This is a genomic window from Bacillus sp. LK2 (assembly GCF_001043575.1).
Taxonomy (GTDB): Bacteria; Bacillota; Bacilli; order Bacillales; family Bacillaceae_G; genus Bacillus_A; species Bacillus_A paramycoides.
The window spans coordinates 1-57,671 of the sequence record NZ_LDUK01000032.1 but is presented as its reverse complement, the minus strand read 5'-3'; the positions used below and the strand labels follow the sequence as shown (position 1 = coordinate 57,671).

General features: G+C 36.1%; 56 protein-coding genes, 14 tRNA genes and 4 pseudogenes (1 of these 74 running past the window's edge). 20 read left to right on the top strand and 54 right to left on the bottom strand.

Translation table 11 applies throughout. The features are described from left to right. From VK90_RS18785 to VK90_RS18760, 6 genes are all read right to left on the bottom strand, one after another. A protein-coding gene (locus VK90_RS18785) for a sensor histidine kinase (RefSeq protein WP_048374400.1) crosses the window boundary here: on the bottom strand, nt 1–571 show its 5' end (the start). Its footprint begins 1,268 nt before the window's first position; the window shows 571 of its 1,839 coding nt (coding positions 1–571); its start codon is at nt 569–571; its stop codon lies beyond the left edge, outside the window. Next, nucleotides 568–1,257, bottom strand: a complete 690-nt coding sequence (locus VK90_RS18780) for a response regulator transcription factor (RefSeq protein WP_048374399.1) — start codon at nt 1,255–1,257, stop codon at nt 568–570. Before VK90_RS18780 ends, VK90_RS18785 begins: the two co-directional genes overlap by 4 nt. A 39-nt stretch (nt 1,258–1,296) precedes the next feature. Further along, a complete protein-coding gene (locus tag VK90_RS18775; protein ID WP_048374398.1) occupies nt 1,297–1,917 on the bottom strand; it encodes a class D sortase in 621 nt (206 codons plus the stop codon). Nucleotides 1,918–2,006: 89 nt separating this feature from the next. Continuing rightward, nucleotides 2,007–2,498, bottom strand: a complete 492-nt coding sequence (locus VK90_RS18770; RefSeq protein WP_048374397.1) for an LPXTG cell wall anchor domain-containing protein — start codon at nt 2,496–2,498, stop codon at nt 2,007–2,009. A 176-nt stretch (nt 2,499–2,674) separates the two neighbouring features. Next, a complete protein-coding gene (locus VK90_RS18765) occupies nt 2,675–3,007 on the bottom strand; it encodes a hypothetical protein (RefSeq protein ID WP_048374396.1) in 333 nt (110 codons plus the stop codon). Between the two features lie 186 nt (nt 3,008–3,193). Then, complete coding sequence (locus tag VK90_RS18760) at nt 3,194–3,409, bottom strand: hypothetical protein (protein ID WP_048374395.1); 216 nt, start codon at nt 3,407–3,409, stop codon at nt 3,194–3,196. 161 nt (nt 3,410–3,570) lie between these two features. On the opposite strand from VK90_RS18760, the gene hpt reads away from it, so the two are divergent. Both hpt and VK90_RS18750 read left to right on the top strand, forming a co-directional pair. Continuing rightward, entirely contained in the window at nt 3,571–4,098 is a 528-nt protein-coding gene (gene hpt / locus VK90_RS18755) for a hypoxanthine phosphoribosyltransferase (protein ID WP_025148857.1), read from the top strand. A 78-nt stretch (nt 4,099–4,176) separates the two neighbouring features. Beyond that, nucleotides 4,177–5,079, top strand: coding sequence for a diacylglycerol/lipid kinase family protein (locus VK90_RS18750; RefSeq protein WP_048374394.1), 903 nt, complete (start codon nt 4,177–4,179; stop codon nt 5,077–5,079). A gap of 40 nt (nt 5,080–5,119) precedes the next feature. Here VK90_RS18750 and VK90_RS18745 read toward each other — a convergent pair. The 4 genes and pseudogenes from VK90_RS18745 to VK90_RS18740 all read right to left on the bottom strand — a co-directional run. Then, a pseudogene (locus tag VK90_RS18745) lies at nt 5,120–5,350 on the bottom strand (DUF2199 domain-containing protein); the annotation flags it as partial. Then, nucleotides 5,339–5,479, bottom strand: a pseudogene (locus tag VK90_RS30795) (DUF4262 domain-containing protein); the annotation flags it as partial. The pseudogenes VK90_RS30795 and VK90_RS18745, both read right to left, overlap by 12 nt. A gap of 10 nt (nt 5,480–5,489) precedes the next feature. Continuing rightward, the gene (locus VK90_RS28955) at nt 5,490–5,669 is read right to left on the bottom strand and encodes a hypothetical protein (protein WP_082147973.1); all 180 of its coding nucleotides are present in this window, start codon (nt 5,667–5,669) and stop codon (nt 5,490–5,492) included. A gap of 87 nt (nt 5,670–5,756) precedes the next feature. Further along, a complete protein-coding gene (locus tag VK90_RS18740) occupies nt 5,757–6,104 on the bottom strand; it encodes a YxeA family protein (protein WP_048374393.1) in 348 nt (115 codons plus the stop codon). A gap of 217 nt (nt 6,105–6,321) precedes the next feature. Between VK90_RS18740 and VK90_RS18735 the strand changes: the two genes are divergently transcribed. The 3 genes from VK90_RS18735 to VK90_RS18725 are packed head-to-tail and all read left to right on the top strand — an operon-like array spanning nt 6,322 to nt 7,726. Then, nucleotides 6,322–6,780, top strand: a complete 459-nt coding sequence (locus VK90_RS18735) for a helix-turn-helix transcriptional regulator (protein WP_048374392.1) — start codon at nt 6,322–6,324, stop codon at nt 6,778–6,780. 57 nt (nt 6,781–6,837) lie between these two features. Further along, nucleotides 6,838–7,293 (top strand): hypothetical protein, encoded by a 456-nt coding sequence (locus VK90_RS18730; protein WP_231595907.1) that lies wholly within the window; start codon nt 6,838–6,840, stop codon nt 7,291–7,293. A 49-nt stretch (nt 7,294–7,342) separates the two neighbouring features. Next, the gene (locus VK90_RS18725; RefSeq protein WP_048374390.1) at nt 7,343–7,726 is read left to right on the top strand and encodes a hypothetical protein; all 384 of its coding nucleotides are present in this window, start codon (nt 7,343–7,345) and stop codon (nt 7,724–7,726) included. 80 nt (nt 7,727–7,806) lie between these two features. Here the strand turns inward: VK90_RS18725 and VK90_RS18720 are convergent, their stop codons facing one another. Continuing rightward, nucleotides 7,807–8,406 (bottom strand): DedA family protein, encoded by a 600-nt coding sequence (locus VK90_RS18720; RefSeq protein ID WP_048374389.1) that lies wholly within the window; start codon nt 8,404–8,406, stop codon nt 7,807–7,809. Continuing rightward, entirely contained in the window at nt 8,406–8,984 is a 579-nt protein-coding gene (locus VK90_RS18715) for a class I SAM-dependent methyltransferase (protein ID WP_048374388.1), read from the bottom strand. The genes VK90_RS18720 and VK90_RS18715 overlap by 1 nt, the downstream gene beginning before the upstream one ends. A 358-nt stretch (nt 8,985–9,342) precedes the next feature. On the opposite strand from VK90_RS18715, the gene VK90_RS18710 reads away from it, so the two are divergent. Then, nucleotides 9,343–10,572, top strand: coding sequence for a helix-turn-helix domain-containing protein (locus VK90_RS18710; RefSeq protein ID WP_002173941.1), 1,230 nt, complete (start codon nt 9,343–9,345; stop codon nt 10,570–10,572). Between the two features lie 523 nt (nt 10,573–11,095). Continuing rightward, nucleotides 11,096–11,425: a YolD-like family protein gene (locus VK90_RS18705; RefSeq protein WP_048374387.1), complete on the top strand. Its 330-nt coding sequence runs from the start codon at nt 11,096–11,098 to the stop codon at nt 11,423–11,425. Nucleotides 11,426–11,693: 268 nt separating this feature from the next. Here VK90_RS18705 and VK90_RS18700 read toward each other — a convergent pair whose 3' ends face one another. Both VK90_RS18700 and VK90_RS18695 read right to left on the bottom strand, forming a co-directional pair. After that, nucleotides 11,694–13,643: an ABC transporter permease gene (locus VK90_RS18700; protein ID WP_048374386.1), complete on the bottom strand. Its 1,950-nt coding sequence runs from the start codon at nt 13,641–13,643 to the stop codon at nt 11,694–11,696. Next, nucleotides 13,630–14,400, bottom strand: coding sequence for an ABC transporter ATP-binding protein (locus tag VK90_RS18695; protein ID WP_000859656.1), 771 nt, complete (start codon nt 14,398–14,400; stop codon nt 13,630–13,632). The genes VK90_RS18700 and VK90_RS18695 overlap by 14 nt, the downstream gene beginning before the upstream one ends. Nucleotides 14,401–14,705: 305 nt before the next feature. Between VK90_RS18695 and VK90_RS18690 the strand changes: the two genes are divergently transcribed. Continuing rightward, entirely contained in the window at nt 14,706–15,578 is an 873-nt protein-coding gene (locus tag VK90_RS18690) for an AraC family transcriptional regulator (protein WP_048374385.1), read from the top strand. A 44-nt stretch (nt 15,579–15,622) separates the two neighbouring features. On the opposite strand, the gene VK90_RS18685 is transcribed toward VK90_RS18690, so the two are convergent. The 4 genes from VK90_RS18685 to VK90_RS18670 are packed head-to-tail and all read right to left on the bottom strand — an operon-like array spanning nt 15,623 to nt 17,859. Continuing rightward, on the bottom strand, nt 15,623–16,261 hold the full coding sequence (locus VK90_RS18685; RefSeq protein WP_048374384.1) for an SdpI family protein: 639 nt from the start codon (nt 16,259–16,261) through the stop codon (nt 15,623–15,625). A 24-nt stretch (nt 16,262–16,285) separates the two neighbouring features. Further along, complete coding sequence (locus VK90_RS18680) at nt 16,286–16,921, bottom strand: SdpI family protein (RefSeq protein WP_048374383.1); 636 nt, start codon at nt 16,919–16,921, stop codon at nt 16,286–16,288. A gap of 30 nt (nt 16,922–16,951) precedes the next feature. Next, entirely contained in the window at nt 16,952–17,590 is a 639-nt protein-coding gene (locus VK90_RS18675; protein ID WP_048374382.1) for an SdpI family protein, read from the bottom strand. Then, the gene (locus tag VK90_RS18670; RefSeq protein WP_048374381.1) at nt 17,587–17,859 is read right to left on the bottom strand and encodes an autorepressor SdpR family transcription factor; all 273 of its coding nucleotides are present in this window, start codon (nt 17,857–17,859) and stop codon (nt 17,587–17,589) included. The genes VK90_RS18675 and VK90_RS18670 overlap by 4 nt, the downstream gene beginning before the upstream one ends. A gap of 207 nt (nt 17,860–18,066) precedes the next feature. Here VK90_RS18670 and VK90_RS18665 point away from each other — a divergent pair, with 207 nt between their 5' ends. From VK90_RS18665 to VK90_RS18640, 6 genes are all read left to right on the top strand, one after another. Then, complete coding sequence (locus tag VK90_RS18665; RefSeq protein ID WP_002173952.1) at nt 18,067–18,762, top strand: response regulator transcription factor; 696 nt, start codon at nt 18,067–18,069, stop codon at nt 18,760–18,762. Nucleotides 18,763–18,764: 2 nt separating this feature from the next. Next, on the top strand, nt 18,765–19,787 hold the full coding sequence (locus VK90_RS18660; RefSeq protein ID WP_048374380.1) for a sensor histidine kinase: 1,023 nt from the start codon (nt 18,765–18,767) through the stop codon (nt 19,785–19,787). 94 nt (nt 19,788–19,881) lie between these two features. After that, nucleotides 19,882–21,852: an FtsX-like permease family protein gene (locus VK90_RS18655; RefSeq protein WP_048374379.1), complete on the top strand. Its 1,971-nt coding sequence runs from the start codon at nt 19,882–19,884 to the stop codon at nt 21,850–21,852. Between the two features lie 89 nt (nt 21,853–21,941). Continuing rightward, nucleotides 21,942–23,897, top strand: coding sequence for an FtsX-like permease family protein (locus tag VK90_RS18650; protein WP_048374378.1), 1,956 nt, complete (start codon nt 21,942–21,944; stop codon nt 23,895–23,897). Nucleotides 23,898–23,917: 20 nt separating this feature from the next. Continuing rightward, on the top strand, nt 23,918–24,670 hold the full coding sequence (locus VK90_RS18645; RefSeq protein ID WP_048374377.1) for an ABC transporter ATP-binding protein: 753 nt from the start codon (nt 23,918–23,920) through the stop codon (nt 24,668–24,670). Next, a complete protein-coding gene (locus tag VK90_RS18640; RefSeq protein WP_048374376.1) occupies nt 24,667–26,643 on the top strand; it encodes an FtsX-like permease family protein in 1,977 nt (658 codons plus the stop codon). Before VK90_RS18645 ends, VK90_RS18640 begins: the two co-directional genes overlap by 4 nt. Before the next feature lie 54 nt (nt 26,644–26,697). Here the strand turns inward: VK90_RS18640 and VK90_RS18635 are convergent, their stop codons facing one another. The 10 genes from VK90_RS18635 to VK90_RS18590 form a co-directional block, all read right to left on the bottom strand. Next, nucleotides 26,698–26,898: a YjcZ family sporulation protein gene (locus VK90_RS18635; protein WP_002173958.1), complete on the bottom strand. Its 201-nt coding sequence runs from the start codon at nt 26,896–26,898 to the stop codon at nt 26,698–26,700. Between the two features lie 404 nt (nt 26,899–27,302). Beyond that, nucleotides 27,303–28,163 carry a M15 family metallopeptidase gene (locus tag VK90_RS18630; RefSeq protein ID WP_048374375.1) on the bottom strand — a complete coding sequence of 287 codons (861 nt, stop codon included), beginning with the start codon at nt 28,161–28,163 and terminating at the stop codon, nt 27,303–27,305. An 82-nt stretch (nt 28,164–28,245) separates the two neighbouring features. Next, nucleotides 28,246–29,352: a sensor histidine kinase gene (locus VK90_RS18625; RefSeq protein WP_048374374.1), complete on the bottom strand. Its 1,107-nt coding sequence runs from the start codon at nt 29,350–29,352 to the stop codon at nt 28,246–28,248. After that, a complete protein-coding gene (locus VK90_RS18620; protein ID WP_048374373.1) occupies nt 29,345–30,043 on the bottom strand; it encodes a response regulator transcription factor in 699 nt (232 codons plus the stop codon). Before VK90_RS18620 ends, VK90_RS18625 begins: the two co-directional genes overlap by 8 nt. Nucleotides 30,044–30,312: 269 nt before the next feature. Continuing rightward, nucleotides 30,313–31,419 carry an o-succinylbenzoate synthase gene (gene menC, locus VK90_RS18615; protein ID WP_048374372.1) on the bottom strand — a complete coding sequence of 369 codons (1,107 nt, stop codon included), beginning with the start codon at nt 31,417–31,419 and terminating at the stop codon, nt 30,313–30,315. Then, the gene (locus VK90_RS18610; protein ID WP_048374371.1) at nt 31,420–32,865 is read right to left on the bottom strand and encodes an o-succinylbenzoate--CoA ligase; all 1,446 of its coding nucleotides are present in this window, start codon (nt 32,863–32,865) and stop codon (nt 31,420–31,422) included. It lies immediately after the preceding gene. Between the two features lie 320 nt (nt 32,866–33,185). Then, a complete protein-coding gene (menB, locus tag VK90_RS18605) occupies nt 33,186–34,004 on the bottom strand; it encodes a 1,4-dihydroxy-2-naphthoyl-CoA synthase (RefSeq protein WP_000963881.1) in 819 nt (272 codons plus the stop codon). A gap of 68 nt (nt 34,005–34,072) precedes the next feature. Further along, the gene (gene menH / locus VK90_RS18600; RefSeq protein WP_048374370.1) at nt 34,073–34,885 is read right to left on the bottom strand and encodes a 2-succinyl-6-hydroxy-2,4-cyclohexadiene-1-carboxylate synthase; all 813 of its coding nucleotides are present in this window, start codon (nt 34,883–34,885) and stop codon (nt 34,073–34,075) included. Further along, on the bottom strand, nt 34,882–36,636 hold the full coding sequence (menD, locus tag VK90_RS18595; RefSeq protein WP_048374369.1) for a 2-succinyl-5-enolpyruvyl-6-hydroxy-3-cyclohexene-1-carboxylic-acid synthase: 1,755 nt from the start codon (nt 36,634–36,636) through the stop codon (nt 34,882–34,884). Before menD ends, menH begins: the two co-directional genes overlap by 4 nt. Then, complete coding sequence (locus VK90_RS18590) at nt 36,633–38,027, bottom strand: isochorismate synthase (protein WP_048374368.1); 1,395 nt, start codon at nt 38,025–38,027, stop codon at nt 36,633–36,635. The genes menD and VK90_RS18590 overlap by 4 nt, the downstream gene beginning before the upstream one ends. A 193-nt stretch (nt 38,028–38,220) precedes the next feature. Here VK90_RS18590 and VK90_RS18585 point away from each other — a divergent pair, with 193 nt between their 5' ends. Together VK90_RS18585 and VK90_RS18580 are read left to right on the top strand one after the other, a co-directional pair. Beyond that, on the top strand, nt 38,221–39,174 hold the full coding sequence (locus VK90_RS18585) for a 1,4-dihydroxy-2-naphthoate polyprenyltransferase (RefSeq protein ID WP_025148827.1): 954 nt from the start codon (nt 38,221–38,223) through the stop codon (nt 39,172–39,174). A 196-nt stretch (nt 39,175–39,370) separates the two neighbouring features. Next, nucleotides 39,371–40,102, top strand: coding sequence for a yteA family sporulation protein (locus tag VK90_RS18580; protein ID WP_048374367.1), 732 nt, complete (start codon nt 39,371–39,373; stop codon nt 40,100–40,102). Between the two features lie 44 nt (nt 40,103–40,146). Here VK90_RS18580 and cspD read toward each other — a convergent pair whose 3' ends face one another. After that, nucleotides 40,147–40,347, bottom strand: a complete 201-nt coding sequence (cspD, locus tag VK90_RS18575; protein ID WP_001193053.1) for a cold-shock protein CspD — start codon at nt 40,345–40,347, stop codon at nt 40,147–40,149. A 321-nt stretch (nt 40,348–40,668) separates the two neighbouring features. Between cspD and VK90_RS18570 the strand changes: the two genes are divergently transcribed. Beyond that, nucleotides 40,669–41,451 (top strand): TIGR00266 family protein, encoded by a 783-nt coding sequence (locus tag VK90_RS18570; RefSeq protein WP_048374366.1) that lies wholly within the window; start codon nt 40,669–40,671, stop codon nt 41,449–41,451. 26 nt (nt 41,452–41,477) lie between these two features. Here the strand turns inward: VK90_RS18570 and VK90_RS18565 are convergent. After that, a pseudogene (locus tag VK90_RS18565) lies at nt 41,478–41,696 on the bottom strand (hypothetical protein); the annotation flags it as partial. Nucleotides 41,697–41,777: 81 nt separating this feature from the next. On the opposite strand from VK90_RS18565, the gene VK90_RS18560 reads away from it, so the two are divergent. Then, nucleotides 41,778–42,500, top strand: coding sequence for a lipase family protein (locus tag VK90_RS18560; protein WP_048374364.1), 723 nt, complete (start codon nt 41,778–41,780; stop codon nt 42,498–42,500). 251 nt (nt 42,501–42,751) lie between these two features. On the opposite strand, the gene VK90_RS18555 is transcribed toward VK90_RS18560, so the two are convergent. From VK90_RS18555 to glgB, 6 genes are all read right to left on the bottom strand, one after another. Further along, complete coding sequence (locus tag VK90_RS18555; protein WP_048374363.1) at nt 42,752–43,309, bottom strand: GNAT family N-acetyltransferase; 558 nt, start codon at nt 43,307–43,309, stop codon at nt 42,752–42,754. Between the two features lie 206 nt (nt 43,310–43,515). Further along, entirely contained in the window at nt 43,516–45,924 is a 2,409-nt protein-coding gene (gene glgP / locus VK90_RS18550) for a glycogen phosphorylase (RefSeq protein ID WP_048374362.1), read from the bottom strand. An 18-nt stretch (nt 45,925–45,942) separates the two neighbouring features. Next, nucleotides 45,943–47,373, bottom strand: coding sequence for a glycogen synthase GlgA (gene glgA / locus VK90_RS18545; protein ID WP_048374451.1), 1,431 nt, complete (start codon nt 47,371–47,373; stop codon nt 45,943–45,945). Between the two features lie 112 nt (nt 47,374–47,485). Continuing rightward, complete coding sequence (gene glgD / locus VK90_RS18540; RefSeq protein ID WP_025148820.1) at nt 47,486–48,520, bottom strand: glucose-1-phosphate adenylyltransferase subunit GlgD; 1,035 nt, start codon at nt 48,518–48,520, stop codon at nt 47,486–47,488. An 18-nt stretch (nt 48,521–48,538) separates the two neighbouring features. Further along, nucleotides 48,539–49,669 carry a glucose-1-phosphate adenylyltransferase gene (glgC, locus tag VK90_RS18535; RefSeq protein ID WP_002173977.1) on the bottom strand — a complete coding sequence of 377 codons (1,131 nt, stop codon included), beginning with the start codon at nt 49,667–49,669 and terminating at the stop codon, nt 48,539–48,541. Further along, nucleotides 49,617–51,554 (bottom strand): 1,4-alpha-glucan branching protein GlgB, encoded by a 1,938-nt coding sequence (gene glgB, locus VK90_RS18530; RefSeq protein WP_048374361.1) that lies wholly within the window; start codon nt 51,552–51,554, stop codon nt 49,617–49,619. Before glgB ends, glgC begins: the two co-directional genes overlap by 53 nt. 356 nt (nt 51,555–51,910) lie before the next feature. Between glgB and VK90_RS18525 the strand changes: the two are divergent. After that, nucleotides 51,911–52,180: pseudogene (locus VK90_RS18525) on the top strand (dockerin type I domain-containing protein); the annotation flags it as partial. 190 nt (nt 52,181–52,370) lie between these two features. Here the strand turns inward: VK90_RS18525 and VK90_RS18520 are convergent. After that, a complete protein-coding gene (locus VK90_RS18520; RefSeq protein WP_002173979.1) occupies nt 52,371–53,315 on the bottom strand; it encodes an L-lactate dehydrogenase in 945 nt (314 codons plus the stop codon). A 381-nt stretch (nt 53,316–53,696) separates the two neighbouring features. On the opposite strand from VK90_RS18520, the gene VK90_RS18515 reads away from it, so the two are divergent. After that, entirely contained in the window at nt 53,697–54,131 is a 435-nt protein-coding gene (locus tag VK90_RS18515) for a hypothetical protein (protein ID WP_082147969.1), read from the top strand. A gap of 216 nt (nt 54,132–54,347) precedes the next feature. Here VK90_RS18515 and VK90_RS30290 read toward each other — a convergent pair whose 3' ends face one another. The 17 genes from VK90_RS30290 to VK90_RS18435 all read right to left on the bottom strand — a co-directional run bounded on the left by VK90_RS30290 (nt 54,348) and on the right by VK90_RS18435 (nt 57,635). Beyond that, nucleotides 54,348–54,506 (bottom strand): hypothetical protein, encoded by a 159-nt coding sequence (locus tag VK90_RS30290; protein ID WP_197088217.1) that lies wholly within the window; start codon nt 54,504–54,506, stop codon nt 54,348–54,350. A gap of 520 nt (nt 54,507–55,026) precedes the next feature. Beyond that, the gene (locus tag VK90_RS18510; protein ID WP_048374359.1) at nt 55,027–55,380 is read right to left on the bottom strand and encodes a hypothetical protein; all 354 of its coding nucleotides are present in this window, start codon (nt 55,378–55,380) and stop codon (nt 55,027–55,029) included. A 137-nt stretch (nt 55,381–55,517) separates the two neighbouring features. After that, on the bottom strand, nt 55,518–55,970 hold the full coding sequence (locus VK90_RS18505) for an NUDIX hydrolase (protein WP_082147968.1): 453 nt from the start codon (nt 55,968–55,970) through the stop codon (nt 55,518–55,520). A 431-nt stretch (nt 55,971–56,401) separates the two neighbouring features. Continuing rightward, a tRNA-Glu gene (locus VK90_RS18500) sits at nt 56,402–56,473 on the bottom strand. Between the two features lie 5 nt (nt 56,474–56,478). Continuing rightward, a tRNA-Ser gene (locus VK90_RS18495) sits at nt 56,479–56,569 on the bottom strand. Between the two features lie 6 nt (nt 56,570–56,575). After that, nucleotides 56,576–56,650: transfer RNA gene (locus VK90_RS18490), tRNA-Asn, on the bottom strand. Between the two features lie 6 nt (nt 56,651–56,656). Further along, a tRNA-Ile gene (locus VK90_RS18485) sits at nt 56,657–56,733 on the bottom strand. A gap of 10 nt (nt 56,734–56,743) precedes the next feature. Further along, nucleotides 56,744–56,814: transfer RNA gene (locus VK90_RS18480), tRNA-Gly, on the bottom strand. A 13-nt stretch (nt 56,815–56,827) separates the two neighbouring features. After that, nucleotides 56,828–56,903, bottom strand: a tRNA-Lys gene (locus VK90_RS18475). A gap of 10 nt (nt 56,904–56,913) precedes the next feature. Then, nucleotides 56,914–56,989 (bottom strand) — tRNA-Thr (locus VK90_RS18470). A 15-nt stretch (nt 56,990–57,004) separates the two neighbouring features. Further along, nucleotides 57,005–57,080: transfer RNA gene (locus VK90_RS18465), tRNA-Phe, on the bottom strand. 12 nt (nt 57,081–57,092) lie between these two features. Next, nucleotides 57,093–57,168, bottom strand: a tRNA-Asp gene (locus VK90_RS18460). Between the two features lie 3 nt (nt 57,169–57,171). Further along, nucleotides 57,172–57,248, bottom strand: a tRNA-Met gene (locus VK90_RS18455). Between the two features lie 27 nt (nt 57,249–57,275). Then, nucleotides 57,276–57,368: transfer RNA gene (locus VK90_RS18450), tRNA-Ser, on the bottom strand. Between the two features lie 17 nt (nt 57,369–57,385). Beyond that, nucleotides 57,386–57,462: transfer RNA gene (locus VK90_RS18445), tRNA-Ile, on the bottom strand. Nucleotides 57,463–57,466: 4 nt separating this feature from the next. Continuing rightward, nucleotides 57,467–57,543, bottom strand: a tRNA-Met gene (locus VK90_RS18440). 19 nt (nt 57,544–57,562) lie between these two features. Next, nucleotides 57,563–57,635, bottom strand: a tRNA-Ala gene (locus VK90_RS18435). Nucleotides 57,636–57,671 lie beyond the last annotated feature (36 nt).

The window sequence follows — 57,671 nt, the reverse complement described above, 5'->3', positions numbered from 1 at the left end:
TTCCAGCAACTTTTGGCTTCTCCTCACTTACCCTAAGTTCTTTTTCACCTAACTTCTTGCTCAATGGTTTATTTGTCCAACTTAAATTCATCTTTGCTAACTGCAAATAATGTGTGATGAAACTATCCCCTCTTTTCAGTCCATAAAAATAAACTGGTTGCCCTACAAAACTAGATAGTGTCCCACTTTCCATCTCATCTATATTCATAAGATAGTACAAAGGAATTTTGATTGTCTTCTGTCCAATTTGCTTCTCTTCGCGTTTTTCTAAAGTAATCTCAAAATAAAAATCATCCGCATGTTTTAAATTCCCATACTGGTCTAAAGTCGTAATCCACGTATTATTTTCTCTTAAAAAGTCTTGCTCCAGCTTCTGAATTCCTTCTGCACTTCCTGCATCATTTAAATAGTTATTTTCAAAGGAATCTAAGTTCACTTTAATATTTTCCACTTTTCGATTCGCATAATATTGTTTAAAAAATATCGTTTGCCCAATAAAAATCGTCGCTAAAATTAACATACATAACGCTGTTGTAAGAGTAAATAATTTTAGTACAATCCCTTTTCTCATACATTCCCCTCAAACTTATAACCAGTTCGCACTACAGTTATAATGTACTTTGCCTTCTCTCCTAATTTATTTCGCAAATTACGAATATGGCTATTAACAGTTCGATCATCGCCAGCAAATTCATATCCCCAAATTTTTGAAATTAATTGTTCTCTCGTTAGTACAATTCCTTGGTTTTTCATGAAATACACTAATATTTCAAACTCTGTATGTGTTAAACTAACGTCTGCCTCATCAACAGTAACAGTACGTGACGGAAAATGGACGTGAATGCCATGAATTGATAACGTATCATCTTCATTCTCTAAAGGTTTCTTTGATGCTTTTCTACTTTCTAATAATCGTTTCGCTCTTGCTAATAAAATAGGCGGACTATACGGCTTCGTCACATAATCATCTGCTCCAAGTTCAAAACCAAGTAGCGTATCATCCTCATCAACACGTGCCGTCAACATAATAATCGGAACTTGGGACGTCTTACGAATTCTTCGGCAAACAGACCATCCATCTAGTTCTGGTAACATAATATCGAGTATAACTAAATCAACCTCTTCTTCTTCAAATAAAACTAAAGCTTCTTTCCCATCTCTCGCTTCAAACACTATATATTGTTCACTCAAAAAATAATCTTTTAATATTTCACGTAAAATCTCTTCATCTTCAACAATTAAAACCTTTTTTGACATAACTTATGTACCCTCCTCTCCCTTTCAGGAACTACAATTTTATTTTGAATAACTAGCAATTAATTTCGCCTCAATAATATATCTATCTGGTGCATCCCCTATATAATCAAATGGATAGCAAGTCGTCAGTGTCAAAGTCGGTTCTTCTTTTTTCACAATGACAGTGCGATCATCCGCATGTGTAATCCACTTCTTTTGAATTTCATATGTGTAAATTTTATTGTCATACTCCACCAAAAGACTGTCTTTCTCTTTCAGGTCTCCCAATTCTGTGAATACAGTATCCCTGTGCCCACTTAATACAGTATGCCCTCCACCAGATGGCGTTGTCGTTAAATCACTAACAAACATACCGACTCCTTTTTTTAAAGTTGCATCGCTTGCTCCCCAATATATAGAAAACTTCTTCTTTATTTTTGGAATATGCAACATGGCTACTTTTTCTCCTTCTTTATATTGTATTTGAGTAGAAGGCACTTGGGAAGTTACTGGTTTTTCATTAGAAAGCTGATTATCTTGTATATTTTTAAGACTCTTTATTTCTTCTTTTGTTAATTCTTGAGCGGAGCTTTTTCCTTTATACCATTCCACCGCATAATATGATCCCATACATAGCCCTATAGCCATTAATATAATACCGATATAATTGAGTAGCTTCATGTTTCATCCCTCCATGCAAAAAATGGTAGGAGTAACCTACCATTTTTAATATATGAAATTATCCCATTCTTTATAGGCTACTATTTTATTTACGCTTTAACCTTATTGCGACGATTCAATCCAAATAATGTACCTATTGCGACAAGACAGGCGCTTAATGCCATCATTGCTACATTATTTGATGCTGTGTTTGGTAATTTTTCACCTTGTACAACTGGCTTCGCTACTTCTTTTTTGGCTACATCATTTTTTTGCCCGGCTTTTATCGCTTCTTCTTTTTTGGCCATATCACTTTTTAACTGTTCTTGTGCTATTCTCTTTTTCTCTTCTTCACTCTTTTTCTCGGCTTTTATTGCTTCCTCTTTTTTAGCCATATCACTTTTTTCTTGTACTTGCGCCGCTTGCTTTTTCTCTGCATCATTTTTTTGCTGTGCCTTAATTGCTTCTTCCTTTTTAGCTACATCTGACTGCACTTGCGCTGCTTCTTCCTTTGTCAGTGTTCCAGTTGAAGCACTCGCTACCGAAGAATAACCTACTGTTAAAAGTGCCATTGCACAAATTGGTAATAGTCTCTTTTTCATCTTCATTCTCTCCTTATACTTTATTCACATCACTTCGCACCGGATGTATTACTAGAATAAATAACAGATGTAAATATGAGATGCAGATGAAATATATTTCATTTAAAGATTTCATTGTAGAAAAAGAAAAAAACACCGTAATATATACGATGTTTTTCGGGTGTGTGTCTCGATATTTATTTGTTACTTTCGCGTGACTTAGAAGTAGAAAGGGCCGGAGTGATAACTAATTGTCTCGGCTCAGTTTTCTTGAAGTGATTTTTGACGTTACACTTACGACGTTGAACAACCCATGCTTTAATAGGGTTTGTTAAAATAATTTTTTGCCTTTCGTTAGGGGCCTCTTCTTCCGATTTACAACTATCGCTCCATTTACTCCATTTCATTGTAAACTTAGAAGAAGAATGATCGTCTTCTCGATCAAACATATGCAAAAAATCCATTTCTCCAGCTAGCATTACGGTGTTACTAGTCGCTAAAAAAGAAAAGGTCGTCCAACGTTTCTCCATGCCCTCCTACTCCTTTTTCACATATAGAGTGCCTAAAACTTAATTTACCTAAAATATGCTTGCCTTTTACCTTACACTTATAGTTTATCCAAAACACTACTATGCAACTATCGATTTGTCTTACAAATTACCTTACATTTTTGTAAGAAAAGAAAAAAACCTTCATTCTATATACGTGAAGGTTTCTCATTTCTTATCTATATGATCTTTCATATCATCCAATCCAGCTTCTTGCAGCTGCGACATCATACCGTGAGAAATTGCGCCTAATACTAAAGTCATTCCAATTAGTGAAATGCGAATCGCAGGTACATCAATTACGTAAGCCAACATACCAAGAACAATTGTTAAAAGTAATGCTTTTATAAACGTTACACTCGTATACTGTTTCTTTTTCATCATAATCACCCTTTATGGAAGCGTTTTCTTAATATAATCAGTATATCATATCATCTGATTATATTGTGGGTATTTCTGTAAAAAACTCTATTCTTCTTTGACTTTTTCCGTTCTATCCTTTACAGTCGAAATGTTCATAAGTTTTACATTGTAGGAGGATTCAAATGAATATTGAAATAAAAGACACTTTAATTTCTGAAGAACAATTACAAGAAAAAGTAAAAGAACTAGCTCTTCAAATCGAACGTGATTTTGAAGGGGAAGAAATCGTAGTAATCGCTGTATTAAAAGGATCTTTCGTATTCGCTGCTGATTTAATTCGTCACATTAAAAACGATGTAACAATCGACTTTATCTCTGCATCTAGCTACGGAAATCAAACTGAAACATCTGGAAAAGTAAAACTGTTAAAAGATATCGATGTAAACATTACTGGAAAAAACGTAATTGTCGTAGAAGACATTATCGATTCTGGTTTAACACTTCACTTCCTAAAAGATCACTTCTTCATGCATAAACCAAAAGCATTGAAATTCTGTACGTTACTTGATAAGCCAGAGCGTCGTAAAGTGGATTTAAAAGCTGAATATGTTGGCTTCCAAATTCCAGACGAATTTATCGTTGGCTACGGTATCGACTGTGCGGAAAAATATCGTAACTTACCATTTATCGCTTCAGTTGTAACGGAATAATAAAATAAACTTCCATCAATTACTGATGGAAGTTTATTTTCTATCACGGTTCGTAAAAGACAAAGGGAGAGAATAAAAATGACAAAGACAAAATTTGAAAAAGTACTCCTCATCGTAAATCCAAAGGCAGGACAAGGCGATTTACATACTAACTTAGCGAAAATCGTACCACCACTTGCCACCGCTTTTCCTGACTTACACATCCTTCATACGAAACAACAAGGTGATGCAACAAACTATTGTCAGGAGTTTGCTAGTAAAGTAGATTTAATTATCGTCTTCGGTGGTGACGGAACTGTATTTGAATGTACAAACGGCTTAGCCCCTCTTGAAATTAGACCTACACTTGCAATCATTCCAGGCGGAACTTGCAACGACTTCTCTCGCACACTCGGCGTTCCACAAAACATCGCAGAAGCAGCAAAACTCATTACAAAAGGACCTGTAAAACCAATTGATGTCGCAAAAGCGAACGGACAACACTTCTTAAACTTTTGGGGCATTGGACTCGTCTCTGAAGTATCAAACAATATCGATGCTGAAGAAAAAGCAAAGCTTGGTAAAATCGGTTACTATTTAAGCACAATTCGAACTGTAAAAAACGCTGAAACATTCCCAGTAAAAATCACTTACGACGGACAAGTATACGAAGACGAAGCTGTTCTTGTTATGGTTGGAAACGGTGAATATCTTGGTGGTATCCCGTCCTTTATTCCGAACGTAAAATGTGACGACGGAACACTTGATATTTTCGTCGTAAAATCAACAGGCATTCAAGCATTTAAAGATTATATCGGGAAGAAGCTATTTGAAGACACAAACGAAAATGACATCTTCCATGTGAAAGCAAAATCCATTCATATTGAAACAGAAGAAGAAAAAGAAGTAGATACGGATGGGGAAAGTTCACTACATACACCTTGTCATATTGAACTATTACAAGGACACTTTACGATGATTTATAATCCTGCGGTTGTGTAATAAAAAAACGAGTGATATCACTCGTTTTTTCTTTTCTAATCTAGCTATGTCGTCGGATCATTTCTTGTATTTCTTTAACTCTCTCTAAAGTAATTCCATTTCTTTGTTCTATCGCTAAAGGGTGCTCGGTTGGCTCTAATTCAACATACGGTGCCATTCCAACTTCTCTTATATGTACATTCGTTTTTAAATTTAGTGTTTCTGGATAAACTGGTATTTCTACAGATAACCAGCCAAAATAAGGGTCACTATTTTCTCGTCCTCTTTCATCCGGTAATAAAACTCTTAAAACCTCTAGATTTAGCTCTATGAAAGACCTCATACTAACTGGAGAGTCTTCAATAATATTTGTGTACTCTATTCCTTGTTCAAACTTCTTTCCACTACGTATTTCTTCTATGAATTTATTATTAAAATATTAAATTACATTTCGAACAAAAAGGAGCGGAATTCCCTCTCCTAATTTTCGCATTACATTTTGGACAATATACATATCGTTCTTCTATCTTCTGTCGTTCCATCATATTTAAGGACACTATTCTCATACTACACATAATCCCAATTAAAATAAGGCTAAAAATGAGTAGCACAACTCTCCCCCTCCTCCGCTATCAATACAATTATATATCACCATAAAATAACAAAACCGATTCTCTCATCGAGAATCGGTTTTATACTTACAACCCTAACTTCGCCTTCGCTCCATCAGGAATTTTATCTGTTGTCACTTGTACTTTATCATGTAAAAACTTCCCTCTCGTAATGACATGCCAATACGAGCCTTTCGGTAATTCATCTACCTCATCAATCGTAACTTCTTTTGATTCCCCTTTTTCATTATAAGCTGTCACTTTGTATTCACGGCCTTTATTTCCGCCTAACTCTTTTCCATCATTATCAATCACTGCGTAACGATATTCTAAATCAAGAAATGGATTCATTCTATCAATCGCAGCACTCCCATTTAATAAATATGCTGCTCCTGCCACGATGATAAATACTGATGCAAGTATAAATCTTTTCATCTATATTCCGCCTTTCATTATGTTTTTCTGTAGGACGTTTTTAAGTATAGAACGTATTTCTTAATAAAAACTCGTACGGTTTCTTAACATTTTCTTAAACTAAAAGTGAAATATTAATTAACAAGATCAAAATAATATAAGGTGACTCTTTACACTATTATTAACAAAATTACACCTTTAGTGTAATTTTATACTATACAAGAAAGGAAGATGTATGATGGATAAGCAAGAATTTATTGAACTCGTCAATTCAAAATTAAAACTAATCCGTGTTGAAAACGATTTATCACAAGATAAAATGTCAGATATTATCGGTTTATCAAAGAAAACACTAGTAGAAATTGAAAAGGGTAGACGCACCCTCACATGGGCAGGCGCAGTTTGTGTCGTAACACTCTTTGAACAGAGCGATACAGTCCAGATGACCTTCGGAGATGATGTGAATGAAATTATAAAAACAATCGCTTTTACACATTACAATACGAATTTCCCGAAGACTTTAGGAGGAAAAGTATGGTGGCGACAAATAAAAGAATTAAACGGTTATCAAATACAACAAAATATTCTATCTCAACACTATAGAATTTTAGATAAAGAAGACCGTAGAATATATCATTCATTCGAATTGGATGAAATTGAAGAAAGATTTATGGAAATAGCAAAAGCCGCTCAATAAAAATATTTTATTGATACGAAACAATGAAAGGAATAAAATGATATGAAAAAAATAATTATGACAACTTTATCCCTTGGCCTATTAATGGGATTATCAACTGTTGTGTTTGCAAATACAAGTTCAAAAACTGAAGGTTACGCGGCGGAACTAACTCATTTCAAATTAACTAATCCTAATATCACAAGCTCAGAAGTCGATTCAATAATGAAGCAAAGAGAAGAATTAGATGTATTATATAAACAGCTAGATGAATTAGAACTACGTTATGGAATTCGTGTTGATAATACAAAAAATCCACATAAAGAACCGAAACACCTAGATGATTTACCAACGGCTCAGCGAGAAAAGTGCCTTCAGCTAAGTATCAAAATTTGGGATGAAGAGCTTCAGTTTTTAGATGCGCAATATAAAGCTGGTCTCATAAAAGAAGATATGTATACAGTTGAAAAGAATAATTTTAAGTCCTTTAAAGAAAAAGATTTACAAGAATTAACTCAATTAACTAAGCGCTAATTGACACTATAATCAATAAAAATCAAATAAATTTCGGAGTGTAATTCAAATGAAGAAACAGACAAATATCACTATTTTAAATACGTTAATGATTAGCATGTTAATATTAAATCTATTTATTTTCACATCACGAATGAGCTTTTTACCTTGGTATATTGAAGATGGTTGGGGATATTTAGGATTATTATTTACATCCGTTGTTTTCTTAATTAGCTTCTTTATGTCTTGGCAACTTCATAAAAATGGAGAATTAACTTCTTTACAAAAGTTCATTCCACTTGTTTCTGCCATACTTTCAATCTTTGTTCTCCTAATTCCATCAAGTGATTTTATGACTATATTAGCTAATCTGATCAATACAATTTTATTAACAATTTATATAATTGTATTTCAAACAAAGCCTAATTTAAGTAATAAGAATCTATTACATTAAAAAGAAAGGAGAGTTATTCTACAAAATAACTCTCCTTTTTATAATTATAATCTTTTACACTACTCTAGCCTTTATTCTATCTATTTACTCATCACTGTACTTCTTCTTTGCCTATACAAATAAGTACCACTCACAACAACAAGAACAATCCCGCCAAAATACATACCATACTCTATCGCGATCGCTACAATACTTTCAATATGTTGTCCAAATAAAGAACCGAGTACAAAGTAAACGAGTGTCCAAACAAATCCTGTCGTATAGGAATACAAAGCATACGTCTTAAATCGCATGTTATTCATTCCAACTAAATACGGTACGATATGTCTTACAACTGGTATGAAGTAACTTGTGACTAACGCATAATGACCATACCTCTCTACCATTTGTTGAGATTTCAAAAGATATTTCGCTTTTTTCTTTTTCATTAGCTTATCAAGTACTTTCGTACCAAATATTTTCCCTAGTATATAACCTAAAGAAAGCCCGGATACAACACCTAAATATGTTAATAAAAATGCAGGAATGATGCTTAATACCCCTAGTGAGGATACAAAACCTCCACTCATTACAATCATTTCATCTGGAATCGGCATACCGATAATCCCTAACCATAAACAGAAAAATAGTGCCCAATAACCGTATTGCTCAATGTAGGATAATAATTCATTTAATTCCATTACGCATATGCTCTCCTTAGCTCTTTTTTACAGCTAAAGACGTAAGCTGGCGGGAAATTGAGCCACACTTTTTCTAGCGCAATTTCAGGGAAGAAATGCTGTATAAACCCTTTTTTCACAAGTGAATATTGAAATGTAATAAATTCACCGTTCTCATGTATCACTTCCATTACATTGTTTAAAATACGCTTTGAAACTTCTTCCGGCAAAGAAGTAAAAGGTAATCCAGATAAAACGTAATCCATACATTCTATATTTAACTCTTCCATATACTTCTTTATATTTTCAGCTGAACCGTGTACAACAATGACGTTCTGCTCATCTTTAAATTTTCTCTTTAGCTCTTTGAAAAACACTTCATTAATTTCAATAAGAAGAAATATTGTCTCCTGCTTCTTTCTCTTCATAATTTCTTTCGTAAATACTCCTGTACCAGGCCCTAACTCTACAATGCATTTTGCTCTATTAAAATCAATTACATCTACCATTTTCTTTGCTAATATTTTCGAACTTGGCGCAATCGCACCAGTATGTTTCGGGTGTTTAATAAATTCATGTAAGAATGTTATGAGTTGCATGTAAACCTCTCCCCATTCGTTCAATAGTTTTTAACTTGTGTCTAAGTATAACTATCGTTTCTTAACAAAAATTAAGGAGATTTCTTAAGATTTTATGAAGAATAAAAAAAGCAGCTATCACTTACAGCGATAGCTACCGTGAGATAGGATTGCATTTGAACAGCCTTCAAGCCAAGTTTATCAATGGCCATTTGTTTTTTTATAAACATCCTTTTAGCCTTATAAACGAAACATTTTATATTTCTTATATTATAATTATTCCACCTTAAAAAATTTGTTTATTTGATATAATAGATGTTAAATGAAATTTTAATCGGTGGTGTTTTACAAACTACTTAAAAGGAGCAGATAGAAAATAATGAATAATTCCATCGACCTACAATACTTATGTGATCTTGTACATAGAACCTTTCATGTACCTGTTCAGTTTTTATCTACTAGCAAAAAAATTTTATATCAATCTACTTCTAATAATATTTACAGTCCCTTTTATTCTTCTAAAGAAGAACATCTTAGTGAACTTGATCAAGAGAACGCTCTTTGTAATTTTCCAATCTTCAAAGGAAATAAGTATCTTGAAAATTTCATTATAATTCATGTAACAAAACACGAACATATAAAAGGAACTATTATAATCGGTCCCACTACCTATCCAAAGGTATCAGATGAAATGGCTATCAAACTCATGGAAGATTTCAACTGTACCAAAAACATACAACAAGGGATAGATTACTATCAATTTCTACCTGAGATTAAAAAAAGTACTCTAATTGATATAAGCATTTGGTTGCATTACGTAATTTTCAATGAAAAATTAGATATAAGTATTGTTTGGGAAAAGAACAAAGTACTAGAGGACGTTTCTTATAAAATTGTAAATCCCGATTTATATATTTCAAAACGTCGTCGAAATGACCCTAAAAATTACAACATATCATTAGAACGTAATTTTTTTTCAGCAATCAAAGAAGGCGATAAAGAAAAAGTAATAAAATATGCGTATTCATTCCCACAAGAAGATGCGGCAATTTCATCAAAAGGAGACCAACTCAGAAACCAGAAAAATAATGGTATTATGGCAATTACTCTAGCTACTCGATATGCGATAGAGGGTAATCTTCCATCAGATATCGCTTTTCCACTTGGTACATTATATATCCAAACCATTGAAAAGCTAGATAACATGTACTCCGTAAATAGATTAATTGAAGATGCATTATGTACTTTTGCAGAACGCGTTAAAGAATATAGTAATCAAGCATATTCTAATTCAATAACTACATGCCTAAATCATATTCACAAACATATTTACGATGAAATATCTCTCAATGATCTTGCTAGCCTTTTAGATATTTCTCCTACTTATTTATCTAAGTTATTTAAAAAAGAAGTGGGCATCCCTTTAAGCGAATACATTCAAAGGGAAAGGGTAGAAGAGGCAAAAAAATTATTAACATTAACGACATATCCATTATCAGATATTTGTGCTTGGCTTAATTTTAATGATCAAAGTTATTTCACAAGAGTTTTCAAAAAAATCACTAGTATGACTCCTAGACAATATCGCGAAAATCATACCGTAATATAAAAGCGCTTTCTTAACACTAGGTGAGATAGGTATAATACTAGCTCACCTACATACAGAATCCATCAATTCAATTTATCCCGTCATTTGCGAGTGGTAATACCCTCACCTCAAAATTGGTCGAATTGTTACTTCCTAGGTTGGTAAATATACAATTCGATTTGATACTCTTTCTATTTTTACGTGCCTTTATTCTCCTTGATCCAAATTTTCAATATTAATCCTAATAAATTTCTATCCTCTTCAAAAAAGTACAATAATGACAAATAAATTACTATAAATAAGTTGATAAATTTGGTAATTTTTTAATGCTAAGTAAATTAACAATAAAACTAATTCCACATAATTTCTTTGTTATATAAATTTTAAAGCTAAAATATCTTCCAAAATAGGCTGCTTATACAATGTATTCAGTTCCAGAAAATAAGAAATTTAGCATTCAAATTATCGGTAATATCTATTTCTAGTAACTGTTCTTCCTAGGTCAGAAAGATACAGAAAACATAGCGTTAGGAGAATATGAAGTATGGATAGCGCAAATATATCAAAAGATAGAGACACATTGAAATTAGCTCAAATGACTATTATGTCTAGAAAGCCTGCTGGCACACACAAGTGTATTAAAGAAATACTAAACATCTCACCACAAAATGATAGAGAGAGGATTGAAGATTATCTATTACGCTCATTCATTTCAGAAAAGGAAATATTGATTACTTATTATGAAGATGGTTATTTTCCTACAAGTTACATGACTGTAATTGAAATGAATCCTGTGAAGTGTTCTGTAATATGCATAGATGCCTTTGACCATAAACATACTTTTAATTTTATTGACATAATTGATGCCCTTTGATTGTGTCAATAAAATCTAGGCTATTCCCATCAAATATAATTTATATCACTTCACTTATACCTTCTTAGCGGTCTAGTCAGAATAAGAGGCTTATGTTTCAAATCCGTATTTTTCTTAAATTTTATTTTATTCATACAAACTTATCTCTCACTGGCGCTTACTAAAACAAAAAATAACCATTCACCTAAGTAAAAAGAATTAGGTAAATGGCTATTTTTCTATTTTTTATTATCGTTTAATAAAGCAACAATCTGATAACTATCACCTATTACTTCGCACTCACAATCTTATAATAAGAGCGAACTGTTAAGAAGTAATATCCGATATAAATGACACCGTATACTCCAATACTAATTAGGAGCGGAATCATAATTTCAAATGGTAGTAAGTTGGCTAAACCTTTTAGTGCAAATAGGCTGTGTAAAATTCCGATTACTAACGGAATCGCAAAGATAAAGCTTACTTGTTTTGCAATTGCTTTTTTCATCTCTTGTTTCGTTACACCGACTTTACGAAGTACGACGTAACGCTCACGGTCAGCATTTGCTTCAGTTAATTGTTTAAAGTAAATGATAGAACCTGTTGCTAGTAAGAATACAAGTCCTAAGAACATTCCAATGAACATCATTAGGCCCGTTCCTTCAAGCCCTATGTGGAAGCCAGTGTAGAAGTCTCTAAATGGTGGTACCATTTCTGATTCACCAGCTGGCATCACTTTTGTTAATTTTTCTGTTAATACTTTACTGTTTCTTTCATCTTTTACATCAATATTTTTTACAACGCGTGTTCCAAATGCTTGCTTCGCTTGTTCGTACATTTCATCTGAAACGACAACAACTAGTTCACCTAAGTTCGTAATTGCAGTATTATTTACACCTTGAATCGTTAATGTCTTCGTTTCATTTCCAATTTGGAAGACCGCTTTATTTCCTTTATATTGAGGGCTAAATTCATATCCTTCAATATAAGAACTATCATAGATAAATGCTTCGCCAGTGGCTACATTTACTGTTTCTGCATCGATTTTTTTAGCAAGTTTATTAAATTCTGACTGAGACATAAACTGATATTTCTCTGAGATTCTGTAGTTCATATTAAAAATGAAATCAACTTTATCTCCTTCAAACTTCCCTTTTACGGGAACCATCTCAATTTCAAATTGATCTTTTACAGGGTGATTTGCTTTCTCTTCGGCAAAAATCGCATTTACTTTCTTATCTAGCTCTGCATCTTTTTTCTCATAAGAATAACTGTACGGCGCAACTGCTTTTGATTGCGTAAATGTGTTGTAATACATCGTAACTGACGTACCAACCGCTGTTAATGTCACCGCACTTAAAATAGAAATTGTCGCAAGTGACTTTGCATTTCCTTTAATACGATATAGTAACTGTGACGTTGTTACCATATTCATCCCGTTATAAAACGATGATTTATTATTTCTTGCACGTTTCAATACAAATACTGTAAAGAACATAAATAATAAGTACGTACCTAATACTGTCGCAAGTAAAATATAAAGTGCGACTACCATAAAATCTGCATACTTAAGTGCCTTCATATACATTAATGCTAAGAAATAACCTGAACCAATTAAGAAAACTGAAATTAATGCCATAATGACTGATCCTTTTGGCATTGCTTCTCCTTCACGTTCTGCACGGAAAAGTTCGATTAACTTAAATCGGTAAATTAAACGGTACCCTTGAAGTGATGTATACAATATAATCACAAAGAAAATAATTGCTGTATCAACAATTGCAGCCATCGGTACTTCAAAATGAACATTTAAATTTAATCCCATCATACTTACTAGTAGTTCAAGGAATAGTTTTGAAAGGACGCTACCAATCGCAATCCCGATAATTAAAGACATTAATCCCATTAACATATTTTCATAAAACAGCATTTTACCAATCTGTCTTTTACGAATACCTAATAAGGAATATAATCCAACTTCTTTTTTACGCTTCCGTGTAAAGAATCCGTTTGAATATATAATAAACACTGCTACGAAAATAATAAGCATGACACTCGAAACTTGGAATGCCCCGCTAATTTTTTTAGAACCTTCTGCGGCTTTTTCCATTTGCGAATTGTACTGCAGTGCTTTAAATGTAAAGTAAATTACAATACTAAAAATCATAGATGCAAAATATACAAAGTAGTCTTTAAAGTTCCGCTGTATGTTGCGGAGGGCAATGCTAGATAAGGTCATCAGCCATACCTCCAGAAATGGAAGACATTACGTCAACGACTTTTTGGAAGAACTGTTTACGTGTTGATTCACCACGATGCAATTCTTTATATAACTCACCATCTTTAATGAAAATAACTCGTTTACAATAACTTGCCGCAAACGCATCGTGCGTTACCATTAAGATTGTAGAGTTATCATATTCATTTAACGACTTCATACTTTCTAATAAATCTGTCGCTGATTTAGAATCAAGCGCTCCAGTCGGCTCGTCCCCAAAGATCATACTAGGATTTGTAACGATCGCACGTGATGCCGCGCAGCGCTGCTTCTGTCCACCAGATACTTGATATGGGAACTGACTTAAAATATGATCAATACCGAACTTCTTCGAGATTTCAAGAACGCGGCGATCAATCTCACTCGCTTTCACCTTTGATAACGCAAGAGGTAACGCAATATTCTCTTTCACCGTTAACGTATCTAATAAGTTATAATCTTGGAAAATGAATCCTAAATGATCACGGCGAAATAACGCTAACTTATCATCGTTCATCTTCACGATATCTTTTCCATCAATTAAAATTTCACCGTTCGTCGCATTATCAATTGTAGAAAGAACATTTAGTAGAGTCGTCTTACCCGAACCAGAAGGTCCCATAATTCCAACGAACTCACCTTCTTTTACTTGTAAGTTAATACCTTTTAACGCTGCAAATTTATTACCACCTGTGTCATACACTTTTTCAATATTTTTTGCCTCTAACACTGTTTTCATCTCGACATCCCTCATTTCTTCTATTCTCTATTTTCAACTATATACACTCTCTACTCTTGCCACTATCGATGTTTCTTACACAAACATGACAGTTATGTAAGGCACATAAGTAAAGAGATAAAAATTTTACCTAATGAACGAAAGTACTTTGTTACTATAACATTGGGATATCATTCCATCCATTCATTCTCCTTACAGGAACATTACATTTTTGTAAGGTTAAAAATGCCCCTACAAAGTTGTGCATGAAATGTCGGATGGAGCTTTTTCGTTCCTGCTATTCTATTTACAAAGGAGGTCATGTAATGGATTCACTTAAAAATATGAATGCGGCAATGCAATATATTGAAGACAACCTTACACACGAAATTGATTTTAAGGAAGTCGCAAGAATAGCTTTCTGCTCCGAATATCATTTCAAAAGAATGTTTTCTTTTCTAGCTGGCATATCACTATCGGAATATATTCGCTGTCGACGTCTTACTCTTGCGGCCTTTGAACTAAAAGATAGCGATGTAAAAGTCATCGATGTCGCTATAAAATATGGATACAACTCACCAGATTCTTTTTCACGTGCATTTCAAAATTTGCACGGAATAACGCCATCAGAAGCTCGAAATACTAGCCATTCTTTGAAAGCTTATTCACCAATGACCTTCCAGCTATCGATTAAAGGAGGAAAAGAAATGAACTATCGAATTGAAGACAAAGGTCCATTTCGAATCATTGGTATACAAAAACGAGTACCGATTGTTTTTACTGGTGTAAATGAAGAAATTGCTTCTATGTGGAAAAGTTTAAATCCAGAGTCTATTCAAACGTTAAAAATGCTTTCAAATGTAGAACCAAGTGGAATCATTAGTGCCTCTACTAACTTTTCTGAAGGAAGAATGGAGGAAAAAGGCGAGCTTGACCACTATATTGGAGTAGCTAGCGTGGAAGATTGTCCAAAGCAATTCAAACAACTTGAAGTTGCTGCTTCAACGTGGGCTATATTTGAAGCTGTCGGTCCATTTCCTGATGCATTGCAAAATGTATGGGGACGTATTTATTCTGAATGGTTCCCTTCTTCAAACTATGAACTAGCCGAAGGGCCGGAAATATTGTGGAATGAACAGAAAGATACATCTTCTCCAAACTTTAAAAGTGAAATTTGGATACCGGTTTTGAAGAAGTGATAAAAAATAAAGCTGCTTTTCCATGAAAGGAAAGCAGCTTTTATTTACATTTTTAGTTCTTTTTTATAAATACTATATGACTTTATCGTTGATACGAGAATGCATATTAATATGATTCCAATCCCTACAAAGATATTGAATGGATCTGGCAGTAACGCTCCCGCATATATACAAAGTGCTCCTATCACAAATACCTTCGAAGCAAATCTATGTGTTTTTCTCCAAACTACAGGATTTTCTAATGTCCAGTCCATTCGAATACCTACTAAACCGTTCGGCTTCGTTTGTTGCATGTAATTACCCAGTACAAGAAACAACGTTCCAAGTCCGAAATTAAAGGCGATTGAGCCTGAAGCAATATAATTAGATGCAGCTAAGAGCGCAAATATATTACATCCGAACCCTATAAAAAGAATGGCATAGTTAATTGCAGAGAGGACTTTAGCTTGCTGTTTATACTTACCTTTCGTTACATCAATATACCCCATAGCTAGCCATATCAAATATAGCAACACCATACTACCTATTGAAAATGAACTCGCCTCTACTTTAGAAAAATATCCATCTACTATTCCTGCCGCATTATAATGGCGCGGAATTTGTTCCGGTAAATTCGGCCATACAATATACCATCCAATTGCAATTGCAACAATTAAACTCCATGGTAATACGTGTCTTTTCATCCTCTCTCCCCCATAAATTTTTTATTAAGCCCCTATCTCTTTCTTATAAGCAACATAGGAATATCCCATCGTTAGTACTACTGCCCCAATAATAATTCCAACTATTAAGAAAGATTTCCATGCTGCTGGTGCAAAAATACTTAAAATCATAATAACTCCTAATACAACAAACACCTTTCCACTAAAACGGTGCGTTTTTCTCCACACTTCTTCGTTACTTAATGTCCACGGTGTTTTTATACCTACAAAGTAATTTGGTTTGCACTGTGGTAAATAGTTTCCCATGACTATAAATAAAAGACCAACAATAATATACGGTGTACTATTCATCGGAATTTCGTAACCTAATCCTACTCCAATTACAAGCATATTTACTAAAAATAATACTACTAGTACGCTATAATTCATTATCGTATAACTTTTAGAAAATTTATCGTAGTTCTTTTTCTTAGGATCAATCTTTGGGGTAATTGTTAATAAAATATAAACAAAAATCATAATTCCAAATGTCAACAGCATTGCATTAAACCTTGAAGCAAAGCCATTCACACCTTCAGTTCCCCAATGAATTGCCATAGTATCCGGTAAATTCGGCCATGCATATGCCCAAGCTAGACCAGTTATAAGAATCAATATAATTGCAAAAATATGCTTTTTCATTCGCTCTCCTCCACAAGTGTATATTGTCTATTAAGCTCCTATTTCTTTCTTATAAACAACATATGAATACACCGTCGTACCAACAACCAATACAGCAACAACACTTAACAAACTAATCATTTTCCACATTCCTGGTAGAAAGGCCGAGAACATGATTACAATACCGCCAATCATCATAATCTTTGATCCTAACCTATGTGTTTTTCTCCACACTTCTTCACTACTTAACGTCCAAGGTGTTTTAATTCCCATGAAGAAATTTGGTTTGCATTGCTGCATATAATTGCCGAGTACAATAAAAAGAATACCAATCATTATGTTCATAACGATTCCAATTGGAATGTTGTATCCTAAAGCATTTGCTAGTGTCATCATATTAAGGGCAAATAAGAAAAATAAGATGGCGCCATTTATCATTGCAAATGCTTTAGGAAATTTTTTATAATTCTCGTACTTCGGATCTATCTTAGGCAATAAAGTCAATAATGCATATATGAACCCCATAATCGCTACATCAAAAATCATCATTCCCATTTTTGACATATGCCCGTCTACCTCACCAGCAATATTCCAATGACTCGGAACCTCTCCCGGTAAATAAGGCCATGCAATGCACCATACAATAATCGTTAAAGCAATTAACAATAACGGAAATATATGCTTCCTCATTTCCCCTCTGCCCCCTTATTCGTAAACGTAAACACCCAAGTTAATAAATCTTGAAATACAGTTGTGTTTAAAGAATACACAACGAATTGCCCTCTCTTTTCATCTTGAATAAGTTCAGCATTTTTAAGCGCACTTAAATGATGTGAAATACTCGGTTTAGTCATATTGAAATGTTCAGCGATCTCACCAGCGGTTAAATCACCTTCTTTTAATAAATCTAAAATTTTTCGCCTTGTTGGGTCTGCTAATGCTTTAAATGCTTGATTCAATGTCTTTCTTCCTTTCAATAATTAGACATTTAGATATTTATCTAAATGTTAAAATGATTTCAGTTAATTGTCAATTATATATAAGGCCCTTTTTACTTTTTCCACTTTTGACCTATACTGTTTACTAGCTTATATTTCAACATAATGAAAAGACTTGAAACACATGATACACTATAGCTACAATTGTTTTTTAGGAGGAATATACATATGTATAAAATTTTAATCGTTGAAGACGATCCAAATATTTCAACATTACTACAATCTCACATTCAAAAATATGGCTATGATGCTGTTGTTGCGGAGAACTTCGATGATATTATGGAATCGTTTAACGCAGTGAAGCCACATCTTGTTTTACTTGATGTAAATTTACCGAAATTCGATGGATTCTACTGGTGCCGTCAAATTCGTCATGAATCGACTTGTCCAATTATTTTCATTTCGGCACGTGCAGGTGAAATGGAACAAATTATGGCGATTGAAAGCGGTGCGGATGATTACATTACGAAGCCGTTCCACTACGACGTTGTAATGGCAAAAATTAAAGGGCAATTACGTCGTATTTACGGTGATTATGCACCAAATATTTCTGAGCGTATCGTTGAAGTAGAAGGGCTAAAATTATTCCCTGAGCGTCCAGAAATTCATTTTGGATCTGAACAAGTTCTTTTAACAAAGAAAGAAGCTATTTTAGCAGAAATGCTATTATCTAAATTCCCACGTACAGCAAGTCGCGAAGATTTACTAGCCGCTCTTTGGGATGATGAAAGCTTCGTTGAGGAAAATACATTAAACGTAAACATCACGCGTCTTCGTAAAAAGTTCAATGAGCTTGGTATTGAAAATGCTATTGAAACAGTACGTGGACTTGGGTATCGTTTTAACGCAACTTGGAGTGAATAAGCATGAAGCTATTTTTACGTGATCATTTTGCATTTTTTCTACTATATGTATTAAACTTCGGAATTATTTTCGTTCTCTATGATGCAGTAGATGGATTTCAAAATAATAAGTTTTACTTCATCGTTTTAAGCCTATACTTATTTATCTGTTTCCTCGCTTATCGTTACGTTCGTAACCGTAGAATGTATCACAGATTAAGTGAACCACCAGAAAAAATGGAAGATGCGTTTATTGAAAGAGCGACTGCTCCTATGCCCCACAGTGTAAACGAGCTCGTTCGTACGCAATATCGTCTATTCCAAAAAGACTTACAAGCATTCGAAGTAAAACAGCAAGAGCACCAATTATTTATTAACCATTGGGTACATCAAATGAAAACGCCTGTTTCTGTCATGCAACTTATGGTACTTGAAATGGAAGATGAACATTTAATCCCGAAATTTAAAAAAGAGTTAGAACGACTAAATCAAGGACTCGATATGGCTTTATACATGGCGAGATTAAATAATTTCCATGAAGACTTCCACGTTGAGACGATTTCATTAAAAGATACTGTAACAAAAAATATTAACGGATTAAAAGAGCTATTCATTCGAAATGGCGTCTTCCCCGTTTTAGAAGTTCATTCAGATTTAAAGGTTGCTTCTGATGCGAAATGGCTAAAGTTCATCATTTATCAGTTAATGACAAATGCCGTTCGCTATTCTGGTGAACGCGGAAAGAAAGTTTTCTTATCAGCTTATCGAAATGGAAAAGATATTATTTTGGAAGTTCGTGACGAAGGCGTCGGTATTCCGCAAGAAGATGTTCGAAGAGTGTTTGAACCATTTTACACTGGAAAAAATGGTCGTACATTCGGAGAATCTACTGGTATGGGACTTTATATCGTAAGTAAAATTTGTGATTATTTAGGTCATTCCGTGAAACTAGACTCTGAAGTTGGTAAAGGAACGACGATTAAAATCATCTTCCACAACGCTGCAAATAATCAAGCAGAAAATACAGAGAAGGTGACCGAAGCATGATCATAACATATGCTAGCAAAATGTATGAGAACTTACTCTCATACATTTTTTGCAATGAAACTACATATTTGCCCTCTAAACGGAGGTACATATTATGACGTTTTGGCAATTTGCATTTAAAAATGTAACGCGTAACTCAAGAGCTTACTTTGCCTACTTTTTAAGCAGTTCCTTTTCAATTGCAGTTTTCTTTTCATTTGCTGTTTATTTATTTCACCCGAAATTGCAAAATTTCAGCATGATCTCTGAGATTTCAGGCTTAATGATTTTTTCAGAAGTTGTCATTGTACTGTTCTCTTTCTTCTTTTTACTATATTCAATCGGATCGTTTTTAAAAGTTCGTAAAAAACAATTTGGTATTTTAACCGTTTTAGGTATATCGAAAAAGCAATTACATCGTCTCGTTTTTACGGAAAATATGTTAATTGGTATTTTATCTATCTTTTTCGGCATGCAGTTTGGGCTTGTCTTTTCGCAATTTTTCTTATTAGTAACAGCGAAACTTACGCACGTACCAGGGATATATTTATATTGGCCTACAAATGCTTTCATTTTAACGACAATTGTTTTCCTTGGTCTTTTTATCGTTGTATCTGCATTCACACCGATGCTCGTTCGAACAAAAAAATCGGTACATCTTTTAAAAGCAAATGGCGGGAAACAAAAAGAACGAAAGCCATCCATACTCATTTCTCTATTTGGTGCTGTATGTTTATTAGGTGGCTACGCTTTAGCGAGCAAACCAATATATTTCGTATCATTAAGCCCGCAAATAGGGATGGTTTATATGCTTTCCAGTATTTTTGTCATTCCGGCACTCGTTTCAATCGGAACGTATTTCTTCTTTTCACAAATTAGTTTCTTGCTCATTCATATTTTGAAAAAGAGACGAAAATTTTATATGAAGCGTATTAATATGCTTTGGATTTCTGATTTAGCTAGCCGCATTCGATCAAATATTAATATGCTTTTCGTTGTAGCAATGCTATCTACGATTGCTTTTACGATGATTACTTTTTTATATGGATTCGGGAAGTTTATGAAACTTGATGTTGAACGAAATTCACCATTCGCATTTTCTTATTTCTCATATGATGCGAATCCTTTTACTTCCCCGCACTTAAATTGGCTAGAAAAACAATTACAAGATGGGAAATTTTCTTACGATAAAATTAAAGTAGATTTATATGCTACACCTGTAAAAGCTGAAAACGGTATAGAAACTTATGATGACACGTATGCCATAAAGCAAAGTGACTATAATAAGCTCGCTACTTCATTACAATTAAAACAACTATTTATGAATGATAATGAAACATATATATTATCTGGAACAGCATATTTCCCATTGTTTAGTGCATTCGATCAAAATTACACAAGCACACACATTACACTCGCTAACACAAATAATAAGCTACAAGTAAAAGGATTTGAGATAAATAATGCGCTTCCAGCTACTTTTGCGTACGAAACGTTAGTATTATCTGATTCTGCCGTTAACAATTTACAAAATAACACGAGACATATAACAGCCTATAATTACAACGTGGAAAACTGGGAAAATACATATGCTATTGCTGATGAGTTTGTAAAACGAGCTGATAAAGACCGTGCCAGTATCGAGCACGAAGGAGCTCTCATTCGTATTTTCGAAGCCAGCAACTCCCTATATAGAATCAAATCTGGAAGTGCTTCCTACTTCCTCATTGGTACGTTCCTTGGGATTATTTTCTTTATTGGTGCTGGTAGTGTATTGTACTTCCGAATGTATACAGATTTAACAAACGAGCAAGAGAAGTATGTAACGATTACGAAGATCGGCTTAACAGAATCCGAAATGAAGCGTTCAGCGACCATTCAACTCGGAATTTTATTTTTCGTTCCATACATTATGGCTTCTATTCATACGATGTTTGCGACAAAGATGTTGCAAGATGTAATTAATTTATCATTGTTCGCTGAAATTACAGTTGTGCTTGTAATTTTTGGAACGATTGAGATTATCTTTTTCCTATTAATTCGATCATTCTATATGCAAAAGTTATCGCAACATATTAAGTTTTAAATAATAAAAAGGTAAGCTTTATGAAAGGAGTATGAAGGAACCTCTCCCCATACTCCTTTCACGTTAACTCTATTAGGAGGTCTAGGTGAATGACATTTTGGCAATTTGCCTTTAAAAACGTAACGCGGAACGCCAGAGCTTATTTCGCCTATTTTGTAAGCAGTGCGTTTTCCATCGCAATTTTTTTCTCATTTGCAGTTTATTTATTTCATCCGAAATTGCATATGACAGACGTTAATTATGCTCTTAACATATTAATGACGATTTCAGAAGTTGTCATTGTATTCTTTTCATTTTTCTTTTTACTATATTCGATCGGGACATTTTTGAAGGTACGAAAAAAGCAATTTGGAATTTTAACAGTACTTGGCATATCTCCAAAGCAGTTAAAAAGGCTCGTATTTATAGAAAACATGCTAATTGGTGCCCTTTCCATATTTTTCGGCATTCAACTCGGACTTGTCTTCTCACAGTTTTTTCTATTAATTACCGCCAAAGTTACACATGTACCTGGTCTATATTTATATTGGCCTACAAGTGCTATTATTTTAACGACAATAATCTTTCTCGGACTCTTTATTCTCGTATCGTCCTTTACACCGATGCTGATCCGTACGAGAAAAGCTGTACGACTTTTAAAAGAAGGTAAACAACATAAAGAAAGAAAAGCATCCGTACTCATCTCTCTATTTGGTACGATATGTTTAATATCTGGATATGTATTAGCAGCAAATCCGCTCTACTTTATATCACTCGGAGATATAGTTGGGATTTTGTACGCCACCACTAGTATATTTGTCATTCCATCACTTATTGCAGCTGGGACATATTTTTTCTTTTCACAAATTAGCTTCTTACTCATTCGCATATTAAAGACGCGAAGAAAGTTTTATATGAAACGTATTAATATGCTCTGGATTTCTGATTTAGCAACGCGAATTCGGACAAACATTAACATGCTCTTTATAGTAGCGATGCTATCGACGCTCGCTTTTACAATGATTACATTCTTATATGGGTTTGGGAAATTCACAAAGTTTGATGAAATAAGGCAAAACCCTTTCCCTTTTACTTATTTATCACATACTGAAAATACGTTAGCTGATGAACATTTAAATTGGTTAGAACAAAAATTCAATGAAGAGCAATTTACTTATGAGAAATTTAAAACGGATATATATGAAGTTTCATCAGGAGAAGAAGTTCCACATCTCTATTATGCAATTAAACAAAGTGATTATAATATACTTGCTAAAGCATTAAATTGGGAAACGCTCACCGTAAGTAATAATGAGTCTTATATCCTTATTAAAGATATAGATGATCAATTCATTGGAACAATTTTTGATCAAGAAAAGAAAAATACTCTTACACTTACTCAAAACTCTTTACCGCTACAAGTAAAAGAATATAAAAGTTATAACCCTTTCCCAAATAGCCTAATATCCCAATTACTCGTACTATCTGATGAAAATGTAGAAGCCTTATCAACCGTTTCAAAACAGATGAGTGTATATAGCTTTAAAGTTAAGGATTGGGAAAAAGCGCATAACATCGGTTCAGCATTTACAACAAAAATTAAAAAAGATAATGAAGCTATCCAAGCAGAACATCCACCGTTCCATGCAAGTGAAGCGAGCGACTCTCTATACAAGACAAAACTAAATGCCGCTTCGTTCTTCTTAATTGGCACTTTCCTTGGTGTAATTTTCTTTATCGGAGCTGGCAGTGTTCTTTACTTCCGTATGTATACAGATTTAACAAATGAGCAAGAAAAGTATATAACTGTTACAAAAATTGGTTTAACAGAAACTGAGATGAAACAGTCCGCAACAATTCAACTTGCGATTCTTTTCTTTGTTCCTTACATTATGGCATCCATCCATACGATGTTTGCGACAAAGATGTTGCAAGAAATATTAAATCTATCATTATTCGCTGAGATTACGGTTGTACTTGTAATCTTTGGAACGGTTGAAATTCTCTTTTTCCTTTTAATTCGTTCCTTTTATATGCAAAAATTATCACAACATATTAAGTTTTAAAGAATAGAAAGGTGATCATTATGGAAGAAGTATTACACATTAAAAACGTCTCAAAAGTGTATGAGGGAAAAGTCCCTCATACTGCCTTGAAAAATATAAATTTACACGTAGATAAGGGTGAATTCGTTGCGATTATGGGACCATCTGGAAGTGGAAAATCTACATTTTTAAACGTGATTTCCACCATCGATTCACCTACTTCTGGAGAAGTCATTATTAATGGAAAACAACCACATACATTCCGTAGAGAAAAGTTAGCTATTTTCCGTCGCCAAGAATTAGGATTTGTTTTCCAAAACTTTAACCTACTAGATACGTTAACAATCGGCGAAAATATCGTATTACCTTTAACGCTAGATAATGTTCCTTTGAAAGAAATGGACGAAAAACTCGATATCATTTCAAAAAAACTTGGAATTGATCACATTTTAAATAAACGTATTTTTGAAGTTTCTGGAGGACAAGCACAGCGTACTGCAGTAGCACGTGCCGTAATTCATCATCCGTCACTTCTACTTGCGGATGAACCGACGGGGAACTTAGATTCGAAAGCTGCTATTGATGTAATGGAGCTATTTACGAAGTTAAATAAAGAAGAAAATGCGACCATTTTAATGGTTACGCACGATCCGTTTGCAGCTAGTTATTGTAACCGTGTTATTTTCATTAAAGATGGTGAGCTTTACAATGAGCTGCACCGCGGATTATATCGCGAGAAATTTTATCAAGAAATATTAGATGTTCTAGCACTATTAGGAGGAAGACGTGGATGACATTTTGGCAATTTGCATTTAAAAATGTCTCTCGTAATTCCAGAGCCTATTTTGCTTATTTTATAAGCAGTGCATTTTCAATAATGGTTTTCTTTTCATTCGCTGTTTATATGTATCACCCGCGCCTGCAAAATATACAGAGCTATCAAGAACGCGATCCTCTAATGAACTTAGCTAGTACAGCTCAGTTTATTATCGTCATGTTCTCGTTCTTCTTTCTCCTTTATTCACTTGGGACATTTTTAAATGTAAGGAAACAACAATTCGGGGTATTAACCGTTCTTGGTATATCAAGAAAACAATTAAAACGACTGTTGTTTACTGAAAATATGATAATTGGAATACTAGCTATTTTTGTTGGTATTCAAGGCGGACTTGTGTTCTCTAACTTTTTCTTACTAGTGACTTCTAAATTGACCGGTGCGAAAGGCCTCTATTTATATTGGCCTACGCAGGCAATTATCGTTACAACAGTAATTTTTATCATTTTATTTTTCATCGTTTCTACGTTTACACCGATGTTCATTCGTACTCGTAAAACAACTCGGCTAATTAAAGATAATACAAAAGTAAAAAAAGAAAAAAGACCGTCGATACTCATTTCATTATTCGCGTTAACTTGTTTAGGACTATGCTATTATATCGCCGGTTATCCACAAGGCTATGTAACAGAAGAAAATGTACAAAATGGCTCTGTATTCTTTATTATGTTATCTATTTTGCCGCTCGTAGTAGTCGGGACGTATTTATTCTTTTCACAAACATTTCTTCTCTTTATCTTTATTTTAAAAAAGCGCAGAAAGTTTTATATGAAGCAAATAAATATGTTATGGATTTCAGATTTAGTTGCTCGTACTCGTAGCAATATTAATGTACTCTTTATCGTTTCTATGTTATCTGCACTTGCATTTACAATTATTATCGGGTTATTTGCTGCTAATAATAGTACGAAAGCATCGGTACTAGAACGATATCCAATACCATTCACCTATACGTCAGAAGGTGATAATACATTTGAACAAAAGCATATTACTACTATTGAAACTGAACTTACAAATGCTAATTTTCAATATAAAAAATATAAGTTTACCGTTTTAAAAGATACAGCTTTAAAAGAGTCAATTGCCATCATGAAAATGAGTGATTATAACGCATTAGCTAAACAACTAAATAGGCCAGAAATCACTCTCGATTCTACACAAGTTTATAGTATTTCTCGCTATTCGCCAGAATTATTAAATCTCGTGTCAAACCCATTTGCGAAGCAGGACACTATTACACTTGACTCTAATAAAAAGGAATTTCATATTAAAGGCTTTATTAATAAAGGAATCGAACCATCCTTTGCATTACCTCATTTAATCGTTATGCAAGATAGTGTGATTGAAAATATGATTCCTCATATTGAAACAATTACAGTTTATAACTACTTCGTGGAAAATTGGGAAAATGCAATTGTCCCAACAAAAAATATATTAAAAAGCTTAGATCATGATGCAAACAACTTGTTTGAAGCACATAAGGATGAAGAAGGTTTTATCAAACCGTTTTATATTCATACAGCTACGGATGAACTCGTTCACAGTAAAGAAAATGCAGTTGCCCAATTCTTCATTTGGACGTTTCTCGGTATTATTTTCTTTATCGGAGCAGCTAGTGTTTTATATTTCCGTATGTACAATGATTTAACGAGTGAAAAACAAAAATATATTACGATTACAAAGCTTGGATTGACAGAAACTGAAATGTTTCGCTCTGCAACGATTCAGTTAGGAATTTTATTTTTCGTACCTTATATCGTTGCTGGTATTCATACAATATTTGCAATCCAATTTTTACAAGCTATGTTTTCTTTCTCTTTACGAAAAGAGTTATTAATCGTACTCACTTTATTCGGGATTATCGAGATTATTTTCTTCTTCTTAATCCGTTCTCTTTACATTAATAAATTATCACAGCATGTTAAAATATGAATAAAATAGCCTTGTGCAGTATGCACAAGGCTATTTTCAATAGTTTTTAAATAATTAGCAGCCATATCCACCAAAGCCGCCATAGCCACAAGAACCGCCGTAACCGCCACCGTAGCCACCATAACCGCATCCGCCGAAGCAGCTAGCACCGATAATGATTAATAAAATAAACAATACGATTAGAAGCGCAAAGCCGCCTCCGTGGCCACGTCTGCGGTCGCAATCATCATGTCTGTGTTCACAATTTTCGCCCATTATTCTATTCCTCCTTTAGTATCATTCATAACAAGTTCTTCTTGTTCTAAATGAGGGGATTCCATTTATATTATGTTTTCAGGGCAAATCGGAAGCTTGCCCTTCTTAAAAATGGGCTTGTTTCATGAAAAGGGCTGCAAAAGAAAAAGAAGATATCTTTAATTATGTACCTTCTTTCTTTTAGTAAATATGTTCAGTTAAAGTGACAATTAATAAGTATGTATCCATATCCAATCCCCCTTGATACGGATTATTTTCATAAAAAAAAGAGGGAGTATTCTCCTCCCTCTTCACTTCCTACAAATCATAATTAACTACATAGTGCTGCATTTCCGTATTGTAGTAGCCCTCACTATATTCAATATATGATGAAAGGCTGTTCAAAAACGGAACAGCCTTTTTCTCTATTCCTGAACCGTCACAATAACCCCATCCATATTGTTCCCCGAAATTTCATACTGCTTATTCACCGGAACATTCACGTTCATACGATCTGAAACTTTATAATAAGAAACCGTATATTTCTTACCTTCAACATCGGTTGAAATTTCTTTTCTCTCTTTTAGGAAGTCTAAATATTCTTCTAATGTAATTTTCTTTTTTTGCATAATGGCACTATGAGGTAAACCGACATAACGGATATGCCACGGCTCATATTGAATGCCAGTAATGTTACTTTTATTTTTCGGGTAACGTAAAACAAATCCATATTTCCATACGTTTTCTTCAATCCATTTTCCTTCAGGAGCTTTCTCCATTTTCTTTTGAGTAGACCCAACGTCCAGTGATAACCCTAAATTATGTTCACTATATCCTGCTGGGAGTGCATAATCAGATCCCATTTCTTTATATAATTTACTTTGTTCTGTAAAATCTCGATACCCGCTATTCATTAAGAAATGCTGTACTCCATCTTTTCCAGCTGCATCGACAACGTTCAAAAACTTTTTCACAACATCCTTTGATAAGCGAAGATTTCTATCAAATATCACATAACCTCTCACTAACTCACTATTGTGATTTACATTTATAATATCAGACCTAATGCTATCTTTTTTAACGGGGTAATCTTTATTAACTAATAATAGATCCCCTTTATAAATTTCTTCTTCTGTAATCTCTATCTTTTCAGTATTCGCAGCTTTTACCTTATTATCTTTTTCTGCAATTTTAACATCGACCTCCTTTTGAAATAATGGTGATATATAAAAGCCTACACAGACTGTACATAATATAAAAAGAGAAATAAATACCCACTTTTTCATTTCTAGTTCCTCCTTGACCTAACATACGTATAGGATAGAAAAAACTATTAAAATAAAAAGTGGGGTAAAGTTTAAATTTTTATTAAATTTCCAAATTATCCTCTTTTGGTAATCTCACTTCAAATATTGTTCTAATTACATTACTTTCAGCAGAGATTGTCCCATTATGCTGCTCAACAATATTTTTTGCAATAAATAAACCAAGACCTGTGCCGCCCTGTTGCTCCGATCTAGCCTTATCCCCTGTATAAAACATATCAAAAAGATACGGCAAATCTTCTTCTGGAATACTATCTCCATAATTAATAATTTGTACAACTACCTCTTCACGATCAATATATCCGTTCACATCAACAAACTTTCCATCGTATCCATAGCGAATCGCATTTGTTAAAAGGTTTTCAAATACTCGGGCTAATAATTTCCCATCACCGTTAATAGGTAAATGGGGAGCAATATTCAATCTCGCTTCTAAATCCTTTTTTTCTAATAACGGATATAATTCTTCATCTAACTGTATGAGTAATTCACTTATATCAATTGGTCTTTTCTCAAGCTGCAACATACCATAATTCATTCTCGTGATTTCAAATAATTCATCAATTAAGCTTTCCAGCCTTTCGGATTTCGTAAAAGCAATTGTGGAAAAATGTTTAATTTGTTCCTTCGTCAAATTCTCATCTTTAAGAATTAAATCTAAATAACCTAAAACAGATGTTAACGGTGTTCTTAAATCATGAGCTAAGTTAACAATTAGCTGGTCTTTACTACTTTCCGCAAAATCTCCTCGTTCAACCGCTTCTTTTAACTTTTCACTCGCTACATTAATTTCACGTGCAATATATCCAAACTCATCATTTGATGAAACCCCAACTTGATTTGTGAAATCACCGTTCGCAAGATGATGAATCCCATTAGAAATCTCATCAAAATATTTTAAATACGGTCTAGTAAGAAAGAAGAAAAACATAATGGACAGAGGAATAAATATAATTAAAAAGAAATTAATATCTCCAATTTGTCTTATAACTGAGCGAAATTGAGCTAAAGGATCCTCATAACGAACTACTAATTTATAATAGAGCCGTAATCCTTCATAAATTAAATACGTTACGCCAGCTGCTAATACCATACTTAACGCAAATAACATAACCATCTTTGAGCGAAAGCTTCTCATCTTTTTAGCCATTGAAAGTATACCCTACTCCCCACACTGTTTTTATTAATTTATTCTTTCTTTTATCTTCCCCAAGCTTTTTCCGCAAAGTACGGATGTGCACCATTACTGTATTTCCCCCTTCATAATAGCCTTCTGCCCATACTTGCTGAAAAATATTTTCCACACTGTACACTTTCTTCGGATGACTCGCTAATAAATATAAAATATCAAATTCTTTTGGCGTTAACTCAATTTGTTCTCCGTACACATTAACCGTTCTTTGTTCAGAATCAATAACAACTCCGCCGACCTCTAAAGCCGATTTATTCTCCACTACTCTCGGTTGATTTAACGTAAGAAATCGGCGCAATTGTGCATTTACACGCGCGACTAATTCAATCGGTGTAAAAGGTTTCGTCATATAATCATCTGCACCTAGTACAAGACCTGTCACTTTATCAAAATCAGATGTTTTCGCACTTAAGAAAATGATTGGCATATGATGTTTCGCACGAATTTGACGTGTCACTTCATAACCGTCCATTTTCGGCATCATAATATCTAAAACCACTAAGTCGATTGGCTGATTTTGAATAACATGCATCGCCTCTTCTCCATCAACTGCTTTAACGACGTGGTAACCTTCTTTTTCTAAATGTATCGCAATTAAATCAGCAATTTCCGCCTCATCATCAGCTATTAAAATTGAAATGCGCTTCATTTTTGTCCCCTACCTCATTCCGTTTTTATACGCTCGATTGTAAACTAGTCTATCCAATTTGTACAATAAGAAAAGGCTACCTGTGAGAGTAACCTTTTCTTGATTCTGTTGAAGAAGTAACGCATCGCATATTAGTGAACGAAATTATATATCGGCGATTTCCCAAATATATCGACTTACCGACAATTAACGACAAAATTATCACGCTATTGGCGGGCAGCCCAATTGATGAAGGCTGATAATCAGTGGGGATGCCCCCACACTGATTATTACCTCTCAAACAGTATCCGTTGCTTCGTGATCTTTTCTAACCTCTCGCGGTCTACTTCATACTCACGTTCAATACTTTGCGGTACAATCACTTTCCCGCCCTCTAGCATCACTTCCGGTGAAATAATATCCTTCTCCCAATGTCTACTAGAAGCAGATATATCTCCTGGAATCGTAAAGTTTGGTAACGAAGCTAGGGCAACGTTTTGCGCTCGCGAAATCCCCATCTCTACCATACCGCCGCACCAAACTGGTATATTATGTTCCATGCAATAATTATGGATTTGAACTGATTCTGTTAATCCGCCCACTCGTCCCGGCTTAATATTGACGATACGACAACTGCCAAGTGTAATGGCAACGCGCGCATCCTCTAAACTATGGATGCTTTCATCTAAACAAATCGGTGTTTCAATTTTCTTTTGTAATTCAGCATGATCAAGAAAATCATAATCTGCTAGTGGTTGTTCAATCATCATAAGTTGGAATTCATCTAATCTTTTGAGCTTGTCAATATCCGCTAATGTGTACGCTGAGTTTGCATCAGCCATTAATGGAATGCTCGGAAACTCTTTACGAATTTCTTTAAGCAATTCGTAATCATGTTCCGGCTTTATTTTCAATTTAAAGCGCTCATATCCTTCTTCCGCATACTTCTCGATTTGCTTTAACATAGTCGGAATCGTATTTATCCCAATAACAACACCGACTTCAATTTCAGACCTAGTTCCACCAAGTAATGTCGCTAAAGAACTCTTTTGACGTTTCGCATATAAGTCCCAAATGGCTCCTTCAATTCCCGCCTTTGCCATCCGGTTTCTCTTTATATGCTGGAACAAAGACGGTATTTCATTCGGATGAGAAATTTCAGCTTTCAATAAATCAGGTAATAGAAAGTCTTGAAGTACATGCAGCGCTGTCTTCACCGTTTCTTCCGTATACCACGGTTCAGAAAATGCAACGACTTCACCAAAACCAACGTATCCATCTGTGTCTTCTAATTCAATTACGATACTCTCACGCTTTTCGTAAGTTCCGTAACTTGCGGAAAATGGGATTACGAGTGGCATTTCCGTTATATAAAGTGTCGCTTTTTTGATCTCCACTTACATCTCCTCCACTAATTGTCTTAACTCTCGTCTTAACAATTTCTTCGAAGCATTTCTTGGTAATTCCTCTAGGAAATACACTTTCTTTGGTACTTTATATTTCGCTAATTTCCCCTCACAAAAATGGATAATCGCCTCTTCTGTTACCTCACCAGTTTTCACGATAAAAACAGCTGGCACTTGCCCCCACTTTTCATCTTCCATACCAACAACACCCACCTCCGCTACCACCGGATGGGAAAGCAATACTTCTTCAATTTGAGCTGGATAAATATTTTCCCCACCAGAAATAATTAAATCACTGCGGCGATCTAATACATATAAAAAACCTTCTTCATCCAAATAACCGAGGTCACCAGTACGAAGCCAGCCATTTTGAATTGTCTCGCGCGTCGCATCTTCACGGTTAAAGTAGCCACCTGTTACGTTCGGCCCTTTTACCACAATTTCGCCCTCAGTGTGAGGTGGTACTACTACTCCTTCTTTCTCAATACGAAGCTGACACTGGAATAGAGGTTTTCCAGCTGATCCTACTTTCGTTAACATATAATCTGCTGATAACGTACAAATTTGCGAAGACGTTTCTGTCATACCGTACGTTTGATAAACCGGAATTCCCTTTTCCACACACGTTTCTAATAACGGTTTCGGCGCAGGTCCCCCGCCTAATAACATACATCGTAAAGAAGATGGATATGTTTCATCTCCAAGTCTATCTAATAAATCTGTTAGCATTTTAGAAACGACAGAAATAATCGTAACGCCTCTCGTTTGAAGTGCTTCATGAATGAAGTTAGCATCATATTTCGGAACAAGTAAAATACGCATACCGTACATAATATTTTTCATTAAAAGAGATAACCCACCAACATGGAACATTGGCATACAAGCTAACCAACAATCATCTTCACGAAGTCCTAAATTAAGTGAAGAACCAACTGCACTTGCCCAATGATTACCGTACGTTAAAATAACGCCTTTCGGTTTTCCTGTCGTCCCTGACGTATAAATAATTGTCATCGCTTCTTCTAAAGAGAATTCTTCTTGTATAGATGCTTCCGCCTTTGGTCCATTCATCACTTCAGCAAATGAATATACCGGAACATTTTCCGTCTCAAACTCTTGATCCGTCACTAAACAAACAACTTCAGCATCGTCCATTTGCCAAAGTAGCTCTTCTCTTGAAAGACGCGCATTTAAAAGCACAGCTACTGCACCTACATAAGATAAGGCGTGAATAACTGTAATCATCTCCATACCATTTTTCATCAGAACAGCCACCTTTTGCGCCCGCTTCACTCCTACATGCGAAAGGTGTTCACAAACAGATACTACTTCTTCATGTAACTGCACGAAGGTAACCTTCTCCTCTTCAATTTCAATTGCAGTGCGATCAGGTGTTAAAAATGCGCGTTGCATTAACCAATTCGGCATCGTCTCCATTATTCATTCTCCTTTCATGAAAGAAAGAGACTTGATATGAAATCAAGTCTCTTAATTGTTTTGTTTCCGCTTTTGATCTTATCCAGCTGCGCCTCCTAGCTCCTTCCGTCTAAGAACCTTCCGCACGAGAAAGTAAAAAACACTTTCTGTGCGAAAGAACCTTAGCCGACGGGGCTAAACAGTCGGCTCCGCTTTTAATTTCATCCAGCTACAGCAGCTAGAATGTTCGGTGGCTTCGCTTCTTCCTACGAGGCAAAAAGCGCCTCTTTGTCAGAAGCTCCATCCCCCTCACATTCTGAGCGAGCCGCTTCCGCTTTTGATCAAGGGAAACGAGGGAATTGACCGAAGTCCGGGCTGCGTTTTTCTTTGAACGCGTCGCGGCCTTCTTTTGCTTCGTCAGTTGTGTAGTACAATAACGTTGCGTCTCCAGCTAGTTGTTGAATACCAGCTAAACCGTCTGTGTCTGCGTTGAATGCAGCTTTTAAGAAACGAAGTGCCATTGGGCTGTTTGCTAAAATTTCTTGTGCCCATTGTACTGTTTCTGCTTCAAGTTCTTCTAATGGTACAACTGTGTTTACTAAGCCCATATCAAGCGCTTCTTGTGCGTTGTATTGACGGCATAGGTACCAAATTTCACGAGCTTTCTTATGGCCTACCATACGAGCTAAATAACCAGCTCCGTATCCACCATCAAAGCTACCTACTTTAGGACCTGTTTGTCCGAATACAGCGTTGTCTGCAGCGATTGTTAAGTCACATACGATATGAAGTACGTGTCCACCACCGATTGCATAACCTGCTACCATTGCGATAACTGGTTTAGGGATTGCGCGAATTAGACGTTGTAAGTCTAATACGTTTAAACGTGGGATTTGGTCGTCACCTACATATCCACCATGACCGCGAACCTTTTGGTCGCCGCCAGAACAGAATGCACGTCCACCTTCACCTGTTAAAATGATAACGCCAACATTTGCATCATCACGAGCTTGTGCAAAAGCATCGATTAACTCCATTACCGTTTTAGGACGGAATGCGTTATGTACTTCAGGGCGGTTAATCGAAATCTTTGCGATACCATTGTATGTTGAATAAATAATATCTTCGTAATTGCCTTCTTTTACCCATTCAATAGCCATTACTATTACCTCCTTTTATATTTCTGATCTCCTCTATAAGTGCAACTTCCTTCTTGCTGAAAAAAGCATCACTGCATAGTTTTTAGAAATCCCTTTACTATTGTATCAAACTTTTCCGGTTGTTCCACATGAATTGCATGGCCAGCACCATCAATTTTGACAAATTTCGCGTGTGGGATGCATTTTCCGATGTTTTTTAATAGGCGAAAGAACTTTTCATCGCTTTCTCCATTCAGTAAAAGGACAGGCATTTTTAGGTTTTGTAGCTCGTTCCACCATGAAGGCTGAGCTCCTGTTCCCATGCCGCGAAGACTATTTGCAAGTCCTTTTGGATTGTTAGCAAGTCGTTCTTTCCGCACATCTTCTTTTACGTTTTGTGATAAACGTTTTTGCGTTTCAAACAGCGGAATATTTTCCCACATCGATACAAAACTTTCGATGCCTTCTTGTTCAATTTTATCGGCAAGTCGTTCATCTTTTTCCCGGCGTTCTTTTCGCTCCTCTGCACTTTTGAGCCCAGCTGTACAGTTTTCTAAAAGAAGAGAACGCACATATTCCGGATATAAGCACGCCATCGTAATCGCAAGTCTACCGCCCATTGAATAGCCAAGTATATGTGCTTTTTCAATATGAAGATGATCCAGTAGTTCTTTCATTTGCAGTGCCACATTTTGAATGTCATACTGCGTCACATCTTCAGGACTTTCCGTTTGTCCGTGTCCAACAATATCTACTAGAATGACTTGAAACTGCTCGCTCCAAGAAGGAATAAAGGAACGCCACGTTTCCATGCTTCCCGTAAAACCATGAAGAAGTAGAAGTGGTTCCCCGCTTCCTACTACCCCATATTCATACGTCACACCTTGCAACGTTACTTTCATTTTGATTCACCTTGCAGAGATGTAGTAATAACGTCCATTGTTTTTGCCCATAATTCACGATGTAATTTCAAGTTTTCTTCGCGATTCGTACAAATTTCTACAACGTGTAATCCTTTTGTCGTCGTTCCCTTTTGTACTTCTTCTCGGAAGTTTTCCCACCCGTTTACACGACTAAATGAACCATCATACATTTTGACAACATGTTCATAATTAAGCCCAATTGGTGTTCCAAATAATGATTCGAAATGCTCCTTTTTCTCATATTGTGGTAAGAATGAGAAAATACCTCCACCATCATTATTTACAACAACAATCGTTATATTTAACTCATGTAATTTTGCGGCTAATAGTCCGTTTAAATCGTGATAAAATGATAAATCGCCGATTACTAATACGAGCGGATCACAAATAATGCTCGCTCCTAATGCTGTCGAAATGATTCCATCAATACCATTTACACCACGGTTCGCCATTACTTGAATGTTTTTATCCGATGTGAAGAAAAATGAATCTGTATCGCGAATTGGCATACTATTACTTGCAAATAACGTTGCCCCTTCTGGTAATACGCGTACAATATCCGTAATTACTTTCCCTTCAAATGCAGTTTCATATGTTTCCATCTCACGAAGCGTTTCCTTCGTTTTCTCGTTTATATGTTTCCACATTCCGAACCAATCATTCTTTTTCATAACTGGCATTTTCTCTATTAATGCTTTACAAAAATCGTTATCGCTTGCACATACTACTTCAGTCGCAACAAGAGCTGGATCTCTCCACTGCCCTGATTCATCTACAACGATATGAACCGCTGTCGTTTGTTTCTTTATGAACTGAGTTAACGCTTTAGAAACAGGCATACCGCCGAAGCGAATAATCACATCTGGCTTCCATGATTCTTTTAACAATTCATTTCGTAAAAATGTATCGTAACAATCAATAACCATCGTTTTATCATGATGCCCGCTACGAATATTAGAAAGTGGATCTGCTAAAATTGGATACCCTGTTTTCTCAGCAAGTTTCGTAACAACCGCTGTAATTTCTGGATGACTATCATCTCCACAAACAATAAGCCCCTTTTCCATATTTGAAAGGCGCCCTACAAGAGAATTCACATATTCACTCGGCATCGTCACATTCCCTTGCTGAACTACTCCTGTATATTCACCACGACCTTTATCCCATAAGTTTTCTAATGAGAAATCTGGGATTAGCGGCTCGCGAAGCGGAAAATTAAGATGAACAGGTCGTTGCGGTGCTAGGAGTGCGCTTGCTATAGCACGCTGAGTCGTCATACGAGCGTAATGATACATCGTTTCGCTCGCCTCCGGAAGTGCCATCTCCATAAATTGCTTTACAAAAGTACCATATAAATTAAATTGATTCATCGCCTGTGGTGCACCCACATCTCTTAATTCATGTGGTCTATCCGCTGTTAATACGATAAGCGGCACTCGTGAATGAAAAGCTTCACATACAGCTGGATAATAGTTCGCTGCTGCCGTTCCTGACGTACATAATAGTGCAACAGGACGTTTTTTTGCTTTCGCAATACCGAGCGCAAAAAATCCCGCTGATCTTTCGTCTACATGTAAATATGTTTTCATTCCTTCATGTTGTTCCATTAGTAAGGCAATCGGCGTTGACCGTGAGCCTGGACTAATGACAACATCACATACATTTAGACGCGTCAGTTCATCCACGAACGCGCCTAAATAATATGATAATGCTTCTATATGATTGTTCATTTCATTAATTCCTCCAAAGCACCAAGCATCGGTCTAAACTTCAAACTTGTTTCTTCATATTCAAGCTGCGCTACTGAATCAATTACAATACCACAGCCGGCAAATAAGGATGCTTTCTCGCCATTTAATAATCCACAACGCAACGCAACCGCAAATTCACCATTTCCTTCATCATCTATCCAGCCAATTGGTGCACCATACAATCCTCTATCTAAAAGCTCTACATCACGGATTAACTTCAACGCCTCATGACGAGGTGTACCACCAAGAGCTGGCGTTGGGTGCAATTCTTCTACCATCGTTAAAAGACTTGAGTCACCTTTTGCTTCCACAGGTGTATATAAATGGATTAAGTTTTTCGTCGTTAATAAGCCTGGGCTCTCCGGAATATTAACAGATTCGCAATGCTCGCTTAGTACACCTCGAATCATGTTAACTACATAGCCGTGTTCTGCCAAATTCTTTTCATCATGAAGAAGCGTCTCACCATTTTGTTTACTTTCTTCTATAGAACTACCATGACCAATTGAACCAGCAAGGCACATTGATGTAAACTTCTCGCCTTCTTTTCGAATCAATCGCTCAGGTGTGGCCCCTAAGAAGCATGCTCCTTTATAATCAAAAGAAAATACGTAACAATCCGGTTGCCCAATGCGAAGCGCTTCTAAAACAAGAGAGGAATCAATATGCTGATCCATCGTTAATTTTAGCTCCCTTGCTAATACAACCTTCTGCACGTTCCCTTGCTTCATCTCATCTTGCACTTTTCCAATCGCATTCATCCAGCCCTTCGGATCAACTTCTACGTTAGAAGTAACTGTTAGTTGTTCTCCTTCTAGTGCACATTTACTCTCTTGTAAAATTCTCTCTTCTAAAGAAATAATTTCGTTATAAAGAGTTTCTGCACAATCTTTAGCTGAAACAAACTTATTAATCGTTAACCACGCTTTTTCATTTTTTACAGTTAATAAAAATGCTGGTAGTAAAAATGTTGTATCTTTAAATTCCTTCCAAAGATCCGTTTTCTCTTTTTCTTGGTCAAATGAAAATCCGCCAAATAAAAGAGGTCCTGTTCCAAATTCGTATCCTTCTCTTTGAACAATCGCTTTTTCCTGCAATTGATGCCACTCATCACGAGCACTTTGAAAGCGTTCGTGAGAAGAATTTGCTATAGTGAAAACAGAGCCAATTCCAGCCAATATTACATGCTGAGCTGGGTCTGCAAAATAACATCTATTTTCGAATGCAATCCTTTTTCCTGCTGCATAAAACAGAAGTGGATCCACCCAATCTATTTGTTTTACAAAACTAACCAATGTTTTTTCATCAGTCGCACGCTTAATAGCTGTAACAAGAACTTCTTGTAAGCCTTTTTGTTTCGTTTGAATCACAATTGTCTCCCCCCTATGGGCGAAAAATAGTCATAATTACGCTTGATTTTAAGATACACCTCAAAGGAAAGGCCTGTCAACGTTTAGCATTTCTGAGAAATTCACCTTCTCTTCCTAGAAAATAAACGTTGACACTAAATGATGCTTTTTCTACACTTAATTGTGTACAATATGTGACCAAGGAGGATTCAACATGGAAATGAACGTCGAAACGAATTCCTCTCCTACGGCGCCAAAGCCAAGTAAACAAACAGGCTGGCGCATTTGGTGGAGTTTATTACGTCCCCATACATTAACAGCAGCTTTCGTTCCCGTTTTCATCGGAACAGCTTATGCAATGCAGGTCGGAGGTATAAATCAAATACATCTTCCTCTATTCTTTATGATGCTTCTTGCTTGCCTTCTCATTCAAGCAGCAACGAACATGTTTAATGAATACTTTGATTATAAAAGAGGATTAGATCATGAAGGTTCAGTTGGAATTGGCGGCGCTATCGTCCGCGATGGCATTAAACCAAAAACCGTGCTTAACTTAGCATTCGGATTTTTTGGTATCGCAATACTATTAGGTGTTTATATTTGTATGAACTCTAGCTGGTGGCTTGCCGCGATCGGTCTTGTTTGTATGGCCGTTGCTTACCTTTACACGGGTGGCCCAATTCCAATTGCATATACACCATTTGGAGAGCTAACAGCAGGATTATTTATGGGTGTCATTATTATCGGTATTTCATTCTTTATCCAAACAGGAGCAGTAACATCAGAAGTAGTTTTACTATCTATTCCAAGCTCCATTTTAATCGGTGCAATTTTACTATCTAACAACATCCGTGATTTAGATGGTGATAAAGAAAATGGTCGTAAAACATTGGCGATTCTCGTTGGACGCGAAAGAGCAGTTGGTGTTCTTGCTTCTATGTTCATCGTTTCCTACATTTGGACAATTGCTTTAATTATCGTTAACATCGTATCACCATGGATGCTTATCGTATTCTTAAGTGCACCAAAAGCATTTAAAGCGACAAAGGGCTTTATCGGCAAAAGCATTCCAATGGAAATGGTACCTGCTATGATTGCAACAGCAAAAACAAACACAATCTTCGGTCTCCTAATGGGAATCGGATTATTACTTGGATATTTCCTATAAGAAAGAGCTGCTTAGGCGGCTCCTTTTTCATATATCAGCGATTTTTCTAATATATCGACCGCAACTCCAAATATATCGGCGATTTTTCAGTTATATCGACCTCTCGCCAAATCACGGCACTGAAATTCATCTCATAATTCCGCTCGCCAACGCTCATACTACATAAAGAAACTGAATTGTAGGAGGGTGGACGACTATGTTAACTCCACAACAAATAAATCAATTTAAATCCATTTTAGAAAAACAACAGCAAGAAGTTGAACAAACAATACAAACCCATGAGAATACAGACCGCGCTTCTGAACGTGATTCAGTGGGAGAATTATCTGCTTATGACAACCATCCTGGTGATATGGCTACAGAATTGTACGAACGTGAGAAAGATTTCGGTCTCATCGAATTTTGGCATAAACAGTTAGAAGATACGAAACATGCCCTGCAAAAAATTGAAGCTGGTACGTACGGAATTTGTGAAGTATCTGGTGAAGAAATTCCGTTCGAAAGATTAGAAGCAATGCCGACTGCTACAACGTGTATTCAGCACACTACAAATAAATTAGATATGAGGGCGCGCCCAGTTGAAGAAGAAGTGTTGGCTCCTTCGTTTCACAAACACGACGAAGATCGCTCTGTTGAATACGATGCTGAAGATGCATGGCAAGATGTTGCAAACTACGGGACGTCAGAAACACCGTCTGATTTAGAAAGACAGGATTCAAAAAACTTTAATGGAATGTACGTAAATAGTGAAGAGAATGTTGGCTATGTAGAGGATTTCGAAAACTTTATCGGAACAGATATGTATGGAAAAAACCCGCAAGTTTTCGCAACAGAGGAACATGAAGAATATGAACAAATGCTTGATGACTTTGAAGAACGCACCTTTAAAGGTGAATTATCTTCAGATGAGTCTGGTTCTAAAGCATAAAAAAAGCATTCCGAAGTTCGGAATGCTTTCTTTTCGCTAGCTAATTAGTTTTTTGTAACGTTAGCTGCTTGTGGTCCGCGGTTGCCTTCAACGATTTCGAAAGAAACTTCTTGACCTTCTTCTAAAGTTTTGAAGCCTTCGCCTTGGATTGCTGAGAAATGTACGAATACGTCTTCTCCGCCTTCAACTTCGATGAAGCCAAAACCTTTTTCGCCGTTAAACCATTTAACTTTACCTGTTTGCATGTCATGTACCTCCTAAATAAAAATGAAACTATGAATCCACATGAAAAGGTGGATATAAAGGACATGAATGTATAACAAGCTTACAGCCTTTAATTCAACGTGCTTTATTTCCGTACCACATTATGTAGCTCAATAGTGACTTCACTATATCACGCTCAATCCAATACGTCAAATGAGAACACTTTCATCCCATCGTTTTTTATAATCCTAGTATAACCTTAAGTTTTCATTCTATTTGTATTCAAAAATTAACAAAAATACAGTATTCTAATTCCTTTGATTTCTATACAATATAATTACTACATATTATGAGGTGAAAAAATGCAAGCACATGAAATCGAGTATAAATTATATGGCGATGATATGCAGTTCGTTGAAATTGAATTAGACCCAGAAGAAAGCGTTATCGCTGAAGCCGGTGCAATGATGATGATGGAAGATCATATCGAAATGGAAACGATCTTCGGTGATGGTTCCGGACCATCTGGCGGTTTATTCGGCAAATTAATGGGCGCTGGTAAACGTCTCGTTACAGGTGAAAGTATGTTTATGACTGTATTTACAAATACAGGACACGGCAAACGACACGTATCATTCGCCGCTCCTTATCCTGGAAAAATTATTCCTGTTGATTTAACAGAATATCAAGGAAAAGTAGTCTGCCAAAAAGATGCATTTCTTTGTGCGGCAAAAGGTGTTTCGATTGGAATCGAGTTTACAAAAAAAATAGGCACTGGCTTCTTCGGTGGTGAAGGTTTCATCATGCAAAAACTTGAAGGTGATGGACTCGCTTTCATGCACGCAGGCGGAACAGTATATAAGCGTGAATTAAAACCTGGTGAAAAACTTCGCATTGATACAGGTTGTCTCGTTGCAATGACAAAAGACGTTAACTATGATGTTGAATTCGTTGGAAAAGTAAAAACAGCTCTATTTGGCGGCGAAGGTTTATTCTTCGCAACGTTAGAAGGGCCTGGAACGGTTTGGATCCAGTCCTTAACACTTAGCCGCTTAGCAGCACGCCTTACAAGCCCAGCAGCTCAAAACAGCGGTGAAGGCAGCGTTTTAGGCGGACTTGGTCGCTTGTTAGATGGAAAAGAGTAAAAAGTAGCGCCCTTATAGGGCGCTTTTTACTTAGGTGGACTATACAAACCATTTTGAATCATATAATATTCCATCACTTCATTAAGCCATACCTCTTCTTCCTCTGTATAAGGAGAGGGCATCATCTTATTATATTGTTCTTCTACATCCTCTATTTTTTTACTTAAAGAATACATCGTCCCTTCTCCGACATACTTAAGAGTTGCCTTCATATGCTGATCGACAAGGTTTTGGACTTCTGGATCATCAACCGGTTTTCCAAAAGAATGAATCAAGTCCCTCACTCATATATTGAACTATACCTTTTCTTAAGGAGGGCTTGCTTGATGCGTACTCCTTTATCCTTTGATAAAGATACTGCCATATTGTTAGCATCCTGCTGCGGTCTAACATATGAACAATATAAACACAACGGGATTTTTGAAATACCTGATGGATTCCAATATGTACAAGGCTTTCAAGGAAAAGCGATTCAAACGACGGATTGGTTTGGGTTCATATTAGAATCTGAGGATACGATTATTGTAGCCTTTAGGGGCACACAAACAGATACAGATTGGATTATCGATTCACTCGTCAACCAAAGGCCATACCCCTATGCTTTAAATAGCGGAAATGTCCATAATGGCTTTCTTTCAATTTATGAATCTTGCCGGGATTCCATTATGGATATGCTCGTATCGTTACCAGCCCATAAGAAACTTCTTGCAACAGGCCATAGCTTAGGGGGAGCACTCGCTACATTACACATACTAGATGCACGTATAAATACTGCCTTCGCACAATACGGTCTTTATACATTTGCCTCTCCAAAAGTTGGAGATATTGCCTTTCGAAATTATTATAAATTGCAAGTAGCTAGTAGCTTTCGCTTTGTCAATTTATTCGATGTCGTTCCTCTTCTCCCTCCGCGACATGTCCATTTTAATGAACAAGATTGGGAATATGCACACGTTCATCACAACATGACATTTACGAAGAACACAAAATCTATTGCGAATAATCATTCCATTACAACATACAAAACATGTCTGACTTCTCATTTTTAAACAGTAAACAATTGGAAAATAAACATTTGTAGACTATAATAATATATGAATTTACTTTCGGATGAGGGGACCTTACATGCTAAAATTTTTCTTTGCACTTTTTCTCATGATAATTTTTTCGTTTACAGGTTTCTTTACATTTTCATACTTTGCGACAGAGGAATATGGCGGAACAGGTATAATTTATACCGCTATCTCATTTCTTTCTTAAGCAAAAAAAGTAAAACGAGCTTAATCTCATTAAGCTCGTTTTACTTTTCTAAGTAATCGTATTCCTGTTTTAAAAGTGAATATATTTTAGAATCACTATACGTATTATTAATTTTTACACTCTGCCTCAATGTACCTTCATATGACATTTTTAATTTTTGCATCACGCGTTCAGAAGCTACATTTTTCACATCACATCTTCCTTCAATGCGGTTCAAACTTAGCTCCTGAAAGCCAACTTCAATAAGTTTCTCTAAAGCTTCCACAATAAATCCTTTTCCCCAATATACTGGGCTAATTACAGCTCCAATCGATGCACTATTATGTGGCATGAGCCATATTCCACACGTTCCAATTACCTTTTGTTTATCATTCAGCATAATAGACCATATAAGAGCCTTACCTTCTCTTATCGTTACAAGCATATTTTCTAATAAACTATGAGTCTCCTCTTTCGTTTTATGCACTTCCCGAGGTACATATATAGCCGCTTCGGAATCCGAATACACTTCAAACAAATCATCTACATGCGAATGTTGTACCTGCGTTAATATTAATCTTTCACTTTCCAAATTAGATTGCTCATACATATATCCCATTCACCACGTTTTAACATAATGAATGAGGATGTCCCCGTTTTGGAACACCCTCTTCTGATTCATAACTTGCTTCCATTGTAAACTTTTGTCGGTAAATCGATATAGCTTAAAAATCGCTGATATATTTGGAGTTGCGGTCGATATATTCGAAGAATCACCGATATAATTTCATGCATTATCGTACCGTTCCAAATATGGCAATCTATTTAAAATAGCTTTACCGTATTACCAATACCCCAAATTTCATTGCTGTACTGCAAAATTGTTCGATCACTTGCAAAATGCCCAGATTGTGCAATATTTAAAATCGACATTTCTAACCATTTCGTCCTATTTTCATAGGCTCTACCGACAGCTTCTTGTCTTTCAGCATATGGACTAAAATCTCGAAGAACGAAGTATTCATCATTTTGAATAACGAGGGAATCGTAAATTGCTTCAAATTCAGCCCCAGCATGTGCAAAGAAACCATTCGTTAACTGATCTACTACTTTTTTAATGTGCATATTGTGGTGATAATAGTCACCTGCACGATATCCACCATTTTGATAGTAATGAAGCACCTCTTCCGCTGTTAAGCCGAAAATGAAACAGGCTTCATCACCGACCCGGTCTTTTATTTCAATATTAGCCCCGTCTAACGTTCCGAGTGTAATTGCACCATTCATCATGAATTTCATATTCCCTGTTCCTGATGCTTCCTTACTTGCAGTTGAGATTTGTTCGCTCACATCCGCTGCCGGGAATATATCTTCCGCTAAAGAAACTCGGTAGTTTTCTAGAAAGATAACTTTCATATATTGACTTACGTATGGATCATTATTTACTTTTCTTGCAAGTTCATTTATTAATTTAATAATTTTCTTCGCATAATAATAGCCAGGTGATGCTTTCGCTCCAAAAATAAAAGTGCGCGGGTAAAATGAAAAACTAGTATCCTCTTTTAAACGGTTATACAAGTATAAAATATGAAGAACATTTAATAATTGTCGTTTATAGGCATGTAACCTTTTCACTTGCACATCAAAAATAGAATTTGGATCAATATGAATCCCCATTTTATTTTGAATGCGCTCCGCTAAAATGACCTTACGCTCTTGTTTTACCCCTGCAAGCTTTTCTTGAAAACTAGCATCTTGATGAAAAGCTTGTAACGCTTGCAGTTTAATTGGCTGCTTCTTCCACTCTTCTCCAATCGCCTCCGAAATAAGATTCGTCAGCTGCGGATTCGCCTTCATTAGCCAGCGCCTATGAGCAATTCCATTCGTTTTATTATTAAACTTATCTGGATAAAATTCATAAAACAATCGCATTTCACGCTGCTTTAAAATTTCCGTATGAATTTTCGCTACACCATTTACACTATGACTTCCGACAATTGCCAAATGAGCCATTTTCACAAGGTCATGCGCAATAATTGCCATGTTCTCAATGCGATTCCAATCGTATGAATAACGTTCCCAAAGCTCACGACAGAAACGTTCATTAATCTCTTCAATAATCATATAAATTCTCGGTAATAACGGTTTAAAAATGTGAATTGGCCATTTCTCAAGCGCTTCTGATAACGTCGTATGATTCGTATAGGAAATCGTCTGCGTTGTGATGTTCCAAGCTTCTTCCCATGCTAGTTTTTCCTCATCTAATAAAATACGCATAAGTTCCGGAATAGCTAGAACTGGATGTGTATCGTTAATATGAATCGCAATTTTTTCATGTAACTGACGAAGACTACCATGTCGCTCCCTATGCATACGAACGATGTTTTGCAAACTTGCTGATACGAGGAAATACTGTTGTTTCAAACGAAGTATTTTCCCCTCATCATGCGTATCATCTGGATATAAAAACTCCGATACTGCCTCTGTTTCACGCTTATATTTCAAAATATCTTTACAATTTTGCGGGAAAGGAACTGGCTCTGCATTCCAAAGTCTAAGCGTATTTACAGTACTCGTTTCATAGCCTACAACTGGAACGTCGTATGGTACTGCCATAATAACTTCTGCGTTTGTATGCCGGAACTCTAAACGTCCATCAATTTCTAGTGGTTCAACGTTTCCAAAATAACTTACTTCTACAGCTTGATCATACCTTCTTACTTCCCAAACGTTTTCATGAAGAAGCCACTGTTCTGGAAATTCCACTTGGTAGCCATCAACAATTTTTTGATCAAACAAGCCATGTTTATAACGAATACCACAGCCATGTCCTGGCAAGTTTAAAGAAGCGAGCGAGTCGAGGAAACAGGCTGCTAAACGTCCAAGTCCACCATTACCAAGGCCAGCATCTGCTTCAATCTCTTCTAACTCTTGCAAAGAAATTCCAAGTTCAGAAAGTCCCTTTTCACACACATCTCGAATTCCTAAATTTAACATGTTACTTCCAAGCAAACGCCCAAGTAAAAACTCAATGGATAAGTAATACATTTGCTTTTGATCTCCAGACCGATAACTTTCATTCGTTGCAATCCATTGGCTATTCATATACTCACGAACCATATGACCAAGCGTATTATACTGATCACGAGTTGTAGAATCTTTGAAACTTTTCCCATACATCGTCTCTAGTTTTTCTAGAAAAGCTGATTTAAAACATTCAACATGAGTAAACATTTTTTCACCACCTAAATGTTATTCCATGAGACTCTTATACAATTCCTTATATGCAAGAGCTGATTTTCTCCAGCTATAGTCCTCAGTCATCGCTTGCTTTACAAGTTGCTCCCATACCGGTTTATCTTGATAAAACTCAATTGCACGAAGAATCGTATGTAACATGTCATGTGCATTAAAATTCGTAAAGCTGAAGCCATTCCCAGCTCCAGTTTCTTCATCGTAAGAATGTACAGTATCATTTAGTCCGCCTGTTTCTCTTACAATTGGAATTGTGCCATATGCTAGTGCAATAAGTTGTCCAAGTCCACACGGTTCAAAAAGCGATGGCATTAAAAACAAATCACTTCCCGCATACACTTGATGCGCAAGCTCCTCATTAAATCCAATATACACCTTCACCTTCTCAGGATACTCATATGCCATCCATTCAAAGAACTGCTCGTATTCTGAATCACCCGATCCTAAAATAATACATTGTACATCTTCTTCCATTATTTCACGGAATACAGTACGTACTAAATCCAGACCTTTTTGCTTCGTTAACCTTGTTACCATTGAAATAATTGGTGTATCTTCTTTTTCTGGTAAACCAAAATAACGCTGCAATGCGCGTTTATTTTCATTCTTCTCGTATAATGAATCCGCACTATACTGAGCTGTAATATACGAATCCGTTTCTGGATTATATACGCTCGTATCAATTCCATTTACAATGCCGCTAAGCTTATCATTATATTTTCGAAGTAATCCATCTAACTTCTCACCGAAAAACTCATATTGAATTTCTTCTTTATATGTCGGGCTAACCGCTGTAATTTTGTCAGATGCGATAATACCGCCTTTCATAAAGTTCACATTTCCATAAAACTCCAGCTGTTCACTATGAAAATATTCATGGCCAAGCTCTAACAAGTCATACATCACTTCAGGAGGAAATACTCCTTGGAACTGCAAGTTATGAATCGTATATACCGTTTTAATACGCTCATATAACGGGTTATCTTGATACTTTTCACGAAGTAAGAAATTAACCATAGCCGTATGCCAATCATGGCTATGAAGAACGTCCACTTCAAAATCAAGATGCGGAATACACTCTAAAACTGCTTTTGAGAAATAAGAAAAACGCTCCCCATCATCATAATGACCGTACAGGGAATCTCTCTTAAAATAATATTCATTATCTATTAAGTAATACGTAATCCCGTCTTGTTCGCCTTTTAAAATTCCGCAGTATTGATTTCTCCACCCAAGAGGAATGTTAATTACTTTATGAAGCGTACATCCATCTCTTAATTTTTGCGGAATAAGACTATAATTTGGAAGTATAATGCGAACATCCACACCTAATTTTTTCAGCTCTTTTGGGAGCGCACCCGCTACATCAGCTAATCCTCCCGATTTCACAAACGGTACACATTCTGATACTGCAAATAAAATATTCACTTGTTGTCCCACTGCACGAAAAGCTTATACAACTTCTCTTGCAGCTTCCTCCCTTCGAGTTTTCATTTAAATTAAAACTTTAATCAGTGGAGGATAAGCCCCCACTGATTCTTCAAGAATAACTATTAATCGTACTGTTTTGAACGCTTCCTTTTTCTACAACATACGGCTCATCAGCATTTCCTTTTAGTACGACACCGTCACCAATTTTCACGTCTTTATCAATAATAACACCGTCTATTATACAATTATCTCCAATTTGGCTCTTTTGCATAATAATGCTATTACGAACAATTGAACCTTTTCCAATTTTAACAGAACGGGAAACCACACTATTTTCTACTTCCCCTTCAATAATACTGCCGTTTGCAATCATTGTATTTTTCACGACTGCACCCTTTAAGTAACGAGTTGGCGGCTCATCTTTTACTTTCGTAAAGATCGGTGCTTCTTTCTTAAATAATTGCTTCCAAATAACAGGTTGCAAAATTTCTAAGCTATGTTTATAGTAACTTTCAATCGAGTCAATAATAGCTACATATCCTGTATGCTCATACGTAGCAATATGCAGTGATTTTCCCCGCTTTTCTCTCACTACATCGAATAAACTATATTGCTCCACATCTTTATATGTCTCAAATAAATCTAACAACAATTGTTTCTTTAACACGTATGTTTGAAGCGAAACCCCTTCATGGCAAACTTCTGTAATATCAGCTGCCGTATGTATATGTCGCTCTAACACCGCTTGAAAATTTAATGCTGTTACGAGATGGCTATTCGTAATAACAACGTACTCTTCTCTGCTTCTTAGAAAATAATCAATATGTCTTCTAAAATGCGCAAAAGACCCAAACTCATCTTGGTCACATTGGCAATTTGGCGGGAATAAAAACAGTCCGTCTCTTTTTCTATCTAAATCCCACTGTTTTCCTGAACCGACATGGTCCATTAGCGAACGGTTTTTATGACTTGTAAAAACTGCCACACTATGAATATTAGAATTCACCATATTTGAAAGCATGAAATCAATGAGTCGATAACGGCCCCCAAACGGTAACGCCGCTAGTGAACGATGCCCTGTTACTTTCTTTAAGGAAGGAAAACTTCCCGTTGCATTAATAATTCCTAACATTTTTTCTCCCATTCATTTCATCCCCCTTTTCTATTTCCCTTCAGCAATTAGTACTACATCGTCAACATTTTTTTCTGGACGAATTATTGTTCCATCTTCAATAACCATTTCCGATCCAACGATCGCTCTTTCGATCACAACATTTTTACCAATCTTTGCCCCCGGCATAACGACAGAATCAATTACCATACTACCTTCTTCTACCGTTACTCCTTGGAATAATACAGAATGCTTCACGTCCCCTTCAATGACACACCCTTCATTAATAAGCGATTCTTCTACTTTTGCCTGTTCTGCAATATATTGAGGTGGCTCATTTGGATTGACAGAATAAATACGCCAATTGCGATCATTCAAGTTCAACGATGTTTCATCGCGAAGTAAATCCATATTCGCTTCCCATAAGCTTTTTACCGTTCCAACATCTTTCCAATATCCTTCAAACGGATACGCCATCAACTTCTTCCCTTCATCTAATAAAAGCGGAAGTACATCTTTTCCGAAATCATTACTAGATTCAGGATTTCTTGCATCCATCTCTAAATATTCTTTTAAAATAGCCCAGTTAAAAATATAAATTCCCATTGATGCAAGATTACTTCTTGGAAATTGCGGTTTCTCCTCAAATTCAACAATTTCCATCTCTTCATTTGTATTCATAATACCGAAACGACTTGCTTCATCCCAAGGCACTTCAATAACAGAAATCGAAACGTCCGCTTCTTTCTCAATATGGTAATCTAACATTTTGCTGTAATCCATTTTATAAATATGGTCACCTGATAAAATAAGGACATATTCTGGTTCATACTGGCTTAAATAGTTTAAGTTTTGATAAATGGCACTTGCGGTACCTGTATACCACTTCACACCTGAAGACTCCGCATAAGGAGGTAAAACTGTGACCCCACCATTTACACGGTCTAAATCCCAAGCGTTTCCGATTCCAATATAATTATGAAGTTCTAGCGGTTGATATTGTGTTAAAATCCCAACCGTTTCAATACCGGAGTTCGCACAGTTACTTAACGTAAAATCAATAATGCGATATTTACCACCAAATGGAACAGCTGGCTTGGCTAAATTTTTTGTTAATGCACTTAAACGACTACCTTTTCCCCCTGCTAGTAACATTGCTACGCACTTTTGTTTTTGAGCCATCTTGTTTTTTGCTCCCCTTTCTCGTCTTCACTGGTCGTAATATGGATACGCCAAATGGTGGAATTGTAATTTCTACATGTGCTACTTGATTATGATACGGCTCTAGAATCGTCTTGAGACGTTTCTTATTGACTTGCCCCGAACCGCCATATTGTGCAGCGTCACTGTTTAAAACTTCGTTATAATACTCGAAATCTGGTACACCTACTTTATAGTTTTCATATGTAGCTTTCGTAAAATTACATACGACAACTAACGCATCTTCTTGCTTATCCCCTTGGCGGATAAACGAGAAAATACTTTGCTCATTATTATTAGCATCAATCCACTGAAATCCTTCAGGTGAATGATCAAGCTGCCAAAGTGGTTTTGAGCGCTTATACAATGCTATGAGCTCTTTAAAGTAATCATGCATATAACGATGCATTTCAAAATCATGTAAATTCCAATCTAACTCTTCAAGGTCTTTCCACTCATCAAATTGCCCGAATTCTCCACCCATAAAGAGTAATTTCTTACCTGGATGAGTAAAGAAATATCCATATAATAAACGAAGTTGGGCGAACTTATCCCAGTAATCTCCCGGCATTTTATTTAATAACGACTTTTTCCCATGAACGACTTCATCATGAGAAAGCGGTAATATGAAGTTTTCAGAGTAAGCATATAGTAAAGAGAATGTCATTTTCTCATGAATGTATTTCCGGTACTCGGGTGCACATTCCATATATTTCAGCACGTCATTCATCCAGCCCATATTCCATTTGTAATTGAATCCAAGTCCACCCTCGTATGTTGGAGCTGTTACAAGTGGCCAAGCTGTTGAATCTTCTGCTGTCATAAGAAAGTCTTCATCTTCTGCAAACACAGCTTCATTTAACTCTCGTAAGAAAGAAACAGCGTGTTCATTGCTTTGCTCTTTTCCTTCTTTATTCCAGTACAGCATATTCGCAACTGCATCTACCCTGAAACCATCAATATGGAAATACTTCATCCAAAATAACGCATTTGAAATTAAGAAATTCCGTACTTCCCTCTTTCCTAAATCAAAATTAACAGTTCCCCATACCCGGTTTTCTTGTACATCTATATCTTTATATTCATAAGTCGGTGTCCCATCAAATAAATATAAACCGTGAGCATCTTTACAAAAATGCCCCGGCACCCAATCTAAAATGACACCGATTCCATATTTATGACATTCGTCGACAAAATACATCAAATCATGTGGCGTGCCGAATCTACTTGTTGCTGCATAATATCCCGTTCCTTGATATCCCCAAGAACGATCATATGGATGCTCAACAAGCGGCATAATTTCAATATGTGTAAATTGATGTTCCACCACATACGGAATGAGTTCCTCGGCCATTTCTCGGTAAGAATACAGATCTCCATCTTCTTTCTTTTTCCAAGAACCGAAATGTAATTCGTAAACTGTCATCACTTCTTTATAAATCGACTTTTTCTTTCTCTTACGGACCCAGTTTTTATCATTCCATTCATATCCCTCTATATCAAAAACTACAGATGCCGTATTTGGTCTTACTTCTGCATATACTGCATAAGGATCCGCTTTTAAAATAACGTCACCGTCCATCGTTTCAATCGCATACTTGTATATTTCCTTCTCTTCAATATGCGGTACAAACAAGGACCAAATCCCCTCTTCTGTCACTTGTAGCATCTTATGTTGCTCATAATCCCATTCATTAAAATCTCCAACAACACTCATTGCTTTAGCATGAGGAGCCCATACTGTAAATCGTACACCTCGCATCCCATCTTCCGTCACAATATGTGCCCCAAAGATGTTATAACTGTCATAGTACTTTTCTGTATGAAACTCATCTCGTTTCACTTCTTCACACTTTATTACATCCAATATGCTCACCTCACTAAGATGACAGAAATTTTTAACACTTTATCATTTCTGCGAAAAACTGAAATATCCTTGTTATTTTTTTAAAAATATACGTTTTTTTCTTAAAAATGTTGAATTTTCTTCATATTTCCATATAAAATATCGAATTTTGACGAATATTCATTGCAAACGCTTCATTTCCCCTCACTATTTCTCACCATTCTTTATTGCTCAATATTTATTTTATTGATTTCTCTCCGTTTTTCACGCTATTTTCCATGTAAAATACCAACAAATTAATCTGTGATAAAATAATGTTTCTCAACATTTTTTGTCACAAATTTCACTGAAATGAAAAATTCATAAGCATATACTTGTTCTCAATAAAGAACTACAATTCATTAGTTGAAGGAAACATTACGCCTGAAGCATTCGTAAACGAACGTGGATATTTAGATGAAAAATTCGATTATACGAAACTTGGTGCAAAAGTATATGCTACTGATGCTTATCGCCATAAATACGAAAGTAAATTAGACAAATATGGCTTCTTCAGCATAAACAGACTCCCTGTAAATACACGTGACTATAACTTCTATGTAGAAGTGCCAGGTCATTTAACAAGCCGTCTAACAACGAAATTAGGACTAACACCGAAAAAATAACACATAAAAGCACTCTATTCGAAAATAGAGTGCTTTTTTCTATAAACGCCCCTTCTCCAGCAACAGGGGTATATTGGGGATATACAAGGGAAACCGGAAAAGGAATTTATATTTATTTATATATGATCAGAGGTAGGAAGCAGTTTCCCGCCTCTGATTCATTTAGCAATTATTATAGTACTGGTGCCATTGTTTCTTTTAATACTTTTACAGAATGAGCGAATTTCGCTTTTTCTTCTTCGTTTAATTCAAGTTCTACGATTTCACGTACACCTTCGCGGTTAATAACAGCTGGAACACCTACGTAAGCATCTTTCTCACCGTATTGACCTTCAAGGTATGCAGATACAGTTAATACGCTGTTCTCGTTGCTTAAGATCGCTTTAGTTACGCGTAGTAGTGACATACCGATTCCGTAATAAGTTGCGCCTTTACGTTCGATGATATGGTAAGCTGCATCGCGTACATTTTCAAAGATTTTATCTAAATCTTCTTGTTTGTATTGTTCGTTGTTCGCTAAGATTGTTTCTAGCTTTTGTACACCTACAGTAGCGTGGCTCCATACTGGAAGTTCAGTGTCACCGTGCTCACCAACGATGTAAGCATGAACGTTACGTGGATCTACATCTAAGTAATCACCTAACATGTAGCGGAAACGAGCAGAGTCTAAAGTTGTACCAGAACCGATTACGCGCTCTTTTGGTAAACCAGATTCTTTCCAAGTTACGTAAGTTAAAATATCAACTGGGTTAGTTGCGATTAAGAAGATTCCATCGAATCCGCTATCCATAATACCGCGAACGATTTGTTTAAAGATCTTTGTATTTTTCTCAACTAAGTCTAAACGAGTTTCACCTGGCTTTTGTGGTAATCCAGCAGTGATAACTACTAAGTCTGCATCTTTACAATCTGCATAGCTACCGCTCCAAACTTTTGTTGGTGCTGGAGAGAATGGTACCGCATGGCTTAAGTCCATTGCTTCCCCTTCTGCTTTTGCTTCATTAACATCTACAAGTACGAATTCTTCAGCTACACCTTGGTTGATCATTGAGTAAGCGTAACTACAACCTACAGCTCCTGTTCCTACTAATACTACGCGATTGATACCTTTTTTCATTGTAATTTCCCCTCTCTATTGTTCACATCTATTTTTTATTATTGTTTAAGTAATTAATTAAAATACTAATTTAATGTTGTTTAACTTCTTTACATTCATATTGTAGCACGGATTATTGTGAAAAAGTTCACAAATTATGACCTATTTGTGAACTTTTTCACATAGAGTGTAAAATGATTAAATCAAGTGTGGAATCAATCTCAATGAAGATGGTTTATAAAGATTGTGAATCGAAATAAACAAGTTTAATTACCACTTTAAAAATGAAAGGTGTTCTTTCTGCATTAAGGTGAATAAAATCCATTTAAGAAAATAAATTAAAAATAATAAAGAAGTAAACAAAAAAGAGAAAGAAGAAACCGGGAATTTCCAAGGAAGGTTGTGGTGAACATCAAGGTTAGGAATTTTTATTATCTGATTGCAGGCGTCCTTGCGATGCTGTTTGCCGTCACGCACGCATGGAACGGGCAATCCGCTGTGCTACCGACGCTCAACACTGAGGCGATATCCGTGGGTACCCGGACAGTATTCACGTATGTCTGGCACATCATCACGGCGGAAAATCTGGTCTTCGGCATCGCTTTCATTTTCATGTCATTCCAAACCGAGCGATCAAAGATCCGGTTTGCCGCATGGTTGATTGCGGCGATCCTGACCGTCCGACTGATGGTTATTCTTGGTGTAACGGCATTGCTTGACGTATCGGGGCTTACGGATACGCTTATAGATTCGATTGCCATCTTAATCTATGTCGCCCTCATCATACTAGGCACAAGAATGAAGAAAAAGCAGTACGATGGTCAGCAACTACAGTAACAGAGATGTCCGAGTTGTCTTCTAACTCTGTAAGAGGATAAACCCCATGCCATCAAGTTAAAATCTCATACCACTCCCAGAACGAAAATTTTGTGCATTTTGCTCGTATTTATTGTTTGGGGATAAATCGTTCTTTAAGCTTGATGGCGATTTGGTGCTATCCCTAAAACATCTGGACTTTAATAGCCAACTAAAAAAATGCAAACAAAACGACCTTTAATCAGTTGTTTTGTTTGCATTTCCTTTTTCTAAAACCACAGAAAAGATAAGTACTATAGTTAACACCATAATAAACCTTACTTCACTTCCATCACTTACAAAAAATGAATACACAGTATAAATTAAAATTAATATTCCATAAATAATTTTGTACAATGAACTCCCCCCTTTTTGCCGTATATATTTTAGTGTAAAAATTTAATTCAAGCCCTATATCAAAATGAAAATAAAAAGCACCTGTGATATACACAAAGTACTTTTCTCTTGTCAATTTATCTATTTTCACTATATTTATCTATTTTCTTTTTATAACTCAAACTTCTTCGAATCGTACGTTTAATAATCTCCTGTACTTAAAAGAGTGCATTGTTAATACTGTTTTAATCATTTTGTATTGCCTTCCTTTTGTTTGATTACTTGTATCATAAAACAAGTATCTGAAGTTGATATGTAGTTTAACTAGAGTGTATGTAAATTTAAAAAATCTCTAATAAAATGTTTATGTTGTAACGTTACCACCAAAACTATTGCTCCAAACACCATGATTTGAAAAGACAGTACCCCATGTTCTAGCCTTAATTCCTGCTACAGTTCTATATTGAGTAAAACTAGTTGATCCCTATAATATAAAAAGAGCACCACTTTTTGGATGCTCTTCGTTATAACTATATATTATTTAATTTCCTTCTTTTGTTGGCACATTTTTTCCTTCTTGAGAGTCTGTACCTTCTGTTCTTTCAACAGTTTTTGCAAATTCAGGTTTTGAGTCTGTACCTTCCTTTATTGGTAAAATTTTTCCTTTTTGAGAATCCGTACCTTCTGTTCTTTCAACAGTTGTTGTATATTCCGATTTTTCAGGGTCTCCCATTTCAAATACAGGTTTTGAGTCTGTACCTTCTGTTCTTTCAATTGTTTCGCTATATTTTGCTTTTTCTACTTTTTGATCTGATTTTACATCTTCTGCACCTACTGCACCACCCGCTAATAATCCTGTACTTAAAAGTGTTCCTGCTAATAATGTTTTAAACATTTTTCATTACCTCCTTGTTTGGGAATACATTTAGCATAAGACAAGAATCTATAGTTGATATGGACTGTATCTGGAGATTATGTAAAGAAAAATAGATAATAAAAATGTTTAATTATGAAATCTTTATGTAAAAACTTTTATTTTACAAGTATTAATATGTCATCTTTATATTCGAATGAATAATCACCTTCTTTTTCTAATAGAACAGGTAAATATTCCTTTACCATTTCAGCAATCCCTAAATTAGAGGGATTCAGTATCCAATCAATGTGTTTCCAATCGAGAATACCTTCTCTTGTTTTTTTCATAGATTCACTATCTAATATTGTATCTATTTCAAATAAATACACATATAATCCATCTTTTTTACGATCACTAGTATCCCATGTAATGACACCTTTTGAATAATACTGATTTACCTTGAATCCTGTTTCCTCAAACACTTCACGAATTGCACCCTCATCAGCAGTTTCACCTACTTCATTTTTACCACCAACACCGTTCCACACTCCCATAATCGGTGCCTTTTCACGATTCAACATCAAGACTTTATCCTTACTTTTTAAGAAACATACGTTATATTTAAACACTTAATATCAGCCCCACACTTAGAATTATTCTTTATTTATAGAAGTATACAATACAAATACCCCAGTACCATTTCTATACTTTATAACACCTTTATTTGTTTTTAAATGATTTTATTATTTTTAAACAACTTTATTATCTCATTACAAAATGAATGTAAAAACTGTTTTTTCTTCTTGTTAGGAATATAATCAAGGGAATTTATGAGGAAGGAATGTTGTCACGTATGAATAAACAGAAAGAATACTGGAATGGAGTAGCAAATGAAAAAGAATTTACGACACCTTTTCATACTCCATCGCGCTCTCCTTTCTATTAGTTAGACGATTGAAATAGAAAAAAGTATACAAAAATCCATAAAAAAAGCAGACTATTCAAAGTCTACTTTTACGTAACAAAAAAGAGATAGCAGATTATGCTATCTCTTTTAGTATGACCCGTACGGGATTCGAACCCGTGTTACCGCCGTGAAAGGGCGGTGTCTTAACCACTTGACCAACGGGCCAGTTCTGGCAGAGAAGAAGGGATTCGAACCCTCGCACCGCGTTCGCGATCTACTCCCTTAGCAGGGGAGCCCCTTGAGCCACTTGGGTACTTCTCTATAATATGGCTCCGCAGGTAGGACTCGAACCTACGACCGATCGGTTAACAGCCGATAGCTCTACCACTGAGCTACTGCGGAATATTATGGTGGGCCTAAATGGACTCGAACCATCGACCTCACGCTTATCAGGCGTGCGCTCTAACCAGCTGAGCTATAGGCCCATAATAGATAAGCGGGTGAAGAGAATCGAACTCTCGACCAGAGCTTGGAAGGCTCTTGTTTTACCACTAAACTACACCCGCATTAAATTGAAAATGGTGAGCCATGAAGGATTCGAACCTTCGACCCTCTGATTAAAAGTCAGATGCTCTACCAACTGAGCTAATGGCTCATTTTGAAAGTGGTGCCGGCTAGAGGACTTGAACCCCCAACCTACTGATTACAAGTCAGTTGCTCTACCAATTGAGCTAAGCCGGCTTGCATTTTTCAAAATGGTGGCTCGGGACGGAATCGAACCGCCGACACGAGGATTTTCAGTCCTCTGCTCTACCGACTGAGCTACCGAGCCTTTATGTAAAAATGGCGGTCCCGACCGGGGTCGAACCGGCGATCTCCTGCGTGACAGGCAGGCATGTTAACCACTACACCACGGGACCATTTGGTTGCGGGGACAGGATTTGAACCTGCGACCTTCGGGTTATGAGCCCGACGAGCTACCGTACTGCTCCACCCCGCGATGATATAATATTTAATTTAGAAAAAATGGAGGAGGTAGAGGGATTCGAACCCCCGCGCGACTCTCGCCGCCTGTCGGTTTTCAAGACCGATCCCTTCAGCCGAACTTGGGTATACCTCCGAGATATAAATTTTGAGTGGTGGACCTTGTAGGACTCGAACCTACGACCGGACGGTTATGAGCCGTCTGCTCTAACCAGCTGAGCTAAAGGTCCTTTATGGTAGCGGCGGAGGGGATCGAACCCCCGACCTCACGGGTATGAACCGTACGCTCTAGCCAGCTGAGCTACACCGCCATAAAGATATTCAAATAAGTGGAGCCTAGCGGGATCGAACCGCTGACCTCCTGCGTGCAAGGCAGGCGCTCTCCCAGCTGAGCTAAGGCCCCATGTTTTTGAAATATCGGGAAGACAGGATTTGAACC

Bases quoted from the DNA above. Each gene is read 5' to 3' on its own strand.
- menH (WP_048374370.1), bottom strand. From the start codon at position 34,885: ATGAAAGTAACGTTGCAAGGTGTGACGTATGAATATGGGGTAGTAGGA.
- VK90_RS18690 (WP_048374385.1), top strand. From the start codon at position 14,706: ATGGATTCACTTAAAAATATGAATGCGGCAATGCAATATATTGAAGAC.
- VK90_RS18700 (WP_048374386.1), bottom strand. From the start codon at position 13,643: ATGACCTTATCTAGCATTGCCCTCCGCAACATACAGCGGAACTTTAAA.
- VK90_RS18665 (WP_002173952.1), top strand. From the start codon at position 18,067: ATGTATAAAATTTTAATCGTTGAAGACGATCCAAATATTTCAACATTA.
- VK90_RS18520 (WP_002173979.1), bottom strand. From the start codon at position 53,315: ATGAAAAAAGGTATCAATCGCGTAGTATTAGTAGGAACAGGAGCTGTA.
- VK90_RS18740 (WP_048374393.1), bottom strand. From the start codon at position 6,104: ATGAAAAGATTTATACTTGCATCAGTATTTATCATCGTGGCAGGAGCA.
- VK90_RS18510 (WP_048374359.1), bottom strand. From the start codon at position 55,380: ATGTTTAAAACATTATTAGCAGGAACACTTTTAAGTACAGGATTATTA.
- VK90_RS18585 (WP_025148827.1), top strand. From the start codon at position 38,221: ATGGAAATGAACGTCGAAACGAATTCCTCTCCTACGGCGCCAAAGCCA.
- VK90_RS18620 (WP_048374373.1), bottom strand. From the start codon at position 30,043: ATGAAGCGCATTTCAATTTTAATAGCTGATGATGAGGCGGAAATTGCT.
- menD (WP_048374369.1), bottom strand. From the start codon at position 36,636: ATGAACAATCATATAGAAGCATTATCATATTATTTAGGCGCGTTCGTG.
- VK90_RS18735 (WP_048374392.1), top strand. From the start codon at position 6,322: ATGGATAAGCAAGAATTTATTGAACTCGTCAATTCAAAATTAAAACTA.
- VK90_RS18560 (WP_048374364.1), top strand. From the start codon at position 41,778: ATGCGTACTCCTTTATCCTTTGATAAAGATACTGCCATATTGTTAGCA.
- VK90_RS18640 (WP_048374376.1), top strand. From the start codon at position 24,667: ATGACATTTTGGCAATTTGCATTTAAAAATGTCTCTCGTAATTCCAGA.
- VK90_RS18555 (WP_048374363.1), bottom strand. From the start codon at position 43,309: ATGGGATATATGTATGAGCAATCTAATTTGGAAAGTGAAAGATTAATA.
- glgP (WP_048374362.1), bottom strand. From the start codon at position 45,924: ATGTTTACTCATGTTGAATGTTTTAAATCAGCTTTTCTAGAAAAACTA.
- VK90_RS18715 (WP_048374388.1), bottom strand. From the start codon at position 8,984: ATGCAACTCATAACATTCTTACATGAATTTATTAAACACCCGAAACAT.
- menB (WP_000963881.1), bottom strand. From the start codon at position 34,004: ATGGCTATTGAATGGGTAAAAGAAGGCAATTACGAAGATATTATTTAT.
- VK90_RS18630 (WP_048374375.1), bottom strand. From the start codon at position 28,163: ATGAAAAAGTGGGTATTTATTTCTCTTTTTATATTATGTACAGTCTGT.
- glgC (WP_002173977.1), bottom strand. From the start codon at position 49,669: ATGGCTCAAAAACAAAAGTGCGTAGCAATGTTACTAGCAGGGGGAAAA.
- VK90_RS18710 (WP_002173941.1), top strand. From the start codon at position 9,343: ATGAATAATTCCATCGACCTACAATACTTATGTGATCTTGTACATAGA.
- glgD (WP_025148820.1), bottom strand. From the start codon at position 48,520: ATGGGAGAAAAAATGTTAGGAATTATTAATGCAACGGGAAGTTTTCCT.
- VK90_RS18760 (WP_048374395.1), bottom strand. From the start codon at position 3,409: ATGATGAAAAAGAAACAGTATACGAGTGTAACGTTTATAAAAGCATTA.
- VK90_RS18730 (WP_231595907.1), top strand. From the start codon at position 6,838: ATGACAACTTTATCCCTTGGCCTATTAATGGGATTATCAACTGTTGTG.
- VK90_RS18725 (WP_048374390.1), top strand. From the start codon at position 7,343: ATGAAGAAACAGACAAATATCACTATTTTAAATACGTTAATGATTAGC.
- VK90_RS18765 (WP_048374396.1), bottom strand. From the start codon at position 3,007: ATGGAGAAACGTTGGACGACCTTTTCTTTTTTAGCGACTAGTAACACC.
- VK90_RS18770 (WP_048374397.1), bottom strand. From the start codon at position 2,498: ATGAAAAAGAGACTATTACCAATTTGTGCAATGGCACTTTTAACAGTA.
- VK90_RS18750 (WP_048374394.1), top strand. From the start codon at position 4,177: ATGACAAAGACAAAATTTGAAAAAGTACTCCTCATCGTAAATCCAAAG.
- VK90_RS18680 (WP_048374383.1), bottom strand. From the start codon at position 16,921: ATGAAAAAGCATATTTTTGCAATTATATTGATTCTTATAACTGGTCTA.
- cspD (WP_001193053.1), bottom strand. From the start codon at position 40,347: ATGCAAACAGGTAAAGTTAAATGGTTTAACGGCGAAAAAGGTTTTGGC.
- VK90_RS18660 (WP_048374380.1), top strand. From the start codon at position 18,765: ATGAAGCTATTTTTACGTGATCATTTTGCATTTTTTCTACTATATGTA.
- VK90_RS18720 (WP_048374389.1), bottom strand. From the start codon at position 8,406: ATGGAATTAAATGAATTATTATCCTACATTGAGCAATACGGTTATTGG.
- VK90_RS18625 (WP_048374374.1), bottom strand. From the start codon at position 29,352: ATGGCTAAAAAGATGAGAAGCTTTCGCTCAAAGATGGTTATGTTATTT.
- VK90_RS18635 (WP_002173958.1), bottom strand. From the start codon at position 26,898: ATGGGCGAAAATTGTGAACACAGACATGATGATTGCGACCGCAGACGT.
- VK90_RS18645 (WP_048374377.1), top strand. From the start codon at position 23,918: ATGGAAGAAGTATTACACATTAAAAACGTCTCAAAAGTGTATGAGGGA.
- VK90_RS18675 (WP_048374382.1), bottom strand. From the start codon at position 17,590: ATGAGGAAGCATATATTTCCGTTATTGTTAATTGCTTTAACGATTATT.
- VK90_RS18610 (WP_048374371.1), bottom strand. From the start codon at position 32,865: ATGGAGACGATGCCGAATTGGTTAATGCAACGCGCATTTTTAACACCT.
- hpt (WP_025148857.1), top strand. From the start codon at position 3,571: ATGAATATTGAAATAAAAGACACTTTAATTTCTGAAGAACAATTACAA.
- VK90_RS18685 (WP_048374384.1), bottom strand. From the start codon at position 16,261: ATGAAAAGACACGTATTACCATGGAGTTTAATTGTTGCAATTGCAATT.
- VK90_RS18570 (WP_048374366.1), top strand. From the start codon at position 40,669: ATGCAAGCACATGAAATCGAGTATAAATTATATGGCGATGATATGCAG.
- VK90_RS18705 (WP_048374387.1), top strand. From the start codon at position 11,096: ATGGATAGCGCAAATATATCAAAAGATAGAGACACATTGAAATTAGCT.
- VK90_RS18780 (WP_048374399.1), bottom strand. From the start codon at position 1,257: ATGTCAAAAAAGGTTTTAATTGTTGAAGATGAAGAGATTTTACGTGAA.
- VK90_RS18580 (WP_048374367.1), top strand. From the start codon at position 39,371: ATGTTAACTCCACAACAAATAAATCAATTTAAATCCATTTTAGAAAAA.
- VK90_RS18695 (WP_000859656.1), bottom strand. From the start codon at position 14,400: ATGAAAACAGTGTTAGAGGCAAAAAATATTGAAAAAGTGTATGACACA.
- VK90_RS18650 (WP_048374378.1), top strand. From the start codon at position 21,942: ATGACATTTTGGCAATTTGCCTTTAAAAACGTAACGCGGAACGCCAGA.
- VK90_RS18775 (WP_048374398.1), bottom strand. From the start codon at position 1,917: ATGAAGCTACTCAATTATATCGGTATTATATTAATGGCTATAGGGCTA.
- VK90_RS18655 (WP_048374379.1), top strand. From the start codon at position 19,882: ATGACGTTTTGGCAATTTGCATTTAAAAATGTAACGCGTAACTCAAGA.